The following is a 57,671-nucleotide window of genomic DNA, read 5'->3' on the forward strand; positions in this document are numbered from 1 at the left end:
TATCGGGGATTCCCGGTCGCTGATGACCCATCCCGCTTCGACGACGCATTTCGGCATGGCCGAAGAGGCACGGCTGGAAGTGGGCATCACCGAGGATATGCTGCGGCTGAATGTCGGCCTTGAAGATGCGGATGATGTGATCGAGGATCTTGATCGCGCTCTGAAGTCGATAGGCCGTTGACGAAAGCAGGGGGAAAGGCGCATTTCTTTTAACGTGAACGCGCTCTTTCCCTTTCATGCGACCACACGTGATATCAACGTGCATGTTGCCGTTACGTTCCTGCCGGAACAGTCAGAGCCTGACCGCGGGCGCTGGTTTTGGGCCTATCATATCCGTATCGAAAATAGCGGGGATCAGCCCGTGCAGTTGCTGACGCGCCATTGGGTAATCACTGATGGGCGCGGCGCACAGCATCGTGTGGACGGTGATGGCGTCGTGGGCGAGCAGCCGGTGGTGCAGCCGGGGAAAAGTTATGACTATGTTTCGGGTTGCCCCCTCAATACGCCGACAGGATCGATGCGCGGGCATTATCATATGATCGGCGCCAGCGGGGAGACGTTCGACATCGCTATCCCTCATTTCGCGCTCGTAGCCCCGGCGATTGCCGAATGAAGCGTACGCATTTGCCGTTGAACGGTCTGCGCGTGCTGGATGCGGCTGCGCGACACCTTTCCTTTACTCGGGCTGCTGATGAGCTGGCGGTGACACCGGCAGCCGTTGGCCAGCAGATCCGGGCGCTGGAGGATCTGCTGGGCGTCGTGCTGTTTCGCCGCACGCCGAAGGGTCTGGAACTGACCCCGGAAACCGAAGCAGGCCTTGAAGCCTTGCGCGCGGGCTTTCTGGAATTTGAAGAAGCGGTGCGCGCCATGCAGGCGGGACAATCCAGTTCTTCGCTGACTATCGCCGCCCCACGAGACGTCACGGCAAAATGGCTGCAACCGCGCCTCGCCAGCTATGCGGCGAACCAGCCCGATCTCAAATTCGCTCTGGTTGCAGCGGATGAGACGCTGGATTTCACGGAGGCTAATCTGGACCTCGCATTGCGGCTGGCCGACGGGCCAGGCGAGCATGAAGGGGTGAAGCTGGGCGAGGCGAGTTTCGTCACTGTCGAAGCGGCTGGGGGAAGTCCGGCGCATCGCGTCGATTGGCCGGGCTGTCCAACAGGGAGCGAACCGGCGGCGATCCGGGTTGCTGACGCCGGGCTCGCCATTGAAGCCGCGATCAACGGCTTTGGACGAGCAACCGTGCCGCTGCTGCTCGCGCAGGCTGATATTGAGGCGGGCAGGGTACGGCAAGTTGGGGAGCCGGAGGCGTCTGCTCTGGCCTATTGGTTGATCGCGCCGCTGCCCCAATGGCGGCAGAAGAAGGTGAAGGCGCTGATCGAGGCGCTTCTCTCCTGAACCGGGGCTTCGCTTCCGGCCTTTCGTTGGTGCGAGGCCGTCGCGCATCGAGGAGTAGGCGGATGACCTTTCGCGGCTTCAACCATAGTGGACGAGCATGTGCGCTGCTGCTGCTTTCCCTGGCGCCTCCCGCATGGGGGCAAGCGCCCTATGTTGCCGATGTTACCGAGGCGCGAGAGAAGCAATGGCGATCATTGGTGGCGGAAGCGCAGACCGCTTACACAGGCGGACGATTGTCTGAAGGCACAGAAGCTGCGCGCAAGGCGCTCGCGCTGGCTGACGAACTGTTCGGGGCTGATGATCCGCGCACGCTGATTTCGGCCAATGATCTGGCTCTGCTGCTGGAGGGGATGGGCAATCATCGCGAGGCCGAACAATTGCTCCGCCGAGTGTTCGACAGCTATTTGCGCACGCGGGGCGAAGATGACCCCAATTGCCAGATGGCGCTGGAAAACCTGATCGATTTCTATCTGGCGCGCAAACGGACGGACGCGGCTGGGCCGTTGGTGGGATATGCGTTGGATCTTTTTCGCCGGACAACAGGCGCCGCCAGCGAGCGCACGCAGCGCATGGAAAAAATAGCGGCGCAAATGCCTGAGCCCGATCCAGTTATTCCGGTGAACTGACGATCGCGTTTCGGCCTCCATTCGCCGACTATATCGATGATTATAGCCCTTAGGGTGAATTGCTAAACCATCCGCCGCTGCTATCCCCACGCCACCATCGGACGGCGACGTTCATTTCCCCAATGTCTGGTCAGTGCGCGCATTGGCATGAGTTGGGGGAGCGGGCGCTGACACCGGATATAATTCCGTTGGGTCGCAAAAATGAGCGGGCGGCTGGCCGAAGGGCTGGCCGTCCGCTTATCGTTTCCAAGACATTGTTGGCCACCAGGGCGCCCGGAAGTAGCTCCATAGCTTCAGCGATACCTTCCGAGTCGTTGCCCGACAGCACTCCGATCATTAGCCTGCATTAAATATAGGGTATAATACCAACGATATACTGCATGTGAAATACATATACCTGTAGTAATAGAGCATGGGTTATTTTTCGGCCGCTATCGTATTTAAATGGTTAACAAAAGTTGATTTTTGGTGACTCTATTTATCCCCGCCTAATATGATCGCTCATCGGGTCAGAAGTATAAGGCAATAGGATTAATCCGGGGCGGGGAGGGCCAATAAGGCCTTGCCAACGGAAGATCGCAGACAATGGGCAATAGCTGATCCGCTAATGCCATGAGTCGATGAAGATGGAATTTCTCGATGCATGCGCGTTGAGGAAGCGGTCTTCTGCGCACTTCTTTGAACCGTCCCATGATGACAGGTGGGATGGAAAGATGGATTTCGAGCGCGAATGGAATGTCGATGCCGCCGCTGACCGTCAGCAAGCGCATGATCCGGTGTTGGATGCACTCGCTGCTCGGGTAAAGGGGCACCATATCCAGCCAGGCACAATGCGCACGGTGGCCGCTGGCCCGGATGGCGTTGTCGTCCTTCCTGCCGGAACCGACATCAATCAAATAGAGGTCGATGGCCGCAACCTGATCGTCACGTTGCCGGACGGCACTCAGATGGTGATCCTGGACGGCGCGGTCGTAATGCCGCACATCGTTGTCGGCGACGTGGAAATCCCTTCGGTCAACCTTGCGGCGCTGTTGATCGGCGAGGAACCACAGCCCGCTGCGGGTCCGGCCCGCAGTTCTGGCGGCAATTTCCTGGCAGCCGAGGGCGACGTGGGAAATCCTCACGGCCTGGGCGACCTGCTCCCACCGACCGAATTGGCCTTTACGCAGCCTGAAGAGCGGGAAATCCTCCCCGTCGCGCCGAATGAGGAAGATCATGTGCCTGAACTGGAGGTTCCCACCTCCGGCCCTGGCACTGTCGTGGACGAGTCCGGCCTGGGCACGGTAAACCGTCCCGGCGGATCTCCTGGTTCGAACGAACCGGCCCCGGTCGAGACGACAGCCGGCACCATAACCTATGTCGCGGTCGATACACCCGCAACGATCAGCATCAACGGCCAGGTCGTCACTGGACCGGGGCAAACGATCACCGGCGCCCACGGCACGCTGACGATCACCAGTGTTGCTCCAGGTGCGATCGAATACAGCTATACATTAGCCGACAATACCTCGGGCGATACCGTGACCGACAATTTCACGGTAACGGTTACCGATGCTGACGGGGACAGCGTCACCAAGGCGCTGGTGGTCAACGTCATCGACGACGTGCCTACCGCGCACGATGACCTGGCTCACCAGGGTACAGAGGGTGCGCCGGTCGTCATCAACGCCTTTGCCAATGATGTGTTCGGCGCTGATGGGGTCGATATCGACAACAATCCCGCCGTGCGCGTGACGATTGTCAGCGGTCCAGCAGAAGGAGCGGTGGCGTACGACCCCGCGACCGGGCTGTTCACCTTCACGCCGGCGGCTGGGCAGGAAGGCACGGCAACCTTTATCTACCAGATTCAGGATGGCGATGGCGATACCTCCCAGGCGACAGTCACTGTTACCCTGGAGCCCGATTCCACGCCGACTGTGGAGGTTCAGGCTGGGTCGGACACGCTGGTCGATGAGTCTGCGCTCAATCCCAATGGTTCCAATGCTGAATCCACGGCGGAGACCGCCGCTGGAACGCTGATCGTCACGACCGGAAACGACACGGTCGGCTCGCTGGTCATCAATAATGTGGATGTGACCAACGGCGGGACCGTCCAGGGCAGCTTCGGCACCCTGACCATCACTGGATCTCCGGCATCCGGATACAGCTATAGCTATACGTTGGAAACGGCCACATCGGGCGACAACACGAAGGATAGCTTCGCCGTCACTATTACCGACAGTGATGGAGACACCGCAGGCACGACGCTGACTATCGGTATCGTGGATGACCAGCCGCACGCCATTGATGATGTCGGCAATGTTGTCGTGGAAGATGCTGCCACCAACAGCCTGTCCGGCAATGTGCTGAGCAACGATGTGTCTGGTGCGGATACGCCCAAGAGCTTTGTTGCCTGGGGTGCCGACGCAGCGGTGGTGGCGCAGCTCAACAGCTACGGCACGCTGGTGCAGAACAGCGACGGCAGCTGGAGCTATGTTCTGGACAACAGCCGGGCAGCGACCCAGGCGCTGGGCAGCGGGTTCAGCCAGGACTTCACGCTGCATTATACGATGCAGGATGCCGATGGCGACCAGTCGCCCGCGACCCTGACGATTACGGTGAAGGGCGCAGACGACAGCGCGAGGGTGGTGACGGCGGCGGCGACGGGTCCGGATGCGACCGTCTATGAAGCAGGCCTGCCGAGCGGCACCGCGCACGACGGCAGCCATGTGACGAGCGGCAGCTTCACGGTGAGCGCGACCGACGGGATCGCGAGCATCACGGTGGGGGGCACGAGCTTCACCCTGGCGCAGATGCAGGCGTTCGCCGCGACCAATGGCGTTGTGAACACGGGCGAGGGGACGCTGCTGCTGACCGGCTACAATGCCGCGACCGGAGCGGTGAGCTACAGCTACACGCTGCTCGCGACGATCGACAATGACAGCAAGGCAGGCGCCACCGGCACCGAGTTTGACGACAGCGTCACGGTGAGCGTGACCGGCATCAGCGGCACCAGCGGCAGCGACACGCTGGTCGTGCGGATCGTCGATGATGCGCCGCATGCGGTCAATGATGCAGGCGGCACGCTGACCGAGGATGTGGCGGGTAGCCTGTCCGGCAATGTGCTGAGCAACGACGTGTCTGGTGCGGATACGCCCAAGAGCTTTGTTGCCTGGGGCGCGGACGCAGCGGTGGTGGCGGAGCTGAACAGCTACGGCACGCTGGTGCAGAACAGCGACGGCAGCTGGAGCTATGTGCTGGACAACAGCCGGGCAGCGACCCAGGCGCTGGGCAGCGGGTTCAGCCAGGACTTCACGCTGCATTATACGATGCAGGATGCCGATGGCGACCAGTCGCCTGCGACCCTGACGATCACGGTGAAAGGTGCGGACGACAGCGCGACCGTGGTGACGGCGGCGGCGACGGGTCCGGATGCGACCGTCTATGAGGCGGGGCTGCCGAGCGGCACCGCGCATGACGGCAGCCACGTGACCAGCGGCAGCTTCACGGTCTCGGCGACCGACGGGATCGCGAGCATCACGGTGGGGAGCACGAGCTTCACTTTGGCGCAGATGCAGGCGTTCGCCGCGACCAATGGCGTTGTGAACACAGGCGAGGGGACGCTGCTGCTGACCGGCTACAATGCCGCGACCGGGGCGGTGAGCTACAGCTACACGCTGCTCGCGACGATCGACAATGACAGCAAGGCAGGCGCGACCGGCACCGAGTTTGACGACAGCGTCACGGTGAGCGTGACCGGCATCAGCGGCACCAGCGGCAGCGACACGCTGGTCGTGCGGATCGTCGATGATGCGCCGCATGCGGTCAATGATGCAGGCGGCACGCTGACCGAGGATGTGGCGGGTAGCCTGTCCGGCAATGTGCTGAGCAACGATGTGTCTGGTGCGGATACGCCCAAGAGCTTTGTTGCCTGGGGTGCCGACGCAGCGGTGGTGGCGCAGCTCAACAGCTACGGCACGCTGGTGCAGAACAGCGACGGCAGCTGGAGCTATGTTCTGGACAACAGCCGGGCAGCGACCCAGGCGCTGGGCAGCGGGTTCAGCCAGGACTTCACGCTGCATTATACGATGCAGGATGCCGATGGCGACCAGTCGCCCGCGACCCTGACGATTACGGTGAAGGGCGCAGACGACAGCGCGAGGGTGGTGACGGCGGCGGCGACGGGTCCGGATGCGACCGTCTATGAAGCAGGCCTGCCGAGCGGCACCGCGCACGACGGCAGCCATGTGACGAGCGGCAGCTTCACGGTGAGCGCGACCGACGGGATCGCGAGCATCACGGTGGGGGGCACGAGCTTCACCCTGGCGCAGATGCAGGCGTTCGCCGCGACCAATGGCGTTGTGAACACGGGCGAGGGGACGCTGCTGCTGACCGGCTACAATGCCGCGACCGGAGCGGTGAGCTACAGCTACACGCTGCTCGCGACGATCGACAATGACAGCAAGGCAGGCGCCACCGGCACCGAGTTTGACGACAGCGTCACGGTGAGCGTGACCGGCATCAGCGGCACCAGCGGCAGCGACACGCTGGTCGTGCGGATCGTCGATGATGCGCCGCATGCGGTCAATGATGCAGGCGGCACGCTGACCGAGGATGTGGCGGGTAGCCTGTCCGGCAATGTGCTGAGCAACGACGTGTCTGGTGCGGATACGCCCAAGAGCTTTGTTGCCTGGGGCGCGGACGCAGCGGTGGTGGCGGAGCTGAACAGCTACGGCACGCTGGTGCAGAACAGCGACGGCAGCTGGAGCTATGTGCTGGACAACAGCCGGGCAGCGACCCAGGCGCTGGGCAGCGGGTTCAGCCAGGACTTCACGCTGCATTATACGATGCAGGATGCCGATGGCGACCAGTCGCCTGCGACCCTGACGATCACGGTGAAAGGTGCGGACGACAGCGCGACCGTGGTGACGGCGGCGGCGACGGGTCCGGATGCGACCGTCTATGAGGCGGGGCTGCCGAGCGGCACCGCGCATGACGGCAGCCACGTGACCAGCGGCAGCTTCACGGTCTCGGCGACCGACGGGATCGCGAGCATCACGGTGGGGAGCACGAGCTTCACTTTGGCGCAGATGCAGGCGTTCGCCGCGACCAATGGCGTTGTGAACACAGGCGAGGGGACGCTGCTGCTGACCGGCTACAATGCCGCGACCGGGGCGGTGAGCTACAGCTACACGCTGCTCGCGACGATCGACAATGACAGCAAGGCAGGCGCGACCGGCACCGAGTTTGACGACAGCGTCACGGTGAGCGTGACCGGCATCAGCGGCACCAGCGGCAGCGACACGCTGGTCGTGCGGATCGTCGATGATGCGCCGCATGCGGTTAATGATGCGGACAGCGTGACGGAAAGTCTTGGCAACAAGGCCGACGGCAATGTGTTCACCGGGGTCGGCGGCACAGATGCTAACTCGACCGATGGCACGGCGGACACGATCGGCGCGGACGGCGCGGCGCCTGGCGGTGCGGTCACGGGGGCTCGGGTGGGCACCGAAGCTGGTGGCGGCGCGCTGACGGGGGTGAGCGCTGCGGGTACGACGATCAGCGGTACTTATGGCGACCTGCTGATCAAGTCGGATGGCAGCTATACCTATACGCTCAAGACCGCGTCGATCCCGGCGGGCGTGACGAGCGAGACCTTCACCTACCAGATCAAGGATGGGGACGGCGACACAGACCTGGCCCAGCTGGTGATCAGCCTGAACCAGGATGGCCGCGTGCCCGATGTGACGGGCGACACGAGCACGGTCTATGAGGATGGCCTGGCCGACGGTTTGCAGCATGGTGCGGCCAGCGAGACCGACACGACCGGTCAGTTCAAGGTCAACGCCAATGGCGAGAGCTACACGCTGACGCTTGATGGCGACCTCAACCCGGCGCAGGCGATCACGGCGGTGGGGCAGCAGGTGTTTACGAGCAAGGGCGTGCTGACGATCACCTCGATCTCGGCGCCGGACGTGAACGGCGTCGTAACCTATGGCTATAGCTATACGCTGGATCATGCGCTGACGCACACCGGCCAGGGCGAGATCAACCCGCTGACCGACACGATCAGCATGACGGTGACCGACGCCACTGGCGATAGCGACGCGACGCCTGGATCGATCGTCGTCTCTATTGTGGATGATGTTCCGACATTGTCTTCCGTCACGGATTTGTCGGTGGCGAATTCCATTCACACCTATAGCGGGAATGATATCAACTTCACCTATGGTGCAGATCAGGCGGGCAGCATCACGCTGACCCATCTGACTGACATAACGGGCATCGTTTACACGGGCGACGGCACCGGCGTGGTGACGGCCAGCGTGAACGGAAATCCCTATTTCACGGTATCCGTTGATCAGGTGACAGGCGATTATACCGTGGACGTGCTGACTACACGACCAGTGGTCGATACGCCGCTCAGCTTCAGCAACATCGCGCCTGGCAATTACACGACGGTTACCCTGCCAGGGGGGCAGGTGTTCGACGGCGTTTCTTACGCCAACGGGACGACCACCGCCCAAGCCTTCACCAACGATGGATCGACGATCAATCCGTCAGGCAATGGCTTTGGCGTGGCGAACAACCTCGTCAATGACAATGAAGGCTTCCTGTTCAGCAGTCACGACTCTTCGTCCCTGAGCTTCGACGTTAATTTCCAGCCGAACACATCGACGGTGACGGTGAGCTGGGCCACCTACGCGGGCGGCACGCCAACAGGTGGCGCGGTGCCACTTCAAACCGGGACTTTCCTCGTCACGAAGGACGCTGACGGAATTAGCCATGTCGATATCGATCCGACACTCGATTTTGATCATATGGTGGTCCGCTTCGACTATACCGGCAGCGGCAATCCGGCGGCGCGCGTTGAAAATTTCAGCGTAACGCAGCAGGTCATTCCTGACGATCAGGTGCTGCAGTTCGCAGTCACGGTGAAGGACGCAGATGGCGACATTGTCACCAGCACGACGCCCACCACCACGATCGATGTTACCTTCCAAGGCGGAGCGCCGGTTCCGCCGGTCGCGATCGACCTGGATGGTGACGGTCTGGAATTTGTCGATCGTTCGCTGGGTGTCACCCACGATTATGGCAGCGGCACGGTCAAGACGGCATGGGTCTCTTCCGACGACGGCCTGCTCGCTCATGCGACCGGCGGATCTTACGATATCGTCTTCGCCGACGATGCGCCGGGGGCGAAGAGCGATCTGGAAGGCCTGCGCCTTGCCTATGACGGCAATGGCGATGGCGTGTTCGACGCTCATGATGCCGCTTACTCCGAATTCGGTGTCTGGCAGGATCTGAACAGCAACGGTGTGGTCGATGGCGGTGAGTTCAAGTCGCTGGCCGACATGGGCATCGCATCGATCAAGCTGACCTCTGATGGCCAGAGCTATCAGGCAGCGGGCGGCGACGTGACAGTGCTGGGGGAAGCGACCTTCACCCGTACTGACGGCACGACGGGCACTGTCGGCGACGTGGTGTTCGCCACCTCCAGGGATGTCGATCTCGCCAAGACGGAAAGCACGACCAGCGGCTTCAACCAGGCGCTGATAGCGGCGAGCCTGGTGGCGGTGGCTGGTGCTGCCGAGACGGTGGAGCAGGCGCCTGCTCCGGTCGTTGCTCAGACCGAGACGACGGTGGATACCGTACCGACGGCTACTACCAGCACGGCGTCCGAGCCTGCCAACGAAGGTGACGCAAGCACATCGGTGTCGAGCGAAAGCCAGGATAGCCATGCTGCGGATCAGCCGGTCGAACGGGCGAGCCACAGCGGCAGCGACGATGCGGCTCCAGATCATTCGACGCTTGCGGGCGGCGATGATGCACCGGTTCATGCCGCCAATGATGATGGCCAGGCGCAGCCCGCGCTGGACGATCATCAGGGCTTGCTCGCCCAGGCGGTCAATCTCTCGGTCTTCGATGGCAATGCGGCGGCGCTCGTTGCGGCGCATGAGGCGGCTCCGAATGCTCAAGCAGCACAGGTGGTGGCCGAAGCTTTGGGCCATGCAGGGACGCCAAACATCGACGCACTGCTGGCCGCGTTGCCAGGGGGCGAGCATGCGCCAGTGCTGCTCAATCCTGTTGCGGGCGACGCTGCCGATGCAGGCCATCTGATGGCGATGGCGGCCAGTGTCTTCGATGCGGCGATGGTCGCGCATGAAGCGATGGCGGTCGCTCACGGGTGATCGCCATGGTTCGGATTTCTCGCGGGAATATTTGGGGGAGAATGATTATGCGGAACAGGTTGAGAAGCATCGCTTCCTTCGGCCTAGCGGCGGGGATGATATCGACGGGGGCCTTGGCGGCACCCGCTTCGCCCCTGCTGCAGATGGGCAATTCGGAGCTCAAAGGCGCGCTCAAGAGCCGTTATGACACGGCGGTTGCGGCGACCGGCGACGCCAGCTTACGGGCAGCGCAGGACAGCCGCTGGACCTGGGCCGTGGAGGCTAAGAACCAGTGCGGCATTGCGCTGGGCTTCATGAAATCCGGCACTAAGGATGCGGACAGCATCAATAAGTGCGACGACTTTGTGGCACGCCTTTCGGCGCCGCCACCGCCGCCGGTGCCGACCGCAGCTTCAGCCCCACCCGCGCTGGACTGCACGGCACCGGCGGTGTCCATCTTCTTCGACTGGAACATGGACACGCCGCTGCCCGAGGGCGCAGCGACGATCAACCAGATCACGCAAACGGCCGCCCAGTGCGGTTGGACGCGGTTCGGCGTCACCGGCTACACCGATACGTCGGGCGGGACACGCTATAATGACGGCCTGTCGCTGCGCCGGGCGCAGACTGTCGCCGGGCTGATGAGCCAGGGTGGCATCGCGATGGACGCGATGACCGTCAGCGGGCTGGGCGAGACCCAGCTGAAAATCGAAACTGCCGACAATGTGCGCGAACCGATGAACCGTCGGGTCGAAGTCACTGCCAGCACGAATTGAGGGGAGCGCAATCATGACAATCCTGCGCAAGACATGCGGCAGCCTGATGGCGCTGTGCGCCGCGACCATGGCAACGACCGGCTGGGCACAGACCACGGACCTGAAGAGCGCCATCGCGGCCGCGATCGACAGTCATCCGGAAATCAACCAGGCGATCCAGAACAAGGAAGCGATCGAGTTCGAACGCGAGCAGGCCAAGGGGTTGTATCTGCCCCGGGTCAGCGTGGAAGGATCGGCTGGCATACGTCGGCTGGAGAATAACACGCGCCGGACGCTCGGCATCGGCGACCAGACGCTCTATCCGCTGGAAGCAAGTGTGCTGGCCGAAGAAACGCTGTTCGATTCGGGCTATCGCGGTGCTGAAAAGCGGCGTCAGGCAGCGCGGATCGACGGAGCTGCGCTGCGCGTGGGCGAGCGGTCGCAGTTTGTCGCGCTGAACGTCACGCGGCAGTATCTGGACTATATGCTGCAACAGCGGGTCGTCGCGGCGGCTGAGGATAATATCGCTTTCCATCGCAAGCTGCTCGGCGATCTGGGCGAGGGCGTGTCGAAGGGGTCGATCAGCATCGCCGACCAACAGCAGGCCGAAGAGCGGTTGCAATCCGCGCTGGTCCGCAAGAGCGAAGCCGAGCAGGACCTGACCAACGCAGCGATCAGCTTCCGCACGCTGACCGGTCTTTCGATCGATCAGGTGTCGATGCCCGATGCGGTGACGAGCGCTGTACCGCCGACGCTGGACGAAGCGATTGCGGGCGCGCGGGCCAACAACCCGCTGATCCGGGAAGCTGAAGCTGACATCCAGGCGGCGCATGCAGTCGTCGACGAGGCGAAGTCCGAGCTTGGCCCCAAGGTGGTGCTGGAAGGGCGCGGCCGCGTCGGTGAGGATGTGGACGGCTTTCGTGGCAGTACCAATGATGTGCAAGGCCGTGTCGTCCTGCGCTGGCAGCTGTTCGATGGCGGTATCAACCGGGCGAAGGTCCAGGAAATGACGCGCCGTGCTAGCGAGGCGCGTTTCCGGCTCAGCCAGCGTCAGCGCGAGGCGGAAGATGATGTCCGCACTGCCTGGAACCGTTGGGATACGGAAAAGAAGCGGCTGACCGACTTGTCGCGTCAGGGCACCGTGTCTGATTCCCTGCTGGTGTCCTATCGCGAGCAGTTCAACGTCGGACGCCGTTCACTGCTTGACGTGCTGGATACGCAAAATACCCGCTTCAATACGCAGGTGCGGACGGAAACCGCCCGCTTCTCCGAAATCTTCGCGCAATATCAGATCCTGGCGGCGACCAACCAGTTGCTCGACACTCTGGGGATAGCCCAGCCTTCGGGCGCCAATCCCTATGCGCGCAAGAAATATGATGTCCCGGACCTGCCGCCCGCCGAATTGCAGCGGCGGCGCTATCCGGGCTGAGTTTCCATCTTTGGGGTCACCCCGGCTTCGGCCGGGGTGGCGCGGGGTAAACAATGTTGGAACGAAGCACATTAAGTCTGGCCGAATGGCTGGACCATCAGAGTTCGCCCGGTGACGAGCTGACCGAATGCATCGCCCATGTGGCGCGGCATTTCGATCGATCGCCGGGGATCGTGGCTCTACGGGCGGGTCTTGCCGTTGATGAATCCGGGCGTTTGCCCTTTCATCAGGCGGAATCCGCGCTGGATCAGATCGGCCTGCTGAGCGATCATGTCCGCGGGCGGCTCGACAAATGGCGGCCCGCCAACCTGCCAGCCATCCTGCCGCTAAGGGGCGAGCGTTTTCTCCTCCTGCTGGACATCAAGCAGGGCGATGCGCTGGTTCAATTGCCTCATGCGAGCGAGCCGGTATGGGCGCGGCTTTCCGACCTGGAATCCTATTTCACCGGCGAGGCGCTGGTGGTCATGGCCGATCACGGCCGCGAACGGGCCGAGGAAAGGCCGTGGGACGAGCGGGCGCGGCAGCATTGGTTCTGGCGCGAAGTCTGGCGGGCGCGGGGGTCCTTTGGCTATGTCATGCTGGCGGCGGGGATCATCAACCTTCTCGCCTTCGCGTTGCCGCTGTTCACGATGAACGTCTATGACCGGATCATTCCGAACAAGGCCGCTTCCAGCCTGTGGGTATTGGGCGCGGGCGTCATGCTGGCCTTTGGGCTGGATTTTGCTTTGCGGCTCGCTCGGGCGCGGCTGGTTGACGAGGCTGGCCGGGAAATTGACGAACGACTGTCGCAGCGGTTGTTCGAGAAGGTGATGAACGTGCCGCTCGCTAGCCGCGCGGGCAGCACTGGTGCGCTGGCACGACGCGTGTCGGAATTCGAAAGCGTCCGGGAATTTTTCACATCGACCACCGTGGTGCTGGTGGTGGATATCAGCTTCCTGTTTGTGTTTGTCGGCATCATCGCGCTGCTGGGCGGATGGCTCGCGGTCGTGCCTGTCGTCATGATCGGCATCATGGCCATAGCGGGCTTTTTCCTTCAGCGCTCTATGGCCAGCCTGTCGCGTGATGCGCAAGCGGACTCGAGCCTGCAAAGCGCCGCGCTAGTGGAAGCGATCGGGGGCATCGAAACGCTGAAGGCCTGCCGCGCCGAAGGGCGGATGCTGGACAGGTGGCGCCGTTACGCCAGGATGAGCGCATCGACGCAGGAAAAGCTGCGACGGTTGAGCTCGACGAGCGTGACACTCGCATCGCTATGCCAGCAGGTGACTAGCATCGCGTTGGTGATCGGCGGATTTTACATGTTCGCGGCGGGCGAGATCACCATGGGTGCGATCATCGCTATCGTCATGCTGGCTGGCCGGTCATTGGCGCCGGTTGGACAGCTGGCCTTCGTCATCGTGCGAGCACGGCAGGCGATGACGACTTTGGGCAGCCTCCAGACGCTGATCGATCAGCCGGACGAGCGGCTGGACGGAGCGCGTGGTATCATCCCGAAGGTGCGCAAGGGCGCGATCGTCGCCAAGGGGCTGGAATTCAGCTATCCGGGCGCCACTCAGCCCAGCCTCAAAGGCATTGATCTGCGCGTCGAACCCGGCGAACGGATCGGCATCATCGGGCGCGTGGCGTCGGGCAAATCGACGCTGGGGCGGGTGCTGTGCGGCCTTTATCCTCCGGGCGGTGGCATGTTGACCATCGATGATGTGGATAGCCGCCAATATCATCCGCACGAACTGCGCGCTGCCTTCCGCTATGTTGGACAGGATGCGGAACTGTTCAGCGGGTCGGTGCGGGAAAATCTGCTGCTGGGCGCGCGGGACGCCGACGATGAGAAGTTGCTGGACGCGCTGGAGCGTTCGGGCGCGTCGCGCTTCTTTGGACGGGATGCCGCCGGGTTCGACCTTCATATCGGTGAGCGCGGCGGTCGCCTGTCAGGCGGGCAGCGGAGCTTCCTGGTGCTGGCGCGGGCGTTGGTGGAGCCGACCAGGCTGCTCTTCCTCGATGAGCCGACCGGGGCGATGGATAATCAGACGGAAAATCTGTTTGTCGATCATCTGGCAAAGGCGCTGGAGCCCGAACAGACGCTGATCGTATCGACGCACCGCCATGCCCTGCTGCGGATCGTGGATCGGTTGATCGTGATCGACCAAGGTGTGGTTCTGGCGGACGGGCCGCGCGATGAGGTTATTGGGCAGCTTCAGAAAGGAGCGGTCCAATGATCGGGCGGACATGGAGGTTGCCAGCGTCTGAGGCTTGCATGCTCGGCCTCGGGGGGGCGCTTGTTGTAGCCTTGGCGGCGGGAACGGTTGGCTGGCGCGGGAACGACGCTCCCAAGGCTGCGGTCGAAACGAAGATCATGGACGGTGCGCCCGCCATCCCCCGCCAATATCGCGCGCTGGTTGAGATCACGGAGAGCGAAGCCGCGCCCTTGACGACCGGGCAGGAGGCGGAGGTGCAGAATGGCAGGCTGCGGTTTGCGTCCGGAGCCATTGCCGCAGCATCGCCTTTCCGGGCGCTTCAATCCGCAGGCGAGGACAGGAGCCGCGCGCTGCAATGCCTGACGCAGGCGATCTATTATGAAGCAGCAGCCGAACCGGAAAGCGGACAGCGCGCGGTGGCGCAGGTCGTTCTCAACCGTGTACGTCATCCCGCGTTCGCAAAGACGGTGTGCGGCGTGGTGTATCAGCGCTTCAACGCGTCAGTGTGCCAGTTCAGTTTCGTATGTGATGGTTCACTTGCGCGGCGGCCGATGGCCGTCCTCTGGAATCGGGCGCAGCGGATCGCGGCGGCGGCGCTGGCGGGACAGGTCGAACCGAGCGTTGGCACGGCGACCCATTATCATGCCGATTATGTGTTCCCTGGATGGGCGCCGCATCTGGCGAAGCTGGTGAAGATTGGCGCACACATCTTCTATCGCTGGCCGGGCGCGTGGGGCCTGCCGCGTGCTTTTACGGGACGCTATGCCGGGGGTGAATATATCCCTGCCTTCGATCCATCGCAGATGGTGGCGGTGAGGGAGCCGCAGATCGATTATCCTGCGGTGGCGGCGCTGCCCGAACGCCGGGCGGCCAATGATGTGGGCGGGCGGATGGACCCGTCCAAGGGATGGAAGCTCTCCATTCCTGATCCTTCACAAGGGGGCGGCGCTCTCACCAGCATGCTGGCAGCGCAGGAAAAGGCTAAGGCGGTGGCGCTCGCCGCCGATGAACATGCAATGCAAGAGGCAAAACCATGATGGGGCGCTGGATCAGCTGGCTGCGGGGGCAGCCGGGCAACAAGCAGGTCATCCTGTATAGCGGCGGAGGCATGCTGGCGTTCCTGTTATGGGCCAGCCTCGCTCCGGTGGATGAGGTGACGCACGGGCAGGGGCGGGTTATCCCGTCGAGCAAAGCGCAGGTCATCCAGTCCGCCGAGCCGACCACGATCGAGGAGATATTGGTCCGGTCAGGGCAGAAGGTCAGCAAGGGGCAGTTGCTGGTGCGTCTGGACGACGCAATGCTGGCGTCCGAACTGGGGCAGTTGCAGGCGGAGACGCGATCGCTGACGGCTCGGGCAGGACGGCTGGAGAAGGAAGGCACCGGGACAGGGGCCAACTGCGCCACGGGTGGCCCCGAATGTCAGCAGGAGCAGGCGCTAGCCGCAGTTCGGCAATCGGCGCTTCGCAGCAAGCAGGATGGGCTTTCGGCCCAGGTGGAACAGCGCCGCCGCGAACTGGGCGAGGCGCAGGCGACGATCGACAGCCTGGGTGGCAGCGTTCAGTTGGCGCGGCAGAGGGTGGCAATGCTGGAGCCGCTTGCGGCCAAGTCCATTGTCCCGCAGACCGAATTGCTCGACGCCCGGCGTGAACTGGTGGATGCGCAAGGGCGGCTTAACGCGGCGCAGCAGCAGGCGTCGCGTGCATCGGCCGCGATCCGCGAGGCCCAGGCGCAACTGTCCGAGGCGAATTTTCAATTCAAGCAGGATGCGCTGAACGAACGTAGTCAGCTGGAGGCCAAGATTGCGGTCAATAGCGAGTCCCTGCGCGGCGCGAAGGGTCGAGCGCAACGCGCGGAAATTCGTTCGCCCGTCGATGGCGTGGTCAACGATGTGCAGGTGACGACCATCGGCGGCTTCGTGACGGCGGGGCAGAAGATCATGCAGATCGTCCCCATCGGCGACAAGCTGCTGGTGGAGGCGCGGGTGAAGCCGAACGACATCGCCTTCATCAAGACCGGTGATCGTGCGGTCGTTAAGGTCACCGCCTATGACTTTTCCATCTATGGGGGCCTGAGCGGCACCGTGCAGCAGGTGTCGGCTGATAGCGTCTATGACGAAGCGACGCGGGAGGCCTATTTCACGGTGGTAGTTGAAACCGACCGCGCTTGGCTGGGCACTGGCGCGCACAAGCTGCCCATCACGCCCGGCATGGTGTGCGATGTGGAGATATTGACGGGCCGCAAGTCGGTGTTGGCCTATCTGCTCAAGCCCATCATGAAGGCGCGGTCGGAGGCTCTGCGGGAGCGGTAAGCAGTGACTGTGCTCAGCGAGCGGCGAACTGGACCGGCAGTGGCTTCGTTACGCGATAGCCGTGCGTCCAGCGGCCGTAAGCGTTGAAGCTCATGATCGGCCGATAGTCGCTGACCTCTGAAGAAGGCAGCACCCGATCTGTCATATTGTCTAGGATCATCAGGTCGCTGCCAACACGCACTGCCAGCACCGCGTGATCGGTCTGCCTCACCAGATCGCGCGCGATGACGAGGAACATGGCGTGGCGATCGAAGCCAGCCGCTTCCAGAAGCTGCATCTTGGCGATGGCATAATCTTCGCAATCGCCAGCCCCGCGTTGGAGCGACTGGCTGGCTGAAGCCCAGCTGTCGTGGCCTTGCCGATCGTCAACGAAGCGCAGGCGGCTGTTGATCCAGCTATTCACCATCTCCACCTGCTGTAGCCCGGCAGCGGCGCGCGCCGACCGCAAGAGGCTGGCCGACAGGACGGTAGCCGGAGCGAACCGGGTAGCGGCGGCCCATTTGTCGTCGAGCGGTGTCCGGCTGACTGCCATCGCCACCGATCCGAAGATGTCCGGCTGTCCCGCGCGCGGCGCTGGAGTAGATGGCAGCGGGGTGGACTTTGGCATGGCGAAGGTGGCCACAGGCGCTGTGATGAGGTCGCGCATGAAGGTGGGCACGAGGTCGGGCTGCTTATAGCTGAGTGCAGGCTGGCTGAGGGTCAGGCGGATGCCTTGCAGTTCCCATCCGGGCATGCGCGAAAGCGTCCGGTCAACGCGGCTGTCGTTGACGATAGCTTGCGGTTCCGCGACTGGCGGTGCCCAGTTGAAGGATGACATGCTGCCCTGCTGCGCGCTGATGGCGGCAAGGCGGCTCATGCCGCCTGCGAGTAGGGTGGATGCGAGGCGATCGGCCTGTCCATAGTCTGCGCCCTTTAACGCGGCGCTGGTGATGCTGCCGGTCGGCGTAAGGGTTTGCGCGAGCGCGGTGCCGCTCTGCACCGACAGCAGCAGAGCCGGTGCGGCAAGCGGTGCGATGCGAAGGATCTGGGCGAAGCCTGACATGCTTGCCCGTATCGCGCGGAAGATTGAACATCCCGTCGCCCGCAGTGGTTAATGCTGCGGTAGCCACGAAATCCGGAGGGGGCACTGTCGCGCGGCGATGCTTGCCTGCGAGAGGGTCAGGCGTCGATCGCTTCTTCGTCCACCGTGGCCGCATTTTCCTGAATGAAGGCGAAGCGGTGGGCGGGGTTGGTTCCCATCAGGCGCTCGACCAATTCCCGCACTTGCTGACGATCCTCGATATCGTCGGGCAGGGTTATGCGGATGAGGCTGCGGGTCTTGGGGTCCATGGTGGTTTCGCGCAACTGGCCGGGGTTCATTTCGCCAAGGCCCTTGAAGCGGCTGACTTCGACCTTCTTGCCCTTGAACTCGGTGCGCAGCAATTCTTCGCGATGAGCGTCGTCGCGTGCATAGAGGCTCTTCCCCCCGGCAACGAGGCGGTAGAGCGGCGGCTGGGCGAGATAGAGGTGCCCGCGCCGCACCAGTTCCGGCATTTCCTGGAAAAAGAAGGTCATGAGCAGTGTGGCGATATGCGCGCCATCGACGTCAGCGTCGGTCATGATGACGACGCGCTCATAGCGCAGATTGTCGGGATTGCAGTCCTTGCGCGTGCCGCAACCGAAGGCCAGGATCATGTCGGCGATTTCCTGGTTCGCCAGGATTTTCGCGTTGTTGGCTGATGCGACGTTCAGGATTTTGCCGCGTAGGGGCAGGATCGCCTGCGTCTTGCGGTCGCGTGCCTGTTTGGCCGACCCACCTGCCGAATCGCCTTCGACCAGGAAAATTTCCGTGCCTTCGGGATCGTCGGTCGAACAATCGGTAAGCTTGCCCGGCAAGCGCAGCTTGCGGGCGGATGTCGCGGTCTTGCGCTTGACCTCCTTTTCCGCCTTGCGCTTCAGCCGCTCGTCCATACGGTCGATGACATAGGCGAGCAGCGCCTTGCCCCGCTCCATATGGTCCGACAAATAATGGTCGAAATGATCGCGCACCGCGTTCTCGACGAGGCGGGCGGCTTCCGGGCTGGTCAGGCGATCCTTGGTCTGGCTCTGGAATTGGGGATCACGGATGAAGACCGACAACATGATTTCGGAAGAGGTCACGATGTCGTCTGCGGTGATGTCCTTCGCCTTCTTGTTGCCGACCAGTTCGGCGAAGGCGCGGATACCCTTAACCAAAGCGGCGCGCACCCCTGTTTCGTGTGTGCCGCCGTCGGGCGTCGGAATGGTGTTGCAATACCAGCTATAGCTGCCGTCCGACCAAAGCGGCCAGGCGATCGCCCATTCGACGCGGCCCGCCGCGTCAGGAAAATCCTGGCTACCAGAGAAGAAGGCGCTGGTCGCGCATTCGCGTGTGCTGATCTGTTCCTTCAGATGATCGGCAAGACCACCGGGGAACTGGAACACGGCTTCGGCTGGCGTATCGTCGCTTATGAGTTCGGGCGCGCATTTCCAGCGGATCTCGACGCCCGCGAACAGATAGGCCTTGGAACGGGCAAGCCGGTAAAGACGAGCGGGCTTGAACTTTTGCTCGCCGAAAATTTCATGGTCGGGGATGAAGCTGACCGATGTGCCCCGCCGATTAGGTGCCCCGCCGATCTTCTGAAGGCCGCTGGTAGGCAAGCCCTGCGCGAAGCTTTGACGGAACAATTCCTTGTTGAGCGCGACTTCCACCACGGTCACGATCGAAAGCGCGTTCACCACGCTGATGCCTACGCCATGAAGGCCGCCGGACGTGGCATAAGCCTTGTCGGTGAACTTGCCACCGGAGTGGAGCGTGGTGAGAATTACCTCCAGCGCCGATTTGCCGGGAAATTTCGGGTGCATTCCAACCGGAATGCCGCGGCCATTGTCGGTGATGGTCAGCTTATTGCCGGGTTCCAGCATGACCTCGATACGGGTGGCATGTCCCGCAACCGCTTCGTCCATGCTGTTGTCGAGCACTTCGCTGGCGAGATGATGGAGTGCCCGCTCGTCCGTCCCGCCGATATACATGCCTGGACGGCGGCGAACCGGCTCCAGTCCTTCGAGCACTTCGATGGAGGATGCATCGTAATCGGAGGAGGAAAGCGGCTGGCTCGCGAACAGATCGGACATGCGCACAAGCTATAAGCGGGTCGGCGGCGGGCGCAAGCAGGAGCTATGAAGAAGGGGCCGGTCTAGGGTGTGTGGGGATTCAGCCCATGACGGGCTGCAAATGGCGACTTTCTGCGCTTCCGGTGCTCACGTACTGCAGTACGCTGCGCGCCGGTTCTCGAAATTCACCATTTTCGCCTTATCCTGAACTGAATCCCCACACACCCTAATCGACCGGCCCCTTCAAATTTCAGAGCTTAACGGAGAGTCAGCGAACGCGCGGACCGCCGAAAGGCAGGGGCGGAGGCGGACGGCGCGTACCGCGCGGCAGCTGAGCCTGATACGCGCGGCCGCAATGTTCCACGCAATAAGGGAAGCCGGGGTTCACGGTCTCACCACAGAAGTGGAAGTCCGGTTCGCCCGGATGGCCCATCGGCCACTTGCAGATACGCTCGGTCAGGTCGAGCAGCGATGTCTTGCCTGCGATTTCCGGGCTAGGCTTGGCAGGGACCAGGCGGCGGGGAGGGGCAGGTGGGATCGGTGCCTGCTGGTCGCCGGGACCCTGGCGAAGGAATCCGCCCGGACCAACCGATATGATGCGAGGCTGCGGCGCGGGTGTAGGGGCGTCTGCGGCAGGAGCTGCGGCAGATTGTGCGGGCGCGGGCGCAACCGACGGAGCGGGGCGGGCGGGAGCGGGTGCGCTATGCTGCAACGGCGCGGCGGGTTTGGGCGCTTCGGCCTCGGGTGCGGGCTTGCGGACGGGAGCAGCCTTTTTGGGCGTCTCGTTCGGCTTTACGGGCGAAGGGCGCGATTGCAGGCCAAGGCGATGCGCCTTGCCAATCACGGCATTGCGGCTGACACCGCCCAGTTCGTCCGCGATCTGGCTGGCGGTCAGGCCTTTTTCCCACATTCCCTTGAGCTGGTCGATACGCTCGTCGGTCCAGGACAATGAATGACTCCTCAAATTCTCTGGCTAGCGCCCTATATGGGACGCGCCTGCACAGGTTAAAGCCCATGCACAACGCCCTTGCGGCACAACAGACCAGCCGATAGTCGATCGAAGCATGAACGAACAGCCCCAATCTTCCGTATCCGCCTCTTCGCCTCCTCCTTTTCATGAGCCGGGTGAACTTGTCATCCGCAACGTCAACTGGGCGGGGACCCGCGCGCTCTACCAGAAAGAGGTGCGCCGCTTCATGAAGGTGCAGCTCCAGACCATCTGGGCGCCAGCGGTTACGACGCTGATGTTCCTTATCATTTTCTCGATCGCGTTGGGCGGGGCAAACCGGCAGGTGCTGGGCGTCCCCTTCGCGGACTTCATCGCGCCGGGGCTTATGATCATGGGCATGATGAACAATGCCTTTGCCAACAGCAGCTTTTCTCTGCTTGCGGGGAAGATGCAGGGCACGCTGATCGACTATCTGATGCCGCCACTTTCCAATAGTGAGTTGCTGCTGGCTCTGGTCGGCGCGGCGGTGACGCGCGCGGTTTGTGTGGGGCTGGCGCTGTGGGGGGCGATGGCGCTGTGGCCGGGGGTCCATGTGACACCGGCGCATCCCTGGGCGATCATCTGGTTTGGGCTGATGGGGGCGGCGCTGACAGCGTTCATCGGGGTACTGACATCGATCTGGGCGGAAAAGTTCGATCATGCCGCCGCGATCACCAATTTCGTGATTGGGCCGATGACGCTGTTGTCCGGCACCTTCTATTCCATTGACCGGCTGGCGCCCGTGTTCCGCGCGATCAGCCATGCCAACCCGTTTTTCTACGCGATATCGGGCTTTCGCTATGGTTTCGTCGCGGCGGCGGACGGAGATGTTGTCGTGGGAAGCATCGTTCTGCTGGTGCTCAACGTTGCTCTGGCGCTGCTGTGCTATGTGCTGCTCAAGCGCGGGTGGAAGCTCAAAGCCTGATCTAGCCCCGGTGCGGATGGATCAGATGAAGCCCGCTATAACGGGGAGGGTCAGGGTCATGACGAACAGAGCCACTGCCGCGATCAGCCAATGATGGAGACGGGGAAGGCCGAGGTCATTCCGGCCCCCCTCCGGCTGAACATTCATCAGATGACGCCCTTGCCGCCCACGCGGGTGAGGGCAAAGCCCGCCGCTTCGGCTTCGCTGCGGGGATAAATGTTGCGCAGGTCAATGAGCAGGGGCTTGTTCATCGAAGCGGCAAGGCGCTTGAGATCGAGCGCGCGGAAAATATCCCATTCCGTGACTAGCACGAGAGCGTCGGCGCCAGTCGCGGCCTCGTAGGCATCTTTCGCCATGGTGACGCCCGACATCATCGGCCGGGCCACCTCCATGCCTTCGGGATCATAGGCGACGATGCGGGCTCCGGCATCCTCCAGCGCCTGTACGATGGCGAGGCTGGGCGCATCGCGCATGTCGTCCGTGTTAGGCTTGAAGGTGAGGCCGAGCAGGGCAACGGTCTTGCCGCGCGCTTCGCCGCCCAACGCCTTCACAATCTTGCGGCCCATCGCGCGCTTGCGCAGGTCATTTACCTGCACCACCGTTTCCACGATGCGGATCGGCGTGTCGTAATCCTGTCCCGTCTTCACCAGCGCCAGCGTGTCCTTGGGGAAGCAGGAGCCGCCATAGCCGGGACCGGCATGAAGGAATTTGCTGCCGATCCGGTTGTCGAGGCCAATGCCGCGCGACACGTCCTGCACCTCGGCACCGACAGCTTCGCACAAGTCCGCCATCTCATTGATGAAGGTGATCTTGGTCGCAAGGAAGGCGTTGGCGGCATATTTGATCAATTCCGCCGTGCGCCGTCCAGTGAACATGACGGGTGCCTGGTTGAGGTTCAGCGGCCGGTAGATTTGCGCCATGACGGTCATGGCCCGTTCGTTGCCGGTGGTGCCCACGACCACGCGATCCGGTCGTTTGAAATCGCTGATCGCGGCGCCTTCACGGAGGAATTCCGGGTTGGAGACCACCTGGATATCGAGGTCTGGGCGTACTTCCTGGACGATGCGCTCAACCTCGTCACCCGTGCCAACCGGCACGGTTGATTTGGTGACGATGACCGTTGGGCCGTCCACGGCTTCGGCAATTTCGCGCGCGGCGGCATAGACATAGCTGAGGTCCGCATGGCCATCGCCGCGGCGCGAGGGTGTGCCCACAGCGATGAAGATCGCGTCCGCGCCCTTGACTCCCGCAGCGAGGTCGGTGGTGAAGGTCAGTCGGTCGGCCGCAGCATTGTTAGCGACGAGCTGATCAAGCCCGGGTTCATAGATCGGCATGCGGCCGGACAAGATCGCATCGATCTTGCCAGCGTCCTTGTCGACGCACACGACGTCATGGCCGAAATCGGCGAAACAGGCGCCCGATACCAGGCCGACATATCCCGTGCCGATCATCGTGATCTTCATAAACTACCCGCTGCCTCGTAAGAAAAAAATGAAGGATTGACTGCGCCCTAGCATAGGTCATCGCACCTGCGAAAGCGCGCGTCGGAATTACCCCTTGTTCAGGGGATGGTTACGATTTGCTGGCAGGGGGTAGCCTTAAAGGCTCGCATCAGGGGGCAAAGATGAAAGTTGCGGTGGTATTCGGGACCCGCCCCGAAGCGATCAAGCTGTTTCCGGTCATTCACGCGTTGCGCGCGCGGGATCATGTCGATGTGTGCGTAATCGTCACGGCGCAGCATAGGGGTTTGCTCGATCAGGTACTCGACATTGCGGGTATCAAGCCGGACATTGACCTTGACGTGATGACGCCGAACCAGACGCTGGACGGTCTTACGGCGAAGCTGATCGTCGATCTGGGCAAGGCGTTCGATGCGGAGAAGCCGGATCGGATCGTCGTACATGGTGACACGCTGACGACCATGGTCGCGAGCCTCGCCGCCTATTATCGGCAAATTCCGGTCGCGCATGTGGAAGCGGGATTGCGCAGTGGGGATATTTATCATCCCTGGCCTGAAGAGGTGAACCGGCGGGTTGTCGCTTGCGTGGCCGACATGAACTTTGCGCCCACCGGCGCGGCGGCCGATGCCCTGATACGGGAAAATCGCGATGCGGCCAGCATTCACATCACCGGCAACACGGTGATCGACGCGCTGCTTGCGACGCGCGAAAGAATTGCGGGCACGCCTGCGCTCGCGGCGGGACTCGATGAACTGGCGTTGCGCTTTGCAGGGAAGCGCATCATCGCCGTTACCAGCCATCGGCGGGAAAATTTCGGCGGGGGCATGGAAGCGATTGCCCGATCCATTGCCGACATCGCGGCGCGTCCGGATGTGGCGGTGATCTTCCCCGTCCATCCCAATCCCAATGTGCGCCCGATCATGGAGGCGGTCCTTGGGAAGCTGCCGAACGTCGCGATGATCGAACCGCTCGATTATCCGCATTTTGTGCGCCTGCTCGACATGTGCCATCTGGTCCTGACCGACAGCGGCGGCGTGCAGGAGGAGGCGCCGTCGCTTGGCAAGCCGGTGCTGGTGATGCGCGAAACTACCGAACGGCCTGAAGGCGTGACGGCAGGGACGGCCAGGCTGGTGGGCACCGACCGTGCCCGCATTGTTGGTGAGGTGTTGGCGTTGCTCGACGATGACGAGGCTTACCGGGCGATGGCACGGGCGCATAATCCCTTTGGCGATGGCCGCGCGGCGCAGCGGATCGCGGCGGTCATCGCGTCGGGAAGCATCGAGGTGGAAGGTCTGGAGGAGGCGGCATAGCTTCGAGTCAGGTGCGGCGCTTTTAACTCTTCCAAACCTCATCGTCCGGGGATCGTTCGTTACCGGAATCTTTAGCATTTGCCTTCAAAAACAGCGGCAACTGATCGATTTTCCGGGATTATTGCATGCCTATCGACAAGCAGCAGAAGGTTTCCGTCATCGGGCTGGGCTATATCGGATTGCCGACTGCCGCCCTTATCGCCCGTGGGGGAGCGCATGTCGTGGGCGTCGATGTCAGCGCTCATGTGGTTGAAACCGTCAATTCGGGCCGAGTGCACATCGAGGAAGTCGATCTTGACGGCCTGGTGCAGGGCGTGGTCGCAAGGGGAAATCTAAGAGCCAGCCTGACTGTCGAACCGAGCGACGTCTTCATCATCGCGGTTCCCACTCCGGTGGCAGAAGATCGCGCGCCGGACATCTCCTATGTGCTGAACGCGGCGCGAACCGTTGCTGAGGTACTGAAAGCGGGCGACACGGTAATATTGGAGTCCACATCGCCCGTCGGCACTACCGAAGCCATGCGTGACCTGTTCGCGAAGATTCGCCCTGACCTCAAAATGCCGGGACCGGGCATGGCCGGGGATGTCGCAATCGCCTATTGCCCGGAGCGCGTTCTGCCGGGCCGCATTCTGGTCGAATTGATCGACAATGACCGTTGTATCGGCGGTATAACACCGCGATGCGCCCGCAAGGCATTGGCCTTTTATCGTCAGTTCGTGCGCGGAGCCTGCATCACGACAAGCGCGCGTGCCGCCGAGATGGTGAAACTCGTCGAAAACAGCTTCCGCGACGTCAATATCGCCTTCGCCAACGAATTGTCCGTCATTGCGGAAGGCATGGACATTGACGTGTGGGAAGTGATCCGCCTTGCCAACCGCCACCCGCGCGTGAACATCCTTCAGCCAGGGCCGGGAGTGGGCGGGCACTGCATCGCCGTGGACCCTTGGTTCATCGTCCATGGCGATCCGGAGAATAGCCGCCTGATCCGCGCCGCGCGCGAGGTGAATGACGCGAAGACCGACCATGTCGTTGCCAAGGTGTCGGAGCTGATCGACGAGTTTCCAGGCGAGGACGTCGCCTGTCTCGGTCTGGCCTTCAAGGCAAATATCGACGATTTCCGCGAAAGTCCCGCCGTGAAAGTGGCGAGCCGTCTGGCCCGCCGTTACGGCCGCCGCGTCAAGTTGGTTGAGCCTTACGCGCAGGCCTTGCCCATGGAGTTCGTCGGCACGGGGGCAGAACTCATCGATCTCGATACGGCTCTGGAACAATGCGGCGTTTTCGTCATTCTGGTTGATCATGACATGTTCAAATCAGTCCCGGTGGACGAGCGCTTCGGCAAGGCGGTTTACGATACGCGCGGCGTATGGCCGGACCAGCCACGTCGCCTGCCGCACGATCAGCCGGGGCGTATGGCGGGTTGACCGAGAGCCGCTTGGCCCAGAGCGCCATGGCCGCAGTTGCCATGGCCATTTAGCCTCGCTAACCCCGCCCAAGCGTTTCGCCCCTCGGCGGACTGTTTGAAAGGCGTGGGGAATTTTCACCAATGGGCTGGCCGACCAACAGGAAGCAACAGGCTCTGGCCATCATTCTGGCCTCTGCCTCGCTTGGCGGCTGTTCGACGGTTGAAGACGCCCCCCGCGAAGCCGCTGCCTATGCGGTGATACCCGCCCCGCAGGCTGTCGGCCTGGACTATCACATCGTTCCTGATGATGTGCTGCGGGTGCAGGTATATCATGAACCCGGCCTTTCGCTGGAGGACGCGGCGGTCACGGCGGCAGGTATGGTGCGTCTGCCGTTGATCGGCGATGTGCCGGTCGCGGGCCTGTCCGCTAGCGAGGCCTCAGACGTGATCGCTGGCAAGCTAGGCGAGCGTTATCTGGTTTCTCCTCAAGTTACCGTCTTCGTCAAAAAGGCCGTCGGTCGTCGCATCACTGTGGATGGCGAGGTGAGGCAACCAGGGCTTTATCCCGTCGAAGGACGCATCGGGTTGCTGCAAGCTGTCGCGTTGTCGAGGGGGCCGAGCCGCCTTGCCAGCCTGAAGCAGATCATCGTCGTTCGTCAGGTGGAAGGTGAACGGAAAGCGGCGATGTTCGACTTGAATTCGATCCGCCGGGGCGAGGCGCTGGACCCTGAAATTCTGCCGGGCGATACCATCATAGTTGGGCTATCACGAGCGAAGGCCATCCTGGGCGGGACGTTGCTGGCGCTGCCGGTGTTGGGGGCGGCCTTTGTGTCTCTCGACGGAGAGCATTGATGGCAGGTCGCACGATCCGCATCGATAACGACCATGCGCCCTTAGGGCCGGAGGGACGCAGCGCTCGCATTGTGACGGCGGCCCGTGCCGCCTGGACGGCGATATGGCGCCATCGTATCATCCTGTTGGTCACCATGGCGCTTTGTGTGCTGGCGGGCATCATCTTCATACTTCTTTCAACGCCTGATTACCGCGCCACAGCTTCAGTCGAGGTAGAGGACGTACCCGCAGGAGCGGCGGGCGCGGGAGCAATCCAGCGACCGGCCGCGCCCGCTGACAATGAAGCGCTGATGCAGACCGAGTTGGAGGTGCTCCGCAGCCGCGCTTTGGCCGAAGATGTGGCACGCGAGTTGGCGTTGGTCGGTAGCCGAACCTTTTTTGATGGTATGGATGAACGGCGCCCCGAGCGCGGATCCGGATCGCTCAGCCAGCGGCAGGTCGAGACCGAAGCCGTCATCGGCCTTCTGCGCGACAACCTGGAAGTGGAATTGCCGGGCAAGAGCCGTGTCATCCGCATCAGCTTCACCAGCGCTGATCCCATATTATCGGCGCGGGTCGCGAACAGTTATGCTGACAGTCTGATCAGAGCGGACCTGAAGCGCGGATTTGAATCCGGCGTTCAGGCGCGACGCTTCCTGTTGGGGGAGCTGGACAGTGCGAGACGGGATCTGGAGCGCGCCGAACGGGACCTTGCCGCCTATGCTGCCCAGACCGGCTCGCCTTCAGGCACGTTCGTGGATGGAGGCGACAGGTCTACCAACTCGAACGGCACGACCGCGACGCGGCTTGCGCAGTTGAATGCCTTTCGCGCTCAGGCGACCGCAGATCGGATCGCAGCGCAGAAGCGTTGGGAAAGCGCCCGCCTTTCCAGTGTCGAGACGCTGCCCGAAGTGCTGAACAACGGCGCGATGCAGCAGTTGATGACGCAACGGGCGCAAGCGCGGGCGGTGGTGGTGGAAGAGCGGCAGTTTCGCAAGGACGCCCATCCCGAGATGCGGGAAGCCCGGGCGCGGCTGGCTGCGTTGGACGATCAGGCGACCGCGATGGCGAACAGCATCCGAGCCTCCTTGCAAGAGCAGTTTGAAGTTGCCGTACATGGTGAGAAGCAGATCGAAGCCGAGATTTCGGGCGTGGAGCGCCAGGCGCAGGCAGAGCGTGGACGGGGCGTGCAGATGAGCATCCTCGAGCGCTCGGTCGATACATATCGGCTGCTGCATGACAGCTTGCTTCAGCGTTACCGTGACATGGCATCGCAGGCGGGTTTTCAGGCGGGACGCATACAGCCGTTGGACCCTGCCGCCGTCCCTTCACGGCCATCGTCGCCGAATATCGGCATCACGATGCTGATGGCTTCGCTTGGCGGTCTGTTGCTGGGTTTGCTGATGGTCGCGGGACGCCATGTGTTCGACGATGCAGTGACCTCTGCCGATACGCTGGCGGAGCGTGCCAACATGCCGCTGCTGGGGACGGTTCCGGTTACCGACAAGCCGACTGCGGAAACCTATGTGCCGATTGCATCCTCGCTGTTGCTCGCATCCTCGGCCGGATTGCCTGCTTCCATCCTGATCACCAGCGCGCAGGAAGGCGAAGGGAAGTCTTCGACCGTCCACGCACTGGCTCTCGCCTTGGCGAAACTGGACCGTCGAGTGCTGGTGATCGACGCTGATATGCGTCGGCCGCGACAGCATGGCCTGTTCCATGTCACGCCCGAACGCGGCCTAAGCGAAGTCATGACAGGGCAGGCCAAGGCGGAGGATGTGATCGTCAGCAGTGATGTCCCCGGAGTATCGCTTCTGCCTAGCGGCGCGATTCCTCCTAATCCCGCTGAACTTCTATCCACTTCCGCTTTGGACGTGCTGCTCGCGGCCGTTCAGGGACGCTATGACACGGTGCTGATCGATGCACCCCCGATCCTGGGTGTTCCGGATACATCGCTACTGGCGTCGAAGGCGGAGGCGACGGTGTTGATCGTGGAGTGGGGGCGCAACCATCATGGCGGCCTGAGAGTGGCTGTAGACCGCGTGCGCCGGGCGGGCGGCGCCATCATTGGCGCGGTGCTGACCAAGCAACAGGGCCGTGCGTTTGAATATGAGTATCATAGGAACGGGTAGGGGATCTCGGCCGTCTCCGTCGCTCATAACTTAGGAGGGGTGCTGCCGGTCGGCGCCAGAGCGTCGTGCTTTTTATCCTAATCCTCAATCCCGTTCGGGCTGAGCTTGTCGAAGCCCCTTTCTTTCTAAAAGAAGTGGGTCCCTTCGACAGGCTCAGGGCAATCGGCAAAAGGAGGTGGTGCCGATTTAAAGCTCGAAGCTATAGATGAGGTCGCGCTTCAGGATGGCTCGATACGCAGCACGGCTTCGTGCGTGTTCGCGATGCCGCTTTCAAGTGTGAAATTTACTGACGGAGCCGCTCGATCGCCTGAGCCAGCGCGACGTAGAGCTTGCCCATATCGGACGAAAGTACCGCCACCCCGAGTGCATTGCCGTCCCGCGCGGAAAGGATGATCCGCAGCATGGATTCGAAGTCGTGAATGTAGCGGTTCACATGCTCCTGAAACTCGGCATCATTGTCATAGTGCAGGGCGATCTCACGCGATTCGCCTGCGTCCAGCAACTTGACCGCCCGGCGGGTGAAAACGCCGCGGTCGCCTTTGAGATAGGAGGCCCAGGCCGAGTCGGTGACGTCGTTCGACAGTATTTTTGCGACGTCGATGGAGGTGCTGTTAAGCGATTCGATCAGCAGGGCCGATCGGCGCGCAAAATGATCGCGATCGCGGTCTTCGGCGGCCCGTTCCGCTTCCTCGATCCGGGATTGAACGCTCGCATTTGTGTCGGCAATTGTCAGCAGCTGCCGCGTAAGGCGATCGGACGCCTGATGCGCAGCGCGAACAGCCTCCTCCGCGACCTGAGCGAGCTTTTCGATCTGGGCCGTTACCTTGTCATCGACTGCCTGCTGAAGGGCGGCCTCGCTGGCTTCGGCAAGCGACTGCACGGCGTCGGGAATGGCACGGCCTAGTGCCTGACGTGCGCGCTCGGCAGCCTGATCGGCGGTATCCTTGACGCGCAGCAATGCGGTCACCAGCAATGGGCCAGCGCCTTCGGTGATCCGCGTCGCGTCCTGATGAGCGTGATCGAGCGCGGTGCGCAGCTTCTCAACCAGTTCGCGGTTCGCCTCGACGCCGCTTTGCGTGCTTTCCAGCCATTCGGTAAGGCGGCGGCCCTGGCCGCGCAGCAATTCTTCAGCTTCTTGGGTGCGGCCGACCAGCGCTTCGGAAATGGCCTCCAGCCGTTCCATTTCCGGTGCCGCGCTATCAAGCAGTTCGCGGCTCGTGGAAATCCGCGTGTCGAAGCGCTGCAATGCAGCGGGGAAGGTTTCGTCCAGTTCCCGGACGCTCGAATCAAGAGCGACGAGTAGGGTTTCCGCACAGCTGATCAGCTTTTCCGCCGTCACCCCACCCGCAGCCAGGGCGTCATCGATCCGCTGTGTTTCAACGGTGAGGCGGGAAAGTGCCTCGGTAAGCCGATCGTTCCGGGACAAAGCGCTTTCTTCCAGCGCCGCAAATCGCGACTGCGCGCTTTCGATGGCCTCGCCAAGCGTGTCATGCAGGCCGGACACAAGCGCGCGTTGTCCTTCGACCAGATCATTGATCTGGTGGAGGCGGCTTTCGACTTCGGTCATGTGATCGGAAATGGCCGAAACGGTTTCGTCGCCGATGCTCTGGATATCGCCGCGTGAGCGCGTCACCAGCGCGTCGAGAGCCTCCGCCTGCCGGGCCAGACCCTCTTCAGTGAAGGTAACGCCTTCCTTCGCGCGGGCGAAGGCGACTTCAGTGCGTTCACGAAGCTGAGCTTCGATCTGTTCAGAGTCATGTGACAGGGCAGCAAGGGCGTTCTGGCTCGTCGTGGCGATGCCTGCCTGCGCGGTTTCGACCAGCGCGCGGAGCGCCTCAGCTTGCGCCGTCAGATCACGATCGGCCGCCGCCATGCTCTGCTGTGCATGCGCCACAGTCGTTTCAAGGCGCTGCCGCACGTCACCTTCAACCCGGTCGAGGTTCTGCGTGAGCAATTCGATCGTCGCTTCGGCGCTGTTAGTTATGCCAGCGCGTGCGCGTTCCAGCAGGCTGGCGAGGGTGCTAGCCTGCCGATCCAGTTCAGCTGCCCCTTCCTGCATCGTCAGACGGGCGCTTTGCGCTGTGGCGTCGATCCGCCCAGCCGCAATGTCGGCCATGCCGTTGACTTCCTCGGTCGCAGAGCGGGTAGCCTCCTGCAACTGGGTGAGTTGGCTCGACAGGCTCTTCGTGGCGGTCAGCGTGCGGGCGCGGGCATCGTCGGACAGTTCGCCAAGAGCGTGAAGCCGAGCCTCCAGCGTGTCGATCCGTTCCGCCAGCGCATGGCCGTTATCGATGATCTGCGCTGCCATGCGACCGGCCCGATCCTCCAGTTCCGGCATGGCAGAGATCAGGGCATCCATGCGCGTAACGAGGGCGGCTCCTGCGCGTTCGGCAGCTTCCGCCTTTTCCGTCGTGCTGTGGGCGCGACTGGCTATCAGTTCGGCAGAGGCCTCCATATTGCTGCTGGCGGCCGCGCCATAGCTGTCGAGCAGTTCGGCCTGGTCCTGCATAGACTCGCGGGCGGTAGCCAGCTGACGGTTAATACGGCTGAGCCGGGCTTCCAGCTGCTCCGCCTCCGCGTGTAGCGCGCGCGCAGTGTCGAGATAGCGGCGCGACTCGGCTCGGCTGGTGCGAGCGAGCAGTAGATAGCAGACGCCGAGTCCTACGACCGGCAGCAATATGGTCGTTATCAGGCCAGGCCAAGCGGCAGGGCCTGCCTGCCATTGGTTCGTCGAGACTGTCGCCCATCCTGCAAAGCCGAGCCACAGCAAAGCTGCGAAGCCGAATATGGCCTGCGTCCGGCGACCGAAAGGATCGCGGTACTCCTCTGCCTCGCCGTCTTCATCGCTGTCATCGACGACCTGCTCCAACAGCAGTGTATCGTCCTTCCGCGACTCGTCAGAAGTCGCGATGCTTTTGTCTCGCCAGAATTCGACGATGGTGCTGCCCCCGGTCATGACCCCATCCTATCATCTTTTCAGCGCAACAAAATGCCCTGTTACCAAAACTTAACGCAAGCCCGATAGCGTTCGGCCCATGTCATACGATCCTGGCGCCCTGAATGCTGCTCTTGCTGCCGCTGTCGGCGAAGATTTCACGCTGATCGCGGACCTTCGGGTGGCCTTCATGGAAAGCGCCGAACGCCAGTTGGACCTCCTCCGTAATGCGCAGTCCGACGCGAATTGGGAAGTCGCATCATGGCGGCTGAAGGGATTGGCGGCGAGTTTTGGCCTTACGCACCTCATGGCATTGGCTGATGAAGCAGCGGATTGTGTAAGGGGCGATCCACGCATTCTTCGTCAATTGCGAATGGCGATCGACCGGCTTCAACAAAGCTGAATCGCAGCATGCTTGCGTGATGGCGGTAGCCTTGCGAAAAGGCAGGTTCACACAAGAACGGGTCAGTTCCATCTCAGCATGACTTTTGCGGCCATTCTCAGCGCCAGCCGGGCGTCCAGCGATTCTTCGGCGGCCCTCCGCGCCAGCCTGCATTTTGCGGGGCAGACGCTGGTTGAATATCAGGCGCGGCAGGCTGCCCGGGCCGGGGCAGATCGCATCATGATACTTGTGAGTGTCATCACGCCCGCCCTTTCCCAGGCTGTGGACAGGTTGAGTGCCGACGGGATTTCGGTCGCCCTGGTTCGCGATATGGTGTCCATGGTCCGGGACGCGCCGCGCGATGCCGATGTGGTCCTGGTCGCTGACGGGGTCGTCATTGCGCAGGGTCATTTCGACGCCATAGCCGAGCGCGAGGGCAACGCTCTTCTTGTCACGGACGACAGTCATGCCAGCGCTCCGCTGGAACGGATCGATGCAGGTCAACGATGGGCTGGCCTGGCCCGGATCAGTCCAGACCTGCTTTTTGGAACGCTCGACATGATCGGTGACTGGGACCTGTCGCTGACACTCGTTCGCGCAGCCGTGCAAAATGGCGCTCGCCGCATCACCGTTCCACAGGATGATCTACTGACGGGGCGTGTTGCACTGGTCGATGGGCAGGCGCAGGCCGACCTGGTCGCTCAAGCGGTGATGTCGGCCGGTTCGTCGACGAAGAGAATGCGCGGCTTGGCTGAACATTATATTCTTTGCCCTGCCGCCCGATTGTTCAGTCCCGCCCTGATGCGCACCCAAGTCCCGGCGGCACAAGTGCGTATCGCAGCCATGGCATTGGGCGCGATTGCCCTGGTGCCGATAGAGTTGCTTTGGCCCGCGACGGGGTTCCTTTTGTTATTGCTGGCATTGGGGGTCGCGGAAATCGCGGATCGGCTGGATGAACTGGCCCTCCGATCACCACCGGCAGGATGGACCGCATTCGTTGTCCCCTTCTTCGCGGTTGGCGGGATATCCCTCGCCGGAGGGAGCGTGCTGGCGACATGCCTCGCGCTGCTGCTTGCCATCATCCAATTTGCTGACCGCTGGAACAGGACGGGGGGAGCGAGGGCCTGGATGATCTTCACGCCTGCAAGCGCGGTGATCCTTCTGTTGCTGACGACTTCGCTGGGCGCGGCGATGATGGGTTTTGAAGTTGCAATGCTGGCCGCCATAGCATCCGCAGGTGCGATCATCCTGCGCAAACCCGCCTGATATATTTCACGCATAGGGTTTAGTGCATTTTAAGGACGTGCGGCTATGTTGGCCGCCATGAGCGCCTTTTCGTTCCTTACCGGGCCAACGGCGGCGGACAGTTGGCCTGCGGCACCCGTGCTGGCCGGCATGTCGGCCGTGCCCGTAGGTCATGCCATTGATCTGGCATTTTTCTTTCCCAATGAGGGGCGGGAACGTCACGATGCGCTGATGGCTGAAACGCGGCGCCATCTGGGCGGCTGCGTCGCTGGTATCGAGCATGCCCTGCGATTCGCGCTTGAACGGCCAGACGTGACGAGCCTGCTGGCGCAACAGCCGGAAGCCATTTGCTGGCCGACCATTTGCGCTCAGCCAACACTGCTAGGCCCGGCATTGCTCTCTCACATGCAGATGCGTGCAGGTGCTACACTATTGCTGAGGCAATTTGGCCAGCCAGACGATCGATTGGACGAGACAGAAGCAGAGATCATCTTTCCCACCGATGATCCAGCGGTGACTGAAGCGCTTGCCGCCCTTGCCATGGCGGAGGGGCGTTGGCTGACGCTGGGCGGGGAAGACGAGCCGATGCAGCCGGACATTCCTGCCGAACATTATGCGGAACTCCTATGGACCGCTGCCGCGTGCCTGATGGCTGTCGTTCAGCGGACGTCGTTGTTGGATGCTGGAGAAATCCTTCCTGCGGTCGAAAAAGCCGGGTGGGCTTTATTGGCTGAACATGACGAGAGTCGCAGCCCGATCGCGGCGGCAGACAGATTGGTGCGCCGCCTGGGTGAACGTGCAGACATGCCTGAGTTGCTGGGCGCTGCTCTGGGCCAGCGGCGGTTCCTGCTATTCGCGTCCCTCGCGGCTCGGCGATTGCGCATGGATAGCGCGCATGTGGCCGACATATTGGTGATGGGGCCGGTCCCTGAACTGGCTGCGCTGTGCCGGTCACTAGGGGGATCGGATGCTGACTATCGTCATTTGCTGATGGCATTGCGTCCTGTCCGGCCCTCGCTCACGGACGCTGCAATCATCGTAGAGGCGGAACGGTATCAGGCGTTGACAGAGGCGCAGGCGGACGGTTTGGTGAACGCATTACGCGCGCCTCGAGCTCTCCGCGCGAAAATCGATCATCTGCGGCGGATCACTGTCTGATGAATATGCCGGTGCATCCTGCCATTATCCGCGCGACTGTAGCGGCGAATGGATTGCTATTGAGCGCGGATGCGCCTTTGCTGGCCTTACAGCGTGAGGCGGGTTCCGATCTTGGCGCGGTGCTGGCTATTCCTCAATTGGCAGCGCTGGCGCGGCTTGCGTCGCGCCTTTCTGTTACCGTTTCACGAACGGTCACGGCGGCGGCGGATCGCGGCGACATCGACATGTGGGTGCGGGCTAAGCCCGAAGCCGACGGCGTGCAGATATCCGTGATCGAATGGAATGAGCGGCCAGCGACTGCTGCTCCCATCGACATGATGCGCCGTGAAGCAGATATTGCGGCCGTCGCAGAAGGGTGGACCTGGCAAATCGACACGCAACTGCGGTTCCAGATGGTGTTGGAAGGGGTAGGGCCGGAAAGTGCCTTGCCTCAGCAGCCTCCGATACCCGGTAGCCGTCTGACCAGCTATTTCGAACTGCGGCCGGATGAAGAGGGTGACCTGGCCATTCTGCGCGGATTTGCGCAGCGTCGCGCCTTCCGTGACCAGATCGCAACCTTGATTGCCGAACCTGAGCAATGCTTCCGGCTTTCGGGGTTTCCGATGTTCGATCTGGCGGGGCAGTTACTCGGATACCGGGGCAAGGCATTTCCATTGGATCGAGCCATTCTGGCCCCTCATGTGCCGCCTGCGCCCGCCGTGGTCATATATCCGGCAGAGTTTGGACGGCGCCTTGATCGTTCCCTGCGCCAGCCATTGGGCCGGATCATCGCCAATGCGGATTCGATCAACGCGCAGTTCGATGGGCCGCTGCGTCCGGACTATGCGGGATATGCTTCCGACATCGCGGCTGCGGGACGTCATTTGATGGCGCTGATCGATGATTTGGCCGACTTGCAGGCGATCGACAGGTTGGACTTCACCGTTGCGACCGAGGATGTGGACCTGGCCGATATCGGGCGACGGGCCGCTGGGCTGTTTGTGGTCAAGGCGATGAGCCGCAAGATTAAGCTTTTCCCACCAGAATCGGACCCTAAGACCGTTGCTACGGGTGAATTCCGGCGCGCACTGCAAATCCTGATGAACCTCGTCGGCAACGCTGTGCGCTACGCGCCTGAGGATAGCGAAGTGCGGATAGAGACTGGCGTCGATGACGGACGAGCGTGGATCGCTGTCATGGATCAAGGAGCAGGTGTCCCGGAAGATAGTCGAGAGCGCATCTTCCAAAAGTTCGAACGGCTCGGACGGAGTGATCCTGGCGGTAGCGGTCTTGGCCTCTATATCTCCCGCCGACTTGCGCTTGCCATGGGTGGAGACATTCAGATCGGTGATGCCCCTGGCGGGGGTGCGCGATTTATGCTGACGCTACCGGCGAGCAGCTAGAGCGGTTTTCGACCGCTATGAATCGGTAAGGGATTCCCTTGCGGGCTGATTTGTGATTCAGAATCTGTGCTGGTGAAGGAGGCCAGCATGGATGGGGCACCCACTCTCTATGGATTTGCGCGTCCGGCTTCTGGCAGCGGTTGATGGCGGGCTGAGTTGCCGAGCGGCGGCGGTGCGGTTTGGTGTGGCGCCATCGACGGCGATCCGTTGGCATGCGCAGAGGCGCGAGACGGGTGCCTTTGCTTCCAAGCCGCAAGGTGGCGACATGCGATCCCGCCGAGTAGAGGAGCGAGCGGCTGACATCTTGGCCTTGTGGGAGGCGCGCAAGGACATCTCGCTCGAAGAGCTGCGTATTGCCTTGGCCGAAGCGGGTCTGACAGTATCGGTTGCCGGGCTGCACCGCTTCTTCGCGCGGCGGGGCATGACGCGCAAAAAAAGACTGGGCATGCCATCGAGCAAGACCGCCCCGACGTCCTGAGGCAGCGCCACGACTGGTTCGAGAGCCAGGTCGATCTGGAACCGGAACGTTTGGTGTTCATCGACGAGACGTGGACCGCCACCAACATGACCCGCAGCCACGGGCGTTGTGCCAGAGGCGAGCGGTTGCGGATGGGATACCCACACGGCCATCGCAAAACCACTACACTGGTCGCGGGCCTCCGCATGAGCAGCATGGTCGCGCCAATGGTGCTGGACGGCCCGATCAACGGTGACTGGTTTGAAGCCTATGTTGCGCAAGTTCTCGTGCCGGAACTGCGGCCTGGTGACATCGTCATCATGGACAATCTCTCGAGCCACAAGCGACCTGCGGTCCGTGAGCGGATCGAGGCGGCAGGGGCAACGCTGCGCTTCCTGCCGCCTTATAGTCCCGACTTCAACCCGATCGAGAAAGCCTTTTCCCGCCTCAAGGCCATGCTCCGAAAAGCAGGCGAGCGCACCATCAGCGGCCTGTGGAGCCTCATCGGCAGGCTCGTCGACATCTTCCAGCCCACCGAATGTGCCAACTATTTCAGCTCGTGCGGATATGATCCAGATTGATCGAAAACCGCTCTAGAATAAAAAAAACGGCGCCGATTTGGCGCCGCCTTTTTTATCGGTTGACCGCGATTAGCGCTGGCTAACCGGGACATAGTCGCGCTCTGCCGGGCCGGTGTAGAGCTGGCGCGGACGACCAATCTTCTGCGCTGGGTCCGAAATCATTTCATTCCACTGCGCGACCCAGCCAACCGTGCGGGCAAGGGCGAAGAGCACCGTGAACATCTCGGTCGGGAAGCCGATCGCCGACAGGATCACGCCCGAATAGAAGTCCACGTTCGGGTAGAGCTTCTTTTCGATGAAGTAGGGATCGTTGAGCGCGATCTGCTCCAGTTCCTTGGCGACGTCAAAGACGGGATCGTTGACGCCCAGCTTTGCCAGGACGTCCTTTGCCGTCTTCTGCATGACGGTCGCGCGCGGATCGTAGTTCTTGTACACGCGATGGCCAAAGCCCATCAGGCGGAACGGATCATCCTTGTTCTTGGCGCGGGCGATATATTCCGGAATGCGGTCAACAGTGCCGATCTCGCGCAGCATATTGAGCGCGGCTTCGTTCGCGCCGCCATGCGCAGGACCCCAGAGGCAAGCGATGCCAGCAGCGATGCAAGCGAAGGGATTGGCGCCCGAGGAGCCAGCGAGACGGACGGTCGACGTCGATGCGTTCTGCTCGTGGTCAGCATGCAGGATGAAGATCTTGTCCATCGCGTCCACGATGACCGGATCGGGTTCATATTCCTCGGCGGGGACCGAGAAGGTCATCCGCAGGAAATTGGCGGTGTAGCTGAGGTCGTTGCGGGGATACACGAAAGGCTGTCCCACCGAATATTTGTACGCCATGGCCGCGATTGTAGGCATCTTGGCGATCAGGCGGTGGCTCGCGATCTTGCGCTGTTCCGGATCATTAATGTCCGTCGAGTCATGGTAGAATGCGGACAGCGCACCCACCACGCCGCACATGATCGCCATGGGGTGCGCGTCGCGGCGGAAGCCACGATAGAAGGTGGTGAGCTGCTCGTGCACCATGGTGTGACGGGTGATTGTGCGGGTGAAGTCCTCCAAATCCGCCTTCGAAGGCAGTTCGCCATTCAGCAGGAGGTAGCTGACTTCCATAAAGCTGGATTGTTCTGCCAGCTGATCGATGGGATAGCCGCGATGGAGCAGGATGCCGGCGTCACCATCGATATAGGTCAGGCCCGAATCGCAGCTGGCGGTCGAGGTGAAGCCCGGATCATAGGTGAACATGCCGGTGTTGGCGTAGAGCTTGCGAACGTCGATGACCTTGGGGCCGACGGAACCGCTCAGGATACCGTAGTCCTTGGTATCGCCGCCGACTGTCAAAGTGGCATTATTGTCCGACATCTCGTTCTCCTTATTTGCCAACGGCGCGCGATGCCTGCCTGGCATCCGCGAGCCGCTCCAAGCTCCTGTCTTTTCCAAGAAGGAAAAGGACATCAAATATCCCCGGCGAAACCGTGCGACCGGTTAGCGCCGCGCGTAGCGGTTGAGCCACTTTGCCCAACCCCAATCCGACTTCCTCTGCCACGCGGCGGATCGCTTCCTCGATCGCTTCGACCGTCCAGGAGGGGACGGAATCAAGAGCGTCGGCGGTCTTCCCAAGCAGCTCGCGCGCCGAGTCGTCTAGCAGAGCAATTGCCTTGTCGTCAAAATCCAGCGGGCCTGCCTTGAACAGGAACTCGGCGCCTTCGGCAATCTCGTTAAGTGTCTTCGCGCGTGGCTTGAGCGAAGGCATGGCTTGCGTGAGAAGCGCCATCGCCTCGACCGACGGGGTCGTGCCGAGCCGTTGCGCCACGCGCGGCAGGACCAGTTCCGCCAGGCGCTGATCATCGGCCTCACGCAGGTAGAATGCGTTGAGATTTTCAAGCTTCTTGATGTCGAAGCGGGAGGGCGATCGGCCGACGCCGCTTATGTCGAACAGTTCGATCGCGCGATCTCGGGAGATGGTTTCTTCATCGCCATAGCCCCAGCCGAGACGCAGAAGATAATTGAGCACGGCTTCGGGCAGCATGCCCATCTCGTCGCGATAGGCATCGACGCCCAGCGCGCCATGCCGTTTCGATAACTTCGCGCCGTCCGATCCGTGGATCAAGGGAATATGGGCATATACCGGCTCTTCCCAGCCCATCGCCTTAATAATGCCGAGCTGACGAAATGCATTGTTCAGATGGTCGTCGCCGCGGATCACATGTGTGACGCCCATGTCGTTATCATCGACCACGACGGCGAGCATATAGGTTGGCGTCCCGTCGGAGCGGAGCAGGATCATGTCATCCAGCTCCGCATTCTGCACAACGACCCGGCCCTGGACCGCATCGTCGATGACCGTCTCGCCTTCGCGTGGCGCCTTGAGCCGAATGACGAACGGAGCATCGGCCGGAGCTTCCGAAGGATCACGGTCCCGCCAGCGGCCATCATAACGCATTGGCTGCTTTGCGGCGCGCTGCTGTTCGCGCAGTTCAGCCAGTTCTTCGGGGGTCGCATAGCAGCGATAGGCATGGCCAGCCGCGAGCAACTGATTAGCGACCTCTGCGTGCCGCTGCGATTGCTCAAACTGAAAGACGGCGGGCTCGTCGCCTGCAAGGCCGAGCCATTCAAGGCCGTCGAAGATCGCTGCGACAGCATCCTCTGTCGAACGGGCGCGATCGGTATCTTCGATGCGCAACAGGAACTTGCCGCCATGGTGTCGGGCGAATAACCAGTTGAACAACGCGGTGCGTGCGCCGCCGATGTGAAGAAATCCCGTGGGCGATGGCGCGAAACGGGTTACCACCTGCTTGTTCAAACCCGTTGCACTCACCGCTTTATTCCTCGACATCCGCCTTGCTCATTCATGAACGCGACGCCCCCTAGCATGGCTTTTGAGCCACGACAAACGTCCGTTGCCCCGATAATAAGGCGCAGCGGCCATCAGCTTTTCGCGCGCCTCGAACAGGCATTGGAGGCTGAGCGTGAGCAGCTCGCGCTTTGGGTGCCGGTGGGCCTTGGATTGGGCATAGCGGCTTGGTTCTTTCTACCTAACCAGCTGACATGGTTGTCTTTTTGCTGTTGCGCGATTGCGCTCGCGAGCGGCGGATCGATGCTGCCGGAGGGCGGCCGGATACGCCATGCGATTATATTGGGCGGTCTGCTCGCGGCGTCAGGTTGCCTGTTGATATGGGGGAAAGCCCTGATTGTCGGCACGGCACCATTGCCGCGTGCCGCATTTGTAGAAGTGACTGGCGAAGTCAGGTCAGCAGATACGGTGCCTGCGCAGCAGATGAGTCGCGTATCGATCCATCCGATCAACATGCCTGCGCTGCCTTCCTTGATCCGGGTGAACATAGCGGCGGCGGACCTACCCGAAGGGGTTGGCAAAGGTGCCGTCATTCGCTTTCGCGCCCGGTTGATGCCTCCTGCCGAAGCGAGCCTGCCCGGCAGCTATGATTTTTCGCGTCGCGCTTATTTTCAGGGGATCGGGGCAACTGGACGCGCTCTCAAGCCCATCGTCGTTCTACACTCCTCAGTGGAGGCGCCGCCTCTGCGCAATCGTCTTTTCGCGCACATATTGAAAAATGCGAATGGGGACGGAGCGGGCATAGCCGCAGCGCTGGCGACGGGGGATCAGGGCGCCATCAGCGAGGCGGACGCCGACGCGATGCGCCGCAGCGGCCTTGCCCATCTGCTCTCGATCAGCGGGTTGCACGTCACCGCCCTTATCGGTGCGGTCATTTTTCTGCTGATGCGGATCATGGCACTCAGCCGACGTGCGGCGTTGGATTGGCCATTGATGCTGATCGCTGCCGCCGGTGGCGCGCTGGCGGGCCTAGGATATACTTTGCTGACGGGCGCGGAAGTGCCGACGGTCCGATCCTGCGTCGCGGCACTGTTGGTGCTGGGCGGGCTTGCGCTTGGCCGCGAAGCCATCACCTTGCGGCTGATAGCTGCCGGGGCATTGGTGGTTCTGTTGGCATGGCCAGAGGCGCTGTCGGGGCCAAGCTTCCAGATGAGTTTCGCCGCAGTTATCGCTATTGTTGCCTTGGGCGAACATCACCGCTTTCGGGCATTCGCGGCATCCCGTGAGGAGTCGGCACTTCGGCGACTGGGTCGCCACCTTGCCGTCCTGCTCCTCTCCGGCTTTGCGGTGGAAATGGTTCTGGCGCCGATCGCGTTGTTCCACTTTCACAAGGCCGGGATGATAGGCGCTTTTGCAAACCTGGTGGCTATCCCCCTGACGACCTTTGTCGTCATGCCGCTGGAGGCGTTGGCTTTGCTGCTGGATGTTGCCGGTCTTGGGGCTCCTGCCTGGTGGTTGACGGGCCGCGCGCTCGATCTGCTGTTGCTGATCGCGCATGGGGTGGCGGCAAGTCCTTGGGCGATCGTCACTGCGCCTGCCGTGTCCAACCTGATTTTCGGGATCATCGTGCTGGGCGGCCTTTGGTGCCTGCTTTGGCGAAGCGCTTGGCGCTGGGTGGGACTGGCCCCCGTGGCGCTGGGGATGGCCATCATTATTATGAGTTCGCCACCCGACATTCTGGTGACAGCCGATGGGCGCCATGTGGCCGTTCGCGGGCAGGACGGTGGCATGGCTATTCTGCGTGAGCGGGCAGGTGATTATGTCCGCGATATGATCGCAGAGAGTGCAGGCTATGGAGGTCCGCTGGGCGCTCTTGCAGACTTGCCCGAGGCGCGCTGTTCCATGGACTTATGCATGGTGGCCCTAACCGGAGGAGGGCGCATATGGCAGCTATTGGTGACGAGAAGCGGGGTTGTCGTGCCCAAGGACAGCCTGGCACGCGATTGCGCGCGTGCCGACATCGTTATCGCTGACCGCCGTCTGCCGTCATGGTGTCGGCCCCGCTGGATGAAAGCCGACCGGCGGTTGTTGGCACATACCGGCGGGCTGGCGATCGATCTTGATGGAGGAACCGTGCGAACCGGCAAAACAGTGGGCGACGCACATCCGTGGGTCGCCCGGCCTCCCTATTTACCGTCGCGCCGTCGATCCGATCAGTTGTACCGTCGCAGCAGACCAGCCAGCTTTCCTTGAATGCGCACCTGCTCCGAATCGTAGATTTGCGGCTCATAAGCATTGTTGGCCGGATCGAGCCTGACCTTAGGTCCCTGGCGATGATAATATTTCAGGGTCGCCTCGCTATCCTCGATCAGTGCGACCACGATTTGCCCCTCGCGCGCGACTTCAGTGCGTTGGATCAGTGCGAAGTCGCCGTCGAGGATGCCCGCATCGATCATCGAATCGCCAGAAACCTCAAGAGCATAATGGTCTCCGGCACCCAGTAGAGCGGCAGGAACCGACAGCATATTCTGTCCTTCCATGGCTTCGATCGGGACGCCTGCGGCAATCCGACCGTGAAGGGGGATGTCGATCACGTCATTGGCTGCGACCGGGGGCTTGGCCGACAGTTGCGGCTTGGGTGTCGCTGCAACCTTGGGTGCGCGATGCATCGCTTCAGGAAGTTTCAAAACCTCCAGTGCTCGTGCCCGATTTGGCAGGCGACGGATGAACCCGCGTTCTTCCAGCGCATTAATCAACCGGTGAATCCCGGATTTCGACCGCAGATCGAGCGCTTCCTTCATCTCCTCGAACGAAGGTGAAACCCCGCCTTCCTCGAGCCGAGTTTGAATGAAGCTGAGCAATTCCTGTTGCTTGGGCGTCAGCATGCCGACTTATCCTCCATGGAACGGATGGAGAACGCATAGGAAACGTAAGGGGGCAAGTCAAGCGGGCTTGCGCCAAGCGTAACGAAAGGAACGGACCTGCGTCACAGCCGTTCAATAGCGGCCTTCCCAAAGAGGGTGAATAGGAGAGTAAGATGGCGAACCAGAACGATCAGGACAAACAGCGCCGCCAGCAAGGTGGTGACCGCTCAAGTCAGGGCGGGCGTCAGCAGCAGCAGGAAAATCGCCAAGGTCAAATGGGCGAGAGCCGCAAGGACAAGAGCGATCACAGCAAGCAGCAGCGCTGATCTACGTTTGGTTGGATCACGGGGAGGGGCCGCATTGCGGCCCCTTTCTCATTGTCAGAGCGGAACGATGGTTACTTTGTCCCCTACGGCGGCTGGGGGTGAGTCGGCCGGTCGAAGGATCAGGCACCCCGCTTGAGCCAGGGCTGCGGTAGCGGCGCTGTCCTGCGAGGTAACGGAGACCAGACCGGCATCGGTGAGGTAGGCACGAAGATAGTCGTCGCGCTCTCCTGTCGCGGGGAGGGGGGCGGCGAGTTCCGCGATCATCGTACGGGGTAGCGGGTTGGCGGCTCCGGCCATGTGCCGCACAAGGGGCAGCAGGAATAGCGTTGCTGTCACGAAGGCGGACACGGGGTTGCCGGGGAGACCGAGGAACAGGGTGTCACCCAGCTTTCCCGCCATGAGCGGCTTGCCGGGGCGCATGCGAATCTTCCAGAAATCCAAAGTGCCGCCTGCCGCCTGGAAAGCTGGCCTCACCAAGTCGTGATCGCCGACCGAGGCGCCTCCGGTCGAGACGATGATGTCGGCCCCGGCGGCTTCTTTGAGCGACCGGACCATTGCGTCCAGATCGTCGGGAACGATGCCGAAGTCGATAACCTCCGCGCCTGCCTGGCCTAGCATGGAGGCAAGCATGGGCGCGTTGGAGGATGGCAAGCGGCCAGAGGGCGTGGGCGCTCCAGGAGGAACGAGTTCATTGCCGGTAGAGATCAGGGCGATGCGCGGACGGCCGCCGATCGGGAGGGTTCCGTGGCCCCCAAGAACGACAAGAGCAATCTGCGCGGGACCCAGTGCGCAACCGGCAGGCAGCAATAGATGATTTGCGCCAAAGTCGCTTGCCGCGGGGCGCACGTTTCGTCCTGTGGGTAGTGGAGAGCCGAGCGGGTGCACGAGCTGGCCGTCCAGCTGCGCGTCTTCCTGGATCAGGACGGTATCGGCACCGGGTGGCAGAGGCGCGCCGGTGAAGATGCGGCAGCATTCCCCCGGACCCAAAGCGGAGGGGAGGGAGCCGCCTGCTGTACTTTCAGCGGTTAGGCGCCAGGGACCAGGCCATTCTGCCGCACGAATGGCGTAACCATCCATCGCCGATAGATTTGCCCAAGGCTGATCGCGCAGAGCAAAGATGTCCCGTGCGAGCCATCGGCCTGCACAGTTGGAAACCGGGGCATCCTCTTCCGGTAAGCGGCTACCCAGCGCAAGCAGGCGCGCCTGAGCCTCCGCGACCGGGAGCAGACTCATGGCGCGCGCCAGTCGCCCGACTTGCCGCCCGACTTTGCGAGCAACCGGACATTGCCGATGATCATGCCCTTATCGATCGCCTTTGCCATGTCATAGATGGTCAGCAGGGCGGCAGAGGTGGCGGTAAGCGCTTCCATCTCAACGCCGGTTTGACCCGCGCTTCTGGTGGTCGCGGTGACGGTGACGCCCTCTGTATCCAGATCGAAGTCGATAGTCACCGAGGTCAGGGCGATGGGATGACAGAGGGGGATGATGTCGGCGGTCCGCTTTGCCGCCATGATGCCTGCCACTCGCGCTACCGCCAGCACATCGCCTTTCTTTACCAGTCCTTGCGCGATAGCGGCCGCGGCTTCGACACTCATGGCGATGTGGCCGGTGGCGATGGCTTCGCGGGCGGTCACGGCCTTGGCGGAAACATCGACCATATGGGCCGATCCATCCTCATCAAGATGGGTGAGCTTGCTCATGCGCCGGTCAGCAGCGCGCGGGTGGCGGCTTCGACATCGGACTGGCGCATCAGGCTTTCGCCTACCAGGAAGCATCGTACGCCATGTTCGGACATGGCGATCAGGTCGGCGTGGCTGCCGAGGCCGCTTTCGGCGACGAAGGTGCAGCCTTCCGGAGCCTGGCCGACCAGTTCGTAGGTGCGGGCGAAATCGACGCTAAAGTCTCGCAGGTCGCGGTTGTTGACGCCGATCAATCGTGAGCGGAGCTTCAGCGCGCGTTCCAGTTCATGGGCGTCGTGCACTTCGACGAGCGCGTCCATGCCAAGGCCAAGTGCGGCATCCTCTATTTCCGCCATCTGATTGTCGTCCAGCGCGGCGGCGATGATGAGGATGGCGTCGGCTCCGAGCGAGCGGCTTTCGAGGACTTGCCAGGGATCGACCATGAAATCCTTGCGCAGGACGGGGAGGGCACAGGCGGAACGGGCGGCCATCAGATAGTCGTCATGGCCCTGGAAATAGGGTTCGTCTGTCAAGACCGACAGGCAGGCGGCACCAGCGGCGGCGTAGGCCTGAGCATGGGCGGGCGGGTCGAAATTTTCTCGGATCAGGCCCTTGGAGGGGCTGGCCTTTTTGATTTCCGCGATGAGGCCGAAGCCCGAGCGGGCGGCGCTGTCCAGTGCCTGGCGGAAGCCGCGCGGGGGTGTCTGTTCGGCCGCGCGGGCGTGAAGGGTCGAGACGGTGACGGCGGCCTTGCGGCGGGCCACTTCCTCACGCTTCGTATCGCAGATTTCGATCAGCTTGTTCGTCATTTATAGGCAATCCAGCAATTGAGCAGCGCGTTGGCAAGCCCGCGGTCGATAGTTTCGGCAGCTTCCTCGACACCTTCTCGCAGATCGGCAACCGCATCCGCTACGACAAGGGCAGCGGCTGCGTTCAGCAGAACGGCGTCGCGATATGCGCCGGATTCGCCCTGAAGGAGGGCGCGTAGGGCGGCGGCATTATGCGCGGGGTCGCCGCCACGGATTGCCTCAACCGGGTGCGTCGGCAGTCCGGCGTCGGCCGGGGTGAGGCGACGCATGGCGACGATGCCCTGCGCGGTTACTTCGGCGACGTCGTTGCCGCCCGCGAGGGAGAGCTCGTCAAGTCCTTCATCCCCCGAAACGATCATGGCGCGATCGACGCCAAGTTCCGCCAGCGCCTCGGCATAGATGGGGACATAGGCGGGCCGCGCGATGCCGACGAGTTGACGGCGCACTCCTGCCGGATTGGCGAGTGGACCCATCAGGTTGAAGATGGTGCGCTGGCCGATGGCCTTGCGGATCGGGCCAAAGCGTTTGAGCGCGGGGTGATGTTTCTGCGCGAACAGGAAGCAGATGCCGAGGTCGGCCAGCGTTGCCTCCGCCGTATCGGCGACGCGATCAAGATCGAGGCCGAGTGCTTCGAGCGTGTCGGCGGCCCCGGCCTTGGATGATGCGGCGCGGTTGCCATGCTTGGCGACGGGCACTCCGGCGGCGGCTACCACAAGACTGACGGCGGTCGAGACGTTAAGCGTATGGTGGCCATCTCCACCTGTGCCGCAGACATCGATTGCGCCAGCGGGGGCGGCGATGGGGATCATGCGCGCCCGCATTGCGCGGGCGGCGGCGGCGATCTCCGTCGCGGACTCGCCGCGCTGGGCCATGGTGACGAGGAAGGCGGCGATCTCCGCCTCTGGCAGGTCGCCGTCGAACAGCAGGTCGAAGGCAGCGGCGGCCTCGGTGGCGCTCAGCGGCGCTGCGGGATCGGGCAGGCGGGTCATCGCGTTGCCTTAATCACGACGCTGCACCGGAGTCGAGGGGAGGCTGCGGGAAAGTCTTTCGCACATGGCACGGCGAAGCCCTGTGTCTCGTTCGCTCCGCCGCGAAACCGACATCAGGCGGCTTCGCGTTCCTTTACCGGAATCCCGGCGATCCGCATGAAGTTCGCCAGCATCTCATGCCCATATTCGGTGGCGATGCTTTCGGGATGGAACTGGACCGAGTGGATCGGAAGGCTTTGATGGCGGAAGGCCATGACCGATCCGTCCTCGCTGGTCGCGTTCACGACGAGGCTCTGCGGAATGTTATCGACGATGAGCGAATGATAGCGGGTCGCGGTGAAGGGTGATGGGATGCCCGCGAAAAGCCCTGTGCCGTCATGAGTGACAGGGGAGGTCTTGCCATGCATCAGGCCGCCCCGAACGACTTGCCCGCCGAAATGCTGGCCGATCGCCTGATGGCCGAGACATACGCCCAGCAGGGGTGCGCCCGCGTCTGCGGCGGCGGCGACAAGGTCAAGGCTGACACCAGCCTCATTGGGCGTGCAGGGACCGGGCGAAAGCAGGAAGGCGCTGGCGCCGCTGGAGAGGGCCTGCCCTGCCGAAATGGCGTCGTTGCGGACGACCTCCACCTCTGCACCCAGTTCCATGAGGTAGTGGACCAGATTCCAGGTGAAGCTGTCATAATTGTCGATGACGAGGATCATGGGATCATGGCTATAAACAGCGAAGCGCGCCGGGCCAATCGGAATCGGCGTTTGCAGTTGGCTGAACCGGCTACATGCTTTTGCGTTGTCCTTCCGGAGCGACATGAGGGAGGATGGTATGAAGCGCTACGCCTATGGTTGGATCACGGCCCTGTTCTTCCTGGTGTCGATCGTTGGTCATTGGGTGTTTGGCTGGTGGGCCTATGTTGATGATGCAAAGACGCACGGGCAGGTGCCTGAACTGGCGGCCTATGCCATTGAGATGGGCCGGGATACGTTCGAGAATTGGCAGTCGGAATTTCTCCAGCTGATCTGGCAAGTCGTAGGCCTGGCCTATTTCCTCTATGTCGGCTCGCCAGCCTCCAAGGAGAATGACGACCGGTTGGAAGTGAAGGTAGACGAACTGCTGAAAATGGCCGGTGGCAAGGATGCCGAGCAGTTGATCCGCGAAATCGACAGCCGTTATCTGCGCGCCGGTGGTCATGCGAAGCCGCACGACACTGATCTGGGCTATGAATGATAGCAGGACGGAACCCGGAGGCTTGTCAGCCGCTTCTTGACGATATGTGTTCGTGAGGAGGACGGAAATGGCCAAAGCTGAGTTTACCGATGCGATCGCCCTGTTGAAAGCTGATCATCGCAAGGTCGAGGACCTGTTCGAACAGTTTGAAAAGGCGAGGGCTGCAAACCGGAAGCAGGAAATCGCGCATCAGATTTGCATCGAGTTGAAGATCCACACCACGATCGAGGAAGAGATTTTCTACCCCGCCTTTCGTGGCAAGATCGAGGACGACACGCTTGATGAAGCCTATGTCGAGCATGACGGTGCGAAGGTGCTGGTGAATGATATCGAGGCCGGATCACCGGAAGATGATTTCTACGATGCCAAGGTCAAGGTGCTGTCCGAAGAGATCAAGCATCATGTGAAGGAAGAGGAAAGGCAGTCTGACGGCATGTTCGCTCAGTGCCGCAAGACAGAAGTGGATCTGGTGGCGCTGCGTGACAGGATGATGATGCGCAAGCAGGAACTGATGGCGCAAGCGAAGGCCAGCGGATTGCCGGTCGCCAAGCCCAAGGCCGTTCATCTGGTCCCGGCCTGACCGAAAAGGTTGATAAATGGGGCGCGCTGTCCCATATGGGTTTTGCCGGGTTCGCCCGGCTATGGTGATAAATCGTGTCGTGTAATAGGCGCAGCGGACCCGGGGGCAGTACCCGGCGGCTCCACCACATATCCCGGCTTGTACGGGGTGTCTGACGGGGCCGAACTAGGATCGACGTGTGTTGAAAGGCGATGTCTTCACCCGGCCTGAGTAAGCCGTAAAAATGTTCAAAACACGTAAGTGCCAACGATAACGAGGCTCTTGCTCTTGCTGCGTAATTGATGGCCTCACGGCCTGACATTACCCAAAAAGAACGCGGTTGAACCCACCGGGCAACAGAAGGGAATTCAGCGGCTTCCGGAGGAGCCGGGCAACAGAATCCTCCGGACTTCCTTCATTCGAGTGATATTGGTGGCCGTCCTGCGTGGTGGGTTATACCCGTTATTGGCAGCGTCAGCTAAATGTCGCCGCGAATCGGCTGACAGAAACCAATACGGTTCAATTACACTTTTATGACAGTTAGAAGAAAACTTTATAACATATTGAATTATAATAATTAATAATCCTTTTTTGGATACAGTTCGCTTCTTGTGCACATGTCATCGAGATGAAATAATCCCGGCTATTGTAGAAAGTTTTTCGGGAGAAATTGGATGATGAAGGTAGCGGCGATCGTCGGGCTGGTGCTGGCGGGGGGCATGTCGGGCGCGGCCGTGGCTTCATCCGATGAAGTGGTTGTGGTCGGCGTTCCCGATGGGCAATTGGCCGCTCCGGCCTTGCTTGCGAAGGATTATGAAAAGGCCGTTCGCCGCCTTGCGCCGATGTGGCCGGACGGGGCGAATGATCCGGCTCGGTTGATCAACCTTGGCAACGCTTATGCGGGCCTGGGGCGGATGAAGGAGGCGCGAGAGGCTTATGGCGCCGCCCGTTTCGCGCCTGAATCGACATTGCTGCTCGCGAATGGCGACGAAGCATCTTCGCGGGATATTGCCCGCCGCGCGCTCGGCCGCCTCAAGGCGAGCTACGCCATGCGTTGACTTCAGCGCGTTAAGTCGTGGAACAGTGGGGCGTCGTCCGGTGGGACGGCGCCTTTCTTTTTGCATTCGCGGCTCTCGCAATCATCAAAGTGAAACAAGAGTCTCTGAACTGTCATTTTAAAGTCACTCTCCCGTCACGGAAGCAAAATGTCTCTGTCATCCGGCGCGCCTAGCTGCGGCGACTGAGGGCGGCAGGGGGCGTTGTCCGATTCGTGAATCCCCTTCGCTCCGCATCTTAACACAAACCGGCATCGCCGGAGCGGAGACGACATGGTCAAGACTAATCGTATCAATACCATCCTGATGGCGGGTTGCGCCTGCGCTGCTCTGAGCGCCTGCGGTGCCGATGACATCGCTTCGCCGGGCGAGGGGGCGATCGTCCTGCCCGCGCCGACGCCTTCGCCGAGCCCGACGCCGACGCCCACTCCAACGCCGGGCAATGTGACTGCTGCTGCCGACTGCCCGACCATCTCTGGCGCGGATCAGCTAACCAACCTAGGCACTATCAGCGACGGCACCAATACGTGGCGCAATTGCGGCTTCCCCGCGCGTTTCAACAGCTCGACCGCGATCGCCAAGACGGCGGGCGTCATCTATTCGCTGCCCGGCCGCGTCGATGTCGGCACTGATCAGGGCGCTGCGAGCACCGGCTCCAATGTGACGCTGACGGTTGATCCGGGCGTGGTGGTGTTTGCTGGCACCGGTAGCGCATTCCTGGCCGTCAATCGCGGCAACAAGATCAACGCCGTGGGCACGGCCGCACAGCCGATCGTCTTCACCAGCCGTGAAAATGTCACCGGTTCCGCCACCGATCAGTCGTCAGGCCAGTGGGGCGGCATCGTGCTGCTGGGCCGCGCCAAGATCACCGACTGCGATCAGGCGCCTAACGCGGCTCCGGGAACCACCGCCTGCCAGCGCGACACCGAGGGCACGACCGGCGCGCTCTATGGCGGCGACAATGACGCGGACAATTCAGGCCGCATGAGCTATGTCCAGATCCGTTATTCCGGCTTCGTGCTGGCGAATGGCAAGGAACTGCAGGGCCTGACCCCTTCGGGCGTCGGCACCGGCACGCAGCTTGATCATATTCAGGTTCACAACAGCTCGGACGACGGCATCGAGGCTTTCGGTGGTTCGACCCACATGAAGTATCTGGTGCTGACCGGTAATGAGGACGACAATCTGGATACGGACGTGGGCTTTCGGGGTACGGCCCAGTTTGTCATCTCCGTGCAGCGTGCGAACAACAATATCGGCGACACCTTCACCGAAACGGACTCGAACGGTTCGACGACCGGCACCAGCTTCTCCGAAGACGCGCTGCCCCGCCAGTATCTGAAGGTTGCGAACTTCACGCATATCCAGCGGTCGAATACCGGCGATGACGGCGCGACCATGATGCTGCGCGGCGGGGCTGACCTTGCCATGGTGAACGGCATCATCGTCAGCCCTGACCAGAGCTGCCTGCGCATCAACAGCGCGGCGACGGTGCGTGATGCCGACGCGGCGCTGCAGGATGCGGGCAAGCCGCGTTACCTGTCGGTCGCGATGCAGTGCAACGCTACCCCGTTCAAGGGGACCGGCGGCGTCGATGCCGCGACGGTCCAGTCGATCTTCGCGACCGATCCGAACAGCAGCTTTGCCTACACGCCTTCGCTGACCAGCCTGTTCATCAACGGGGCGACGGAAACGGCCCGCACCGCGATCGACCCTAAGACGATCGACAGCAACTTCATCACCACCAACTATATCGGCGCGGTGAAGGACAGCAACGACACCTGGTATGCGGGCTGGACCTGTAATTCGGTCACGGCGAGCTTCGGGAGCAGCAGCGCGAACTGCACCGCCATCCCGACCACCTGATCGACCAGACGCTGAACAGGGGCGGGGGAGCGTGCATCAGCCGCTTCCCCGCCCTCTTTACAAAGAATTTTCCCAAGGGGGACTCCAAGCCATGTCGAAGCCGCTCAGCCTGGCGCGCATGCTCCTGATTTCGACCGCCCTTTCCGCTCCGGCGGTGATGGCGCAGACCACGATTGATAGCGCGCCGACGTCGGGCGTGCCGAGCGCGTCCGAAGAGGCCGATGCGCAGACCGGCAATGTCGACGTTTCCGTGCCCGGATCGGACATCATCGTCACGGGACGCCGCACCAGCAACGTGTCCCAGGCCGCTCCGCAGGTGGTGACCGTGCTGTCGGCCGCCGACATCAAGCGCACGGGCGAAGGTGACATCGCCGGGTCATTGCAGCGCGTGACGGGCCTTTCGGTCGTGTCGGGCGGCTATGTCTATGTGCGTGGCCTTGGCGACCGCTATTCGCTGGCGCTGCTGAACGGGTCGCCTCTGCCGAGCCCGGAACCGCTGAAGCGCGTCGTGCCGCTCGACATCTTCCCGACCAGCGTCATCGCATCGACGATGGTGCAGAAAAGCTATTCGGCCAATTTCCCTGGTGAGTTCGGTGGCGGTGTCATCAACCTGACGACCAAGGCCATTCCGGTGGAAAGCTATCTGGAGTTGGGGATCGGGAGTTCCGCCAATACCGAAACGTCGGGCAACATGGGCTACACCTATTATGGATCAAAGTCGGACTGGACCGGCTTTGACGACGGTTCGCGCGACGTCCCGCCACTGCTGGCGCAGGCGTTCGATAGTGGAGTGCCATTCTCCAACATGACGCGTGGTGACCTGCAGGCGATTTCGATGCAGTTCCTGAATGCGAAGACATCCGTGCTTCAGCGGACCAACAGCCTGCCGTTCAACTTTTCGGGGTCGTTGAACGCCGGTACTGCGATGGACGTGGGTAGCGACGGGCGGTTGGGCGTGCTGTTCACCGCATCCTACAGTAACAAGTGGCGGACACGGTCCTCACTACAGCAGGCGTCAATCAATCTGGAGCAGGCTCCCGGCAAGAACGGCGTTCAGGTATCGACGGATAATGAGGTGACGTTCAACAGCCTGTTCGGGGTCGGCCTTGAATTGGGTGACCAGAAGATCCGCTGGACCAACGTCTATATCCGCGACACGCTGAAGCGCGGCGCCTTGACGCTCGGGCAGAATGACGGCGCGATCGCGGGCGCGGACTATATGAAGCAGAACACCGCCTGGTATGAGCGGCAGCTGATCGACACCCAGATGGTGGGTGAGCTCAAGCTGATGGAGGGCCTGAGCCTCGACCTGCGGGGCGGCTATGCCAATTCACAGCGGGAAGCGCCCTATGAGCGCGAGTTTGAATATGTGCGGACCAACCGTGACCTTGCGGTTGACCCAGTCGGTGACCGCTTCGTCAATGCGCTGAACCGCCAGCGGGGCGATGCGTCGATCACCTTCAGCGATCTCAACGAAGATTTGTGGTCGGCGGGCTGGGACCTCAGCTACAAATTCTCGCCCGATCTGACGGCAACGGCGGGCTATGCGTTCAGCGATACGAAGCGCACGTCCTCGCGCTATGAGCTGCATTTCGACGCGACTAACCTGCCGATCGCCGTGCAACAGCTGCGGCCCGACTACCTGCTGTCGGACGCTTCGATCCAGTTGTTCGACATGTCGCTGCTGGACTTTTCGGGCAACTATCCCGTCTATGACGCCGCTCTGCGGACGCATGCGGGCTATGCGCAGGTGAAGGTGCAGCCGATCGCGGGCGTGACCGTGGACGTGGGCGTGCGTTACGAGAAGGGGCGTCAGTCGGTCACCGGCGTGGACGTCTATAACACGGGCGTTGAGCCGGTGAACGGCATCAACAAGGAATATTGGCTGCCCGCCGCGACCATCACTGTCGAGGCGGCCAAGGGGCTGCAGTTCCGCATGAGCGGTTCCAAGACGATTGCACGCCCGCAGTTCCGCGAGCTGATCGCCCAGCCTTATATCGATACCGATTCCAACCGCTTCTATCGCGGCAACCCTTTCCTGCAGGATAGCGAGTTGTGGAATGCCGATCTGCGCGCGGAATGGTATATGGGCCGGGATGAGCGGCTGACGGCGGCGGCGTTCTGGAAGAAGATCGACAATCCGATCGAGACCTACACGACGATCAACGACAAATATGACGTGACGACCAGCTTCGCCAATGCGCCGGAAGCCACGCTGTACGGTGTCGAGTTCGAGGCGAAGAAATATTTGCCACTCGATAACTGGAGCAGCCCGTTCTTCCAGACCCGTCGGATCGTGTTGATCGGCAACTATACCTACACCCAGTCGAAGCTGAAGGTGAGCGAAGGGGATACGACCATCCCCTACAGCTATACCACCGGCTCGCTGCCCGCCGCGTCCGACTATTTCCAGGATGGGGTGCCGCTGACCGGCCAGTCGGATCATCTGGTCAATTTGCAGCTTGGTCTTGAGGACACGGACAGGCTGTCGCAGCAGACGCTATTGCTGACCTATGCCAGCCCGCGCGTTACGAGCCGTGGTCCCAACCTTCAGCCCGATATCAAGGAAAAGCCGGGCCTGACGCTGGATTTCGTGGCGCGGCAAGGTGTGACCCTGCCGGGCGGGGTGAAGGGCGAGTTCAAGTTTGAGGCGCGTAACATCACCGGCCGCAAGTTCCAGGAATTCCAGGAACTGGGCGGCAACAAGGTGTTCTACAATCGATACAAGATCGGCACGACCTTTGCGGCTTCGCTGACCGTGGCGCTCTGATTGAACTTTCTTTGATGAGGCTTGGCGGCCGATCTGCTTCGCGCGGATCGGCCGTTTTGCCATCTGTGATTCGCGCGTTTTCCTGCGCCGTGTTAGGGGTTGGCCTGAGGCGGAGGCAGGCGGTGAAGCAGGAAGTCGAGCTGAAACTGGAGCTGTCGCAGCAGGCGGCGCAGGCCTTTGAGCAATTGGCGCTGCTGCCCGCTGAGAGCGGCCGGTCGCAACTTCAGGCCGTCTATTTCGATACGCCTGACAAGCAGTTGGAAGCGCGAGGATATACGCTGCGCATCCGCAGATCAGGGGAGGAGCGCGTCCAGACCGTCAAGGCCGGTAGTAAAGATCGGGGCGGAGCGCTGTTCTCACGGGCGGAATGGGAAATGCCGGTCAGGCAGGACGACCCGGTGATCGATAGCCGCACACCTATTGCGGGCGTCTTGGGTGATGCAACGGAGATGATCGAGCCCGCGTTCAAGGTCGAGGTCGAGCGGCGCACATGGCAAATTGCCGAGGGTGCCGCGGAGCTCGAATTGGTGCTCGACAGGGGATGGGTCCGCGCGGGTGAGCGGCAGTCGCCCATCTGTGAAGTCGAACTGGAGCTGAAGGCAGGGGAGCCAGCCGCCCTGTTTGCGTTCGCAAGGCGGATAGAGGCGGCGGTGCCGTTACGGCTGGGCGTCGCGGCAAAGTCGGAACGAGGCTATCGGCTGCTGGCTCCAGCGCCCGCCTGCTTCAAGGCGGAGGGGCTGGCGCTGAAGCCTGGCATAAGTCCACAGGAGGCGTTCGCGGCCATTATTCGCAACTGTGTGCGGCAATATCGGCTCAACGAAGATCTGCTGCTCGACCATTATGATCCGCAGGCTGTGCATCAGGCGCGTGTAGGCGTGCGGCGGCTGCGTTCGGCGCTGACGCTGTTCAGGTCAATGCTGGCAGCGCAAGACGTGACCCGCTTTCAGGGTGAACTTCGCTGGCTGGCGCAGCTGCTGGGAGAGGCGCGTGATCTGGATGTGCTGATCGAACGGGTGAAGCCGGGCGAACTGCACGAGCAACTGGCCGCCGTCCGCGCGGCGGTCCATGTTAAGGTGATCGATGCGCTGGAATCCGATCGGGCGCGGAGCTTGATGATCGACATCGTGGAATGGCTGACGCTTGGAATGGGCGAGCCGGATGCCGAGGGCCGCAAGTTGCGCGATGAGGCTGCGGAGGCGTTTGCCGCGCGCCGTTTGCAGCATTTTCATCGCTGGCAGATGAAGCACGCACGGCATCTGGCGAAGCTGGATGACGCGCACCGTCACGAGGTGCGCAAGAAGGCGAAGAAGCTGCGCTACGCCGCCGAATTTTTCGGGGGTCTATTCGACGCCAGGAAACAGAGGCGACAGCACGCGTGCTACATCGATGCGCTGGAAGGATTGCAGGACGAACTGGGCGCGCTCAATGATCTGGTCAACGTGCGCACCCTGTTGGCGCAGCATGGCCTGCCGGTCGATGCCGATCTGGTGAAGAGCGGTCGGAGCAAGAAGAAGCTGCTGGCGGCGGCGGGCAAAGCCCATGATGAATTAGCGAATAGAAAGAGATTTTGGCGTTGAAGCTCAGGTCCAGGGCTTCTCTCGATACCATTTGGTGACGATGTGCTTGACGCCGCTGCGCACCTTCATGCCATGGTGCAGGCTGGCCCCATTATAGCGTCCGGGCTCAAGGCGATTGTTCCAGGCGAGCAGCTTGCCACGTTCGGGCTGAACCGTCTTGCCGATATTGACGAAGCGGGTCGCGTCGCCTGCAGGGGGCTGGTTCAGATAGACCATCAGCGTCCATGTGCGATTGCCTGATACGGAGCAGTAGCGGGCGAAGTCGAGGCCAGCGGGATCGAAATAGTCGGTGTGGGCCTTGAATTCCTGGCCCACGGCATACCGCTGCCCCTGTATCGGTTCTCCGAAACATGGGGCGATCCCGGCGAAGGCGGCGAGTTTTTCGTCTATTGCCCCGATGAAGGGATCGGCGTTGTCGAGATCGCAAGTCTCGCTGGTGCGGAAGCCTGTGTCGCCATTGGCATCGGCGATGGTGGAAGGGCGGCGGCGCGCCTCGATCCGTGTGATCAGGCCATCGCATTCTTCCGCTGTCAGGAAATCCCGCTGGATGAAGAGCGTCAGATCGCGGCTGGGCACGCGCTGGACGCGTGGATGGGATGCGATCCAGGCCGGATCTGCATCGGCTGCTGTAGGGATGGGCTGGCTCTGCATGGACGCCTTCGTGGGCGGTGGATCGGGCCTTTTGCTACCGTCCGACGCTCCAAATGCAAGCGTCATCGCTTGCGGATTGCCCTTGTCATGGATAGGTCACAAGTCTGTCATCCAGCAGTAAAAACAATTGCCTAGCAGCGCGGGTGTCAAGGGGGATCACCAAGTTCCATGCGCGTGCCGTTTCGTAGTGACTTTCAAGGCCTTAGCAGCCGCCTCGCGCCGATCGACTGGGCGCGGGTTGCCGAGAAGCTGTTGCTGGGCCTGCTCGCGCTGCAATGTGCAAGGCTGGTTTGGGCTGTGCTGACTCCGGTCGGGAGCTTTGGACCGTGGGAAGGGCGGCAGGCGCAGTTTCCGAATTTCGCGGCGCGGCAGGCGCTATTTTCGAGCTTCGACCCCTTTTACCGGACTGGACCGCAGCAGGCGGCGGGCGGTGGGGTCGTCACCTCGCTGGCACTGACGGTTTACGGCATCCGGTTGAACGAGGGGTCGGGGCTGGGATCGGCCATCATTGCAGGCCCCGACGGGGGGCAGAACAGCTTTGCCGTGGGTGACGAGGTTTTGCCGGGTGTGCTGTTGAAGGGGGTGGCGTTCGACCATGTCACCATCGACCGGGGCGGATCGGAAGAGCAGATATTCCTCGACCAGTCGCAGCCCGCGCCTGCCGCTGCGCCGGGCGAGGGCGGCGTCGTTCCAGCGCCGACAGGCGGCATCGACAATCCGACAGCGGAGGGGCTGAAGCGTGATATCGGTTTCGCGCCGCGCATGCAGAATGGCCGGATCACGGGGCTGATCCTGACTGCCAAGGGGCCGACTTTCCAGAATGCGGGTTTCCAGCCCGGCGATATCGTCACCCAGGTCGATGGGCAGCCGGTTGGCTCGCCCAGCGACCTCCAGGCGCTGCAGGGCAAGATCATGCCCGGCGCGCGCATTTCCCTGACCGTCGAGCGGGGTGCCAGCCTTTCGACGATCAACCTTACTCTGCAAGGCCAATGACCAGAAAATTCCTTCTCTCCGCCGCGACCGCCCTCGCTCTGGCCGCGCCTGTTGGGTCGCCCGTCATGGCACAGCAGACGCTGAATGTGCGCGACGCCGATATTCGCGCCTTCATTCAGGACGCCGCGCGCGTGACGGGGCGGACCTTCATCATCGACAATCGGGTTCAGGGGAAGGTTTCGGTCGTGACCGACCGGCCGCTGTCGCGATCGGAATATTTCGAGATTTTCCTGTCGACGTTGCGGGCGAATGGGTTGGTAGCGGTGCCAGCGCCGGGCGGTGCTTATCGCATTCAGCCCGCCGATGGGGCTGCCGGGCAACCCAGCGTTGTTGGACGGGGCGCCAATCGCAACCAGTTCGT

At 62.1% G+C, this 57,671-nt stretch carries 45 protein-coding genes and 1 other RNA gene (2 of these 46 only partly in view); 31 read left to right on the forward strand and 15 right to left on the reverse strand.

Going from position 1 to position 57,671, the window contains the following annotated elements:
• The 10 genes from metZ to AC6JBC_RS05700 form a co-directional block, all read left to right on the forward strand.
• On the forward strand, positions 1 to 181 hold the 3' end of the coding sequence (gene metZ / locus AC6JBC_RS05655; protein WP_498025857.1) for an O-succinylhomoserine sulfhydrylase. The gene continues 1,028 nt to the left of window position 1, outside the view; the window shows 181 of its 1,209 coding nt (coding positions 1,029-1,209); its start codon lies beyond the left edge, outside the window; it ends in the stop codon at positions 179 to 181.
• Between the two features lie 33 nt (positions 182 to 214).
• Positions 215 to 613, forward strand: coding sequence for a Co2+/Mg2+ efflux facilitator ApaG/CorD (gene apaG / locus AC6JBC_RS05660; protein WP_464788415.1), 399 nt, complete (start codon positions 215 to 217; stop codon positions 611 to 613).
• Positions 610 to 1,401 carry a LysR family transcriptional regulator gene (locus AC6JBC_RS05665; protein ID WP_464788416.1) on the forward strand — a complete coding sequence of 264 codons (792 nt, stop codon included), beginning with the start codon at positions 610 to 612 and terminating at the stop codon, positions 1,399 to 1,401. Before apaG ends, AC6JBC_RS05665 begins: the two co-directional genes overlap by 4 nt.
• A 62-nt stretch (positions 1,402 to 1,463) precedes the next feature.
• A complete protein-coding gene (locus tag AC6JBC_RS05670; RefSeq protein WP_498025858.1) occupies positions 1,464 to 2,027 on the forward strand; it encodes a tetratricopeptide repeat protein in 564 nt (187 codons plus the stop codon).
• A 713-nt stretch (positions 2,028 to 2,740) separates the two neighbouring features.
• A complete protein-coding gene (locus AC6JBC_RS05675; protein WP_498025859.1) occupies positions 2,741 to 10,198 on the forward strand; it encodes a cadherin-like domain-containing protein in 7,458 nt (2,485 codons plus the stop codon).
• Positions 10,199 to 10,245: 47 nt separating this feature from the next.
• Positions 10,246 to 10,953, forward strand: a complete 708-nt coding sequence (locus tag AC6JBC_RS05680; RefSeq protein WP_498025860.1) for an OmpA family protein — start codon at positions 10,246 to 10,248, stop codon at positions 10,951 to 10,953.
• Positions 10,954 to 10,966: 13 nt separating this feature from the next.
• Entirely contained in the window at positions 10,967 to 12,361 is a 1,395-nt protein-coding gene (locus AC6JBC_RS05685) for a TolC family protein (RefSeq protein ID WP_498025861.1), read from the forward strand.
• A 53-nt stretch (positions 12,362 to 12,414) separates the two neighbouring features.
• Positions 12,415 to 14,574 carry a type I secretion system permease/ATPase gene (locus AC6JBC_RS05690; protein ID WP_498025862.1) on the forward strand — a complete coding sequence of 720 codons (2,160 nt, stop codon included), beginning with the start codon at positions 12,415 to 12,417 and terminating at the stop codon, positions 14,572 to 14,574.
• A gap of 38 nt (positions 14,575 to 14,612) precedes the next feature.
• A complete protein-coding gene (locus AC6JBC_RS05695) occupies positions 14,613 to 15,590 on the forward strand; it encodes a cell wall hydrolase (RefSeq protein WP_498025863.1) in 978 nt (325 codons plus the stop codon).
• A complete protein-coding gene (locus AC6JBC_RS05700; RefSeq protein WP_196225756.1) occupies positions 15,587 to 16,861 on the forward strand; it encodes an HlyD family type I secretion periplasmic adaptor subunit in 1,275 nt (424 codons plus the stop codon). The genes AC6JBC_RS05695 and AC6JBC_RS05700 overlap by 4 nt, the downstream gene beginning before the upstream one ends.
• A gap of 13 nt (positions 16,862 to 16,874) precedes the next feature.
• Here AC6JBC_RS05700 and AC6JBC_RS05705 read toward each other — a convergent pair whose 3' ends face one another.
• The 3 genes from AC6JBC_RS05705 to AC6JBC_RS05715 all read right to left on the reverse strand — a co-directional run bounded on the left by AC6JBC_RS05705 (position 16,875) and on the right by AC6JBC_RS05715 (position 20,921).
• Positions 16,875 to 17,903, reverse strand: a complete 1,029-nt coding sequence (locus AC6JBC_RS05705; protein ID WP_196225757.1) for a transglutaminase-like cysteine peptidase — start codon at positions 17,901 to 17,903, stop codon at positions 16,875 to 16,877.
• Positions 17,904 to 18,019: 116 nt separating this feature from the next.
• Positions 18,020 to 19,993 (reverse strand): DNA topoisomerase IV subunit B, encoded by a 1,974-nt coding sequence (gene parE, locus AC6JBC_RS05710; protein ID WP_196225758.1) that lies wholly within the window; start codon positions 19,991 to 19,993, stop codon positions 18,020 to 18,022.
• 247 nt (positions 19,994 to 20,240) lie between these two features.
• Positions 20,241 to 20,921, reverse strand: coding sequence for a GcrA family cell cycle regulator (locus AC6JBC_RS05715; RefSeq protein WP_196225759.1), 681 nt, complete (start codon positions 20,919 to 20,921; stop codon positions 20,241 to 20,243).
• 115 nt (positions 20,922 to 21,036) lie between these two features.
• Between AC6JBC_RS05715 and AC6JBC_RS05720 the strand changes: the two genes are divergently transcribed.
• Positions 21,037 to 21,885 (forward strand): ABC transporter permease, encoded by an 849-nt coding sequence (locus AC6JBC_RS05720; protein ID WP_498025864.1) that lies wholly within the window; start codon positions 21,037 to 21,039, stop codon positions 21,883 to 21,885.
• Positions 21,886 to 21,906: 21 nt separating this feature from the next.
• Here the strand turns inward: AC6JBC_RS05720 and AC6JBC_RS05725 are convergent, their stop codons facing one another.
• Both AC6JBC_RS05725 and AC6JBC_RS05730 read right to left on the reverse strand, forming a co-directional pair.
• Positions 21,907 to 22,032 (reverse strand): hypothetical protein, encoded by a 126-nt coding sequence (locus tag AC6JBC_RS05725; RefSeq protein ID WP_498025865.1) that lies wholly within the window; start codon positions 22,030 to 22,032, stop codon positions 21,907 to 21,909.
• Positions 22,032 to 23,348 (reverse strand): UDP-glucose dehydrogenase family protein, encoded by a 1,317-nt coding sequence (locus AC6JBC_RS05730; RefSeq protein ID WP_464779224.1) that lies wholly within the window; start codon positions 23,346 to 23,348, stop codon positions 22,032 to 22,034. The genes AC6JBC_RS05725 and AC6JBC_RS05730 overlap by 1 nt, the downstream gene beginning before the upstream one ends.
• A 161-nt stretch (positions 23,349 to 23,509) precedes the next feature.
• Here AC6JBC_RS05730 and wecB point away from each other — a divergent pair, with 161 nt between their 5' ends.
• From wecB to AC6JBC_RS05750, 4 genes are all read left to right on the forward strand, one after another.
• Entirely contained in the window at positions 23,510 to 24,655 is a 1,146-nt protein-coding gene (wecB, locus tag AC6JBC_RS05735; RefSeq protein WP_498025866.1) for a non-hydrolyzing UDP-N-acetylglucosamine 2-epimerase, read from the forward strand.
• Between the two features lie 125 nt (positions 24,656 to 24,780).
• A complete protein-coding gene (gene wecC / locus AC6JBC_RS05740) occupies positions 24,781 to 26,076 on the forward strand; it encodes a UDP-N-acetyl-D-mannosamine dehydrogenase (protein WP_498025867.1) in 1,296 nt (431 codons plus the stop codon).
• Positions 26,077 to 26,198: 122 nt separating this feature from the next.
• Entirely contained in the window at positions 26,199 to 26,909 is a 711-nt protein-coding gene (locus AC6JBC_RS05745) for a polysaccharide biosynthesis/export family protein (protein WP_498025868.1), read from the forward strand.
• Complete coding sequence (locus AC6JBC_RS05750) at positions 26,909 to 29,020, forward strand: GumC family protein (protein ID WP_498025869.1); 2,112 nt, start codon at positions 26,909 to 26,911, stop codon at positions 29,018 to 29,020. Before AC6JBC_RS05745 ends, AC6JBC_RS05750 begins: the two co-directional genes overlap by 1 nt.
• Positions 29,021 to 29,303: 283 nt before the next feature.
• Here the strand turns inward: AC6JBC_RS05750 and AC6JBC_RS05755 are convergent, their stop codons facing one another.
• Positions 29,304 to 31,976, reverse strand: coding sequence for a coiled-coil domain-containing protein (locus AC6JBC_RS05755; RefSeq protein ID WP_498025870.1), 2,673 nt, complete (start codon positions 31,974 to 31,976; stop codon positions 29,304 to 29,306).
• A 79-nt stretch (positions 31,977 to 32,055) separates the two neighbouring features.
• Here AC6JBC_RS05755 and AC6JBC_RS05760 point away from each other — a divergent pair, with 79 nt between their 5' ends.
• The 5 genes from AC6JBC_RS05760 (at position 32,056) to AC6JBC_RS05780 (ending at position 37,160) form a co-directional block, all read left to right on the forward strand.
• Complete coding sequence (locus AC6JBC_RS05760; protein WP_464788435.1) at positions 32,056 to 32,358, forward strand: Hpt domain-containing protein; 303 nt, start codon at positions 32,056 to 32,058, stop codon at positions 32,356 to 32,358.
• 78 nt (positions 32,359 to 32,436) lie between these two features.
• On the forward strand, positions 32,437 to 33,603 hold the full coding sequence (locus tag AC6JBC_RS05765; protein WP_498025871.1) for a hypothetical protein: 1,167 nt from the start codon (positions 32,437 to 32,439) through the stop codon (positions 33,601 to 33,603).
• A 45-nt stretch (positions 33,604 to 33,648) separates the two neighbouring features.
• Positions 33,649 to 34,740 carry a DUF2336 domain-containing protein gene (locus AC6JBC_RS05770; protein ID WP_498025872.1) on the forward strand — a complete coding sequence of 364 codons (1,092 nt, stop codon included), beginning with the start codon at positions 33,649 to 33,651 and terminating at the stop codon, positions 34,738 to 34,740.
• Entirely contained in the window at positions 34,740 to 36,122 is a 1,383-nt protein-coding gene (locus tag AC6JBC_RS05775; RefSeq protein WP_498025873.1) for a sensor histidine kinase, read from the forward strand. The genes AC6JBC_RS05770 and AC6JBC_RS05775 overlap by 1 nt, the downstream gene beginning before the upstream one ends.
• A 91-nt stretch (positions 36,123 to 36,213) precedes the next feature.
• Positions 36,214 to 37,160 (forward strand): IS630 family transposase gene (locus AC6JBC_RS05780; RefSeq protein ID WP_498025874.1). Its coding sequence is split into 2 segments (ribosomal slippage): positions 36,214 to 36,550 and positions 36,550 to 37,160, totalling 948 coding nucleotides; the frame shifts between segments, so codons are not numbered across the junction.
• A gap of 69 nt (positions 37,161 to 37,229) precedes the next feature.
• Here AC6JBC_RS05780 and AC6JBC_RS05785 read toward each other — a convergent pair.
• A complete protein-coding gene (locus AC6JBC_RS05785; protein WP_449471612.1) occupies positions 37,230 to 38,516 on the reverse strand; it encodes a citrate synthase in 1,287 nt (428 codons plus the stop codon).
• Positions 38,517 to 38,526: 10 nt separating this feature from the next.
• Positions 38,527 to 39,990, reverse strand: a complete 1,464-nt coding sequence (gltX, locus tag AC6JBC_RS05790) for a glutamate--tRNA ligase (RefSeq protein ID WP_498025875.1) — start codon at positions 39,988 to 39,990, stop codon at positions 38,527 to 38,529.
• A 36-nt stretch (positions 39,991 to 40,026) separates the two neighbouring features.
• On the opposite strand from gltX, the gene AC6JBC_RS05795 reads away from it, so the two are divergent.
• Complete coding sequence (locus tag AC6JBC_RS05795; protein WP_498025876.1) at positions 40,027 to 42,201, forward strand: ComEC/Rec2 family competence protein; 2,175 nt, start codon at positions 40,027 to 40,029, stop codon at positions 42,199 to 42,201.
• Here AC6JBC_RS05795 and lexA read toward each other — a convergent pair.
• On the reverse strand, positions 42,162 to 42,833 hold the full coding sequence (gene lexA / locus AC6JBC_RS05800) for a transcriptional repressor LexA (RefSeq protein ID WP_498025877.1): 672 nt from the start codon (positions 42,831 to 42,833) through the stop codon (positions 42,162 to 42,164). The genes AC6JBC_RS05795 and lexA overlap by 40 nt on opposite strands.
• Before the next feature lie 152 nt (positions 42,834 to 42,985).
• Here lexA and AC6JBC_RS05805 point away from each other — a divergent pair, with 152 nt between their 5' ends.
• Positions 42,986 to 43,138: a hypothetical protein gene (locus AC6JBC_RS05805; RefSeq protein ID WP_196225777.1), complete on the forward strand. Its 153-nt coding sequence runs from the start codon at positions 42,986 to 42,988 to the stop codon at positions 43,136 to 43,138.
• A gap of 54 nt (positions 43,139 to 43,192) precedes the next feature.
• On the opposite strand, the gene AC6JBC_RS05810 is transcribed toward AC6JBC_RS05805, so the two are convergent.
• From AC6JBC_RS05810 to AC6JBC_RS05830, 5 genes are all read right to left on the reverse strand, one after another.
• The gene (locus AC6JBC_RS05810; protein ID WP_498025878.1) at positions 43,193 to 44,371 is read right to left on the reverse strand and encodes a molybdopterin molybdotransferase MoeA; all 1,179 of its coding nucleotides are present in this window, start codon (positions 44,369 to 44,371) and stop codon (positions 43,193 to 43,195) included.
• Positions 44,368 to 44,838: a cyclic pyranopterin monophosphate synthase MoaC gene (gene moaC / locus AC6JBC_RS05815; RefSeq protein WP_498025879.1), complete on the reverse strand. Its 471-nt coding sequence runs from the start codon at positions 44,836 to 44,838 to the stop codon at positions 44,368 to 44,370. Before moaC ends, AC6JBC_RS05810 begins: the two co-directional genes overlap by 4 nt.
• Positions 44,835 to 45,626 (reverse strand): indole-3-glycerol phosphate synthase TrpC, encoded by a 792-nt coding sequence (trpC, locus tag AC6JBC_RS05820; RefSeq protein ID WP_464788444.1) that lies wholly within the window; start codon positions 45,624 to 45,626, stop codon positions 44,835 to 44,837. Before trpC ends, moaC begins: the two co-directional genes overlap by 4 nt.
• A complete protein-coding gene (gene trpD, locus AC6JBC_RS05825) occupies positions 45,623 to 46,615 on the reverse strand; it encodes an anthranilate phosphoribosyltransferase (protein ID WP_498025880.1) in 993 nt (330 codons plus the stop codon). The genes trpC and trpD overlap by 4 nt, the downstream gene beginning before the upstream one ends.
• Positions 46,616 to 46,728: 113 nt before the next feature.
• Entirely contained in the window at positions 46,729 to 47,319 is a 591-nt protein-coding gene (locus AC6JBC_RS05830) for an anthranilate synthase component II (protein ID WP_498025881.1), read from the reverse strand.
• Between the two features lie 118 nt (positions 47,320 to 47,437).
• On the opposite strand from AC6JBC_RS05830, the gene AC6JBC_RS05835 reads away from it, so the two are divergent.
• From AC6JBC_RS05835 to AC6JBC_RS05865, 7 genes are all read left to right on the forward strand, one after another.
• On the forward strand, positions 47,438 to 47,839 hold the full coding sequence (locus AC6JBC_RS05835) for a DUF6766 family protein (RefSeq protein ID WP_498025882.1): 402 nt from the start codon (positions 47,438 to 47,440) through the stop codon (positions 47,837 to 47,839).
• Between the two features lie 67 nt (positions 47,840 to 47,906).
• Entirely contained in the window at positions 47,907 to 48,419 is a 513-nt protein-coding gene (locus tag AC6JBC_RS05840; protein WP_464788447.1) for a hemerythrin domain-containing protein, read from the forward strand.
• Between the two features lie 5 nt (positions 48,420 to 48,424).
• Positions 48,425 to 48,769: a transfer-messenger RNA gene (gene ssrA / locus AC6JBC_RS05845) on the forward strand.
• 303 nt (positions 48,770 to 49,072) lie between these two features.
• Positions 49,073 to 49,456 carry a tetratricopeptide repeat protein gene (locus AC6JBC_RS05850; protein WP_498025883.1) on the forward strand — a complete coding sequence of 128 codons (384 nt, stop codon included), beginning with the start codon at positions 49,073 to 49,075 and terminating at the stop codon, positions 49,454 to 49,456.
• A 270-nt stretch (positions 49,457 to 49,726) separates the two neighbouring features.
• A complete protein-coding gene (locus tag AC6JBC_RS05855; RefSeq protein ID WP_498025884.1) occupies positions 49,727 to 51,319 on the forward strand; it encodes a beta-helix domain-containing protein in 1,593 nt (530 codons plus the stop codon).
• 91 nt (positions 51,320 to 51,410) lie between these two features.
• Complete coding sequence (locus AC6JBC_RS05860) at positions 51,411 to 54,089, forward strand: TonB-dependent receptor domain-containing protein (protein WP_498025885.1); 2,679 nt, start codon at positions 51,411 to 51,413, stop codon at positions 54,087 to 54,089.
• Positions 54,090 to 54,211: 122 nt separating this feature from the next.
• Entirely contained in the window at positions 54,212 to 55,666 is a 1,455-nt protein-coding gene (locus AC6JBC_RS05865) for a CYTH and CHAD domain-containing protein (protein WP_498025886.1), read from the forward strand.
• A 3-nt stretch (positions 55,667 to 55,669) separates the two neighbouring features.
• Here AC6JBC_RS05865 and AC6JBC_RS05870 read toward each other — a convergent pair whose 3' ends face one another.
• Entirely contained in the window at positions 55,670 to 56,317 is a 648-nt protein-coding gene (locus AC6JBC_RS05870) for a prolyl hydroxylase family protein (RefSeq protein ID WP_498025887.1), read from the reverse strand.
• A 168-nt stretch (positions 56,318 to 56,485) separates the two neighbouring features.
• Here AC6JBC_RS05870 and AC6JBC_RS05875 point away from each other — a divergent pair, with 168 nt between their 5' ends.
• Together AC6JBC_RS05875 and gspD are read left to right on the forward strand one after the other, a co-directional pair.
• On the forward strand, positions 56,486 to 57,310 hold the full coding sequence (locus AC6JBC_RS05875; RefSeq protein ID WP_498025888.1) for a type II secretion system protein N: 825 nt from the start codon (positions 56,486 to 56,488) through the stop codon (positions 57,308 to 57,310).
• A protein-coding gene (gene gspD, locus AC6JBC_RS05880; RefSeq protein ID WP_498025889.1) for a type II secretion system secretin GspD crosses the window boundary here: on the forward strand, positions 57,307 to 57,671 show its beginning. It continues 1,822 nt past the right edge of the window; the window shows 365 of its 2,187 coding nt (coding positions 1-365); it begins with the start codon at positions 57,307 to 57,309; the stop codon falls past the right edge of the window. Before AC6JBC_RS05875 ends, gspD begins: the two co-directional genes overlap by 4 nt.

This window comes from Sphingobium sp. RC1, from assembly GCF_059738765.1.

Excerpts from the sequence above, each read along its gene's own strand:
- moaC (WP_498025879.1), bottom strand. The coding sequence starts at position 44,838 with ATGAGCAAGCTCACCCATCTTGATGAGGATGGATCGGCCCATATGGTC.
- AC6JBC_RS05875 (WP_498025888.1), top strand. The coding sequence starts at position 56,486 with ATGCGCGTGCCGTTTCGTAGTGACTTTCAAGGCCTTAGCAGCCGCCTC.
- AC6JBC_RS05725 (WP_498025865.1), bottom strand. The coding sequence starts at position 22,032 with ATGAATGTTCAGCCGGAGGGGGGCCGGAATGACCTCGGCCTTCCCCGT.
- trpD (WP_498025880.1), bottom strand. The coding sequence starts at position 46,615 with ATGACCCGCCTGCCCGATCCCGCAGCGCCGCTGAGCGCCACCGAGGCC.
- AC6JBC_RS05805 (WP_196225777.1), top strand. The coding sequence starts at position 42,986 with ATGGCGAACCAGAACGATCAGGACAAACAGCGCCGCCAGCAAGGTGGT.
- AC6JBC_RS05840 (WP_464788447.1), top strand. The coding sequence starts at position 47,907 with ATGGCCAAAGCTGAGTTTACCGATGCGATCGCCCTGTTGAAAGCTGAT.
- AC6JBC_RS05810 (WP_498025878.1), bottom strand. The coding sequence starts at position 44,371 with ATGAGTCTGCTCCCGGTCGCGGAGGCTCAGGCGCGCCTGCTTGCGCTG.
- AC6JBC_RS05765 (WP_498025871.1), top strand. The coding sequence starts at position 32,437 with ATGACTTTTGCGGCCATTCTCAGCGCCAGCCGGGCGTCCAGCGATTCT.
- trpC (WP_464788444.1), bottom strand. The coding sequence starts at position 45,626 with ATGACGAACAAGCTGATCGAAATCTGCGATACGAAGCGTGAGGAAGTG.
- AC6JBC_RS05785 (WP_449471612.1), bottom strand. The coding sequence starts at position 38,516 with ATGTCGGACAATAATGCCACTTTGACAGTCGGCGGCGATACCAAGGAC.
- AC6JBC_RS05690 (WP_498025862.1), top strand. The coding sequence starts at position 12,415 with ATGTTGGAACGAAGCACATTAAGTCTGGCCGAATGGCTGGACCATCAG.
- AC6JBC_RS05685 (WP_498025861.1), top strand. The coding sequence starts at position 10,967 with ATGACAATCCTGCGCAAGACATGCGGCAGCCTGATGGCGCTGTGCGCC.
- AC6JBC_RS05775 (WP_498025873.1), top strand. The coding sequence starts at position 34,740 with ATGAATATGCCGGTGCATCCTGCCATTATCCGCGCGACTGTAGCGGCG.
- AC6JBC_RS05750 (WP_498025869.1), top strand. The coding sequence starts at position 26,909 with ATGGCAGGTCGCACGATCCGCATCGATAACGACCATGCGCCCTTAGGG.
- AC6JBC_RS05870 (WP_498025887.1), bottom strand. The coding sequence starts at position 56,317 with ATGCAGAGCCAGCCCATCCCTACAGCAGCCGATGCAGATCCGGCCTGG.
- AC6JBC_RS05695 (WP_498025863.1), top strand. The coding sequence starts at position 14,613 with ATGCTCGGCCTCGGGGGGGCGCTTGTTGTAGCCTTGGCGGCGGGAACG.
- AC6JBC_RS05705 (WP_196225757.1), bottom strand. The coding sequence starts at position 17,903 with ATGTCAGGCTTCGCCCAGATCCTTCGCATCGCACCGCTTGCCGCACCG.
- AC6JBC_RS05850 (WP_498025883.1), top strand. The coding sequence starts at position 49,073 with ATGATGAAGGTAGCGGCGATCGTCGGGCTGGTGCTGGCGGGGGGCATG.
- wecC (WP_498025867.1), top strand. The coding sequence starts at position 24,781 with ATGCCTATCGACAAGCAGCAGAAGGTTTCCGTCATCGGGCTGGGCTAT.
- AC6JBC_RS05795 (WP_498025876.1), top strand. The coding sequence starts at position 40,027 with ATGGCTTTTGAGCCACGACAAACGTCCGTTGCCCCGATAATAAGGCGC.
- wecB (WP_498025866.1), top strand. The coding sequence starts at position 23,510 with ATGAAAGTTGCGGTGGTATTCGGGACCCGCCCCGAAGCGATCAAGCTG.
- AC6JBC_RS05830 (WP_498025881.1), bottom strand. The coding sequence starts at position 47,319 with ATGATCCTCGTCATCGACAATTATGACAGCTTCACCTGGAATCTGGTC.
- AC6JBC_RS05760 (WP_464788435.1), top strand. The coding sequence starts at position 32,056 with ATGTCATACGATCCTGGCGCCCTGAATGCTGCTCTTGCTGCCGCTGTC.
- AC6JBC_RS05665 (WP_464788416.1), top strand. The coding sequence starts at position 610 with ATGAAGCGTACGCATTTGCCGTTGAACGGTCTGCGCGTGCTGGATGCG.
- gltX (WP_498025875.1), bottom strand. The coding sequence starts at position 39,990 with ATGTCGAGGAATAAAGCGGTGAGTGCAACGGGTTTGAACAAGCAGGTG.
- AC6JBC_RS05670 (WP_498025858.1), top strand. The coding sequence starts at position 1,464 with ATGACCTTTCGCGGCTTCAACCATAGTGGACGAGCATGTGCGCTGCTG.
- lexA (WP_498025877.1), bottom strand. The coding sequence starts at position 42,833 with ATGCTGACGCCCAAGCAACAGGAATTGCTCAGCTTCATTCAAACTCGG.
- AC6JBC_RS05755 (WP_498025870.1), bottom strand. The coding sequence starts at position 31,976 with ATGACCGGGGGCAGCACCATCGTCGAATTCTGGCGAGACAAAAGCATC.
- AC6JBC_RS05720 (WP_498025864.1), top strand. The coding sequence starts at position 21,037 with ATGAACGAACAGCCCCAATCTTCCGTATCCGCCTCTTCGCCTCCTCCT.
- AC6JBC_RS05835 (WP_498025882.1), top strand. The coding sequence starts at position 47,438 with ATGAAGCGCTACGCCTATGGTTGGATCACGGCCCTGTTCTTCCTGGTG.
- AC6JBC_RS05860 (WP_498025885.1), top strand. The coding sequence starts at position 51,411 with ATGTCGAAGCCGCTCAGCCTGGCGCGCATGCTCCTGATTTCGACCGCC.
- parE (WP_196225758.1), bottom strand. The coding sequence starts at position 19,993 with ATGTCCGATCTGTTCGCGAGCCAGCCGCTTTCCTCCTCCGATTACGAT.
- AC6JBC_RS05680 (WP_498025860.1), top strand. The coding sequence starts at position 10,246 with ATGCGGAACAGGTTGAGAAGCATCGCTTCCTTCGGCCTAGCGGCGGGG.
- AC6JBC_RS05730 (WP_464779224.1), bottom strand. The coding sequence starts at position 23,348 with ATGAAGATCACGATGATCGGCACGGGATATGTCGGCCTGGTATCGGGC.
- AC6JBC_RS05770 (WP_498025872.1), top strand. The coding sequence starts at position 33,649 with ATGTTGGCCGCCATGAGCGCCTTTTCGTTCCTTACCGGGCCAACGGCG.
- AC6JBC_RS05745 (WP_498025868.1), top strand. The coding sequence starts at position 26,199 with ATGGGCTGGCCGACCAACAGGAAGCAACAGGCTCTGGCCATCATTCTG.
- AC6JBC_RS05700 (WP_196225756.1), top strand. The coding sequence starts at position 15,587 with ATGATGGGGCGCTGGATCAGCTGGCTGCGGGGGCAGCCGGGCAACAAG.
- AC6JBC_RS05855 (WP_498025884.1), top strand. The coding sequence starts at position 49,727 with ATGGTCAAGACTAATCGTATCAATACCATCCTGATGGCGGGTTGCGCC.
- AC6JBC_RS05675 (WP_498025859.1), top strand. The coding sequence starts at position 2,741 with ATGGATTTCGAGCGCGAATGGAATGTCGATGCCGCCGCTGACCGTCAG.